Source organism: Steroidobacter sp., from assembly GCF_036402275.1.
Lineage (GTDB): Bacteria > Pseudomonadota > Gammaproteobacteria > Steroidobacterales > Steroidobacteraceae > Steroidobacter.
Genome location: NZ_DASWTF010000036.1, coordinates 800,750 through 858,420 on the forward strand (window position 1 = coordinate 800,750; position 57,671 = coordinate 858,420).

Annotated in this window: 46 protein-coding genes (2 of these 46 running past the window's edge); 11 read left to right on the forward strand and 35 right to left on the reverse strand. The window is 62.5% G+C overall.

Annotated features, from left to right (window positions below; translation table 11 throughout):
* The 3 genes in view from VGD45_RS23115 to flgB are tightly spaced (at most 19 nt apart) and all read right to left on the reverse strand, a layout consistent with a single transcriptional unit that may run on beyond the window.
* Positions 1-341 carry the 5' portion of a flagellar hook capping FlgD N-terminal domain-containing protein gene (locus tag VGD45_RS23115; protein ID WP_331157720.1) on the reverse strand. It extends 316 nt beyond the left edge of the window, so only the first 341 of its 657 coding nucleotides appear in the window; its start codon is at positions 339-341; the stop codon falls past the left edge of the window.
* A 2-nt stretch (positions 342-343) separates the two neighbouring features.
* Entirely contained in the window at positions 344-769 is a 426-nt protein-coding gene (gene flgC, locus VGD45_RS23120) for a flagellar basal body rod protein FlgC (RefSeq protein ID WP_331157721.1), read from the reverse strand.
* A 19-nt stretch (positions 770-788) separates the two neighbouring features.
* Complete coding sequence (gene flgB / locus VGD45_RS23125) at positions 789-1,154, reverse strand: flagellar basal body rod protein FlgB (protein WP_331157722.1); 366 nt, start codon at positions 1,152-1,154, stop codon at positions 789-791.
* A gap of 17 nt (positions 1,155-1,171) precedes the next feature.
* Between flgB and flgA the strand changes: the two genes are divergently transcribed.
* Positions 1,172-1,870 carry a flagellar basal body P-ring formation chaperone FlgA gene (gene flgA, locus VGD45_RS23130; protein WP_331157723.1) on the forward strand — a complete coding sequence of 233 codons (699 nt, stop codon included), beginning with the start codon at positions 1,172-1,174 and terminating at the stop codon, positions 1,868-1,870.
* Between the two features lie 3 nt (positions 1,871-1,873).
* On the opposite strand, the gene flgN is transcribed toward flgA, so the two are convergent.
* The 16 genes from flgN to VGD45_RS23210 form a co-directional block, all read right to left on the reverse strand.
* On the reverse strand, positions 1,874-2,302 hold the full coding sequence (flgN, locus tag VGD45_RS23135; RefSeq protein WP_331157724.1) for a flagellar export chaperone FlgN: 429 nt from the start codon (positions 2,300-2,302) through the stop codon (positions 1,874-1,876).
* Positions 2,299-2,595, reverse strand: a complete 297-nt coding sequence (gene flgM, locus VGD45_RS23140) for a flagellar biosynthesis anti-sigma factor FlgM (protein ID WP_331157725.1) — start codon at positions 2,593-2,595, stop codon at positions 2,299-2,301. Before flgM ends, flgN begins: the two co-directional genes overlap by 4 nt.
* A gap of 2 nt (positions 2,596-2,597) precedes the next feature.
* Positions 2,598-3,584 (reverse strand): flagellar motor protein MotB, encoded by a 987-nt coding sequence (locus tag VGD45_RS23145; RefSeq protein ID WP_331157726.1) that lies wholly within the window; start codon positions 3,582-3,584, stop codon positions 2,598-2,600.
* Positions 3,568-4,494 (reverse strand): flagellar motor stator protein MotA, encoded by a 927-nt coding sequence (motA, locus tag VGD45_RS23150; protein WP_331157727.1) that lies wholly within the window; start codon positions 4,492-4,494, stop codon positions 3,568-3,570. The genes VGD45_RS23145 and motA overlap by 17 nt, the downstream gene beginning before the upstream one ends.
* Positions 4,495-4,510: 16 nt before the next feature.
* Positions 4,511-5,221 (reverse strand): FliA/WhiG family RNA polymerase sigma factor, encoded by a 711-nt coding sequence (locus VGD45_RS23155; protein WP_331157728.1) that lies wholly within the window; start codon positions 5,219-5,221, stop codon positions 4,511-4,513.
* A 2-nt stretch (positions 5,222-5,223) separates the two neighbouring features.
* Positions 5,224-5,700 carry a flagellar basal body-associated FliL family protein gene (locus VGD45_RS23160; RefSeq protein ID WP_331157729.1) on the reverse strand — a complete coding sequence of 159 codons (477 nt, stop codon included), beginning with the start codon at positions 5,698-5,700 and terminating at the stop codon, positions 5,224-5,226.
* Complete coding sequence (locus VGD45_RS23165) at positions 5,697-6,791, reverse strand: flagellar hook-length control protein FliK (RefSeq protein WP_331157730.1); 1,095 nt, start codon at positions 6,789-6,791, stop codon at positions 5,697-5,699. The genes VGD45_RS23160 and VGD45_RS23165 overlap by 4 nt, the downstream gene beginning before the upstream one ends.
* Complete coding sequence (locus tag VGD45_RS23170) at positions 6,788-7,114, reverse strand: hypothetical protein (RefSeq protein ID WP_331157731.1); 327 nt, start codon at positions 7,112-7,114, stop codon at positions 6,788-6,790. The genes VGD45_RS23165 and VGD45_RS23170 overlap by 4 nt, the downstream gene beginning before the upstream one ends.
* Positions 7,115-7,118: 4 nt before the next feature.
* Positions 7,119-7,508 carry a flagellar export chaperone FliS gene (gene fliS / locus VGD45_RS23175; RefSeq protein WP_349263342.1) on the reverse strand — a complete coding sequence of 130 codons (390 nt, stop codon included), beginning with the start codon at positions 7,506-7,508 and terminating at the stop codon, positions 7,119-7,121.
* Positions 7,509-7,538: 30 nt separating this feature from the next.
* The gene (fliD, locus tag VGD45_RS23180) at positions 7,539-8,894 is read right to left on the reverse strand and encodes a flagellar filament capping protein FliD (protein ID WP_331157733.1); all 1,356 of its coding nucleotides are present in this window, start codon (positions 8,892-8,894) and stop codon (positions 7,539-7,541) included.
* A 78-nt stretch (positions 8,895-8,972) separates the two neighbouring features.
* Positions 8,973-9,401 (reverse strand): flagellar FliJ family protein, encoded by a 429-nt coding sequence (locus VGD45_RS23185; RefSeq protein ID WP_331157734.1) that lies wholly within the window; start codon positions 9,399-9,401, stop codon positions 8,973-8,975.
* Positions 9,398-10,708, reverse strand: a complete 1,311-nt coding sequence (gene fliI, locus VGD45_RS23190; RefSeq protein WP_331157735.1) for a flagellar protein export ATPase FliI — start codon at positions 10,706-10,708, stop codon at positions 9,398-9,400. The genes VGD45_RS23185 and fliI overlap by 4 nt, the downstream gene beginning before the upstream one ends.
* Positions 10,705-11,406: a flagellar assembly protein FliH gene (gene fliH, locus VGD45_RS23195; RefSeq protein ID WP_331157736.1), complete on the reverse strand. Its 702-nt coding sequence runs from the start codon at positions 11,404-11,406 to the stop codon at positions 10,705-10,707. The genes fliI and fliH overlap by 4 nt, the downstream gene beginning before the upstream one ends.
* Positions 11,403-12,425, reverse strand: coding sequence for a flagellar motor switch protein FliG (locus VGD45_RS23200; RefSeq protein ID WP_331157737.1), 1,023 nt, complete (start codon positions 12,423-12,425; stop codon positions 11,403-11,405). Before VGD45_RS23200 ends, fliH begins: the two co-directional genes overlap by 4 nt.
* Positions 12,409-13,998: a flagellar basal-body MS-ring/collar protein FliF gene (gene fliF, locus VGD45_RS23205; RefSeq protein ID WP_414717601.1), complete on the reverse strand. Its 1,590-nt coding sequence runs from the start codon at positions 13,996-13,998 to the stop codon at positions 12,409-12,411. Before fliF ends, VGD45_RS23200 begins: the two co-directional genes overlap by 17 nt.
* 118 nt (positions 13,999-14,116) lie before the next feature.
* A complete protein-coding gene (locus tag VGD45_RS23210; protein ID WP_331157739.1) occupies positions 14,117-14,470 on the reverse strand; it encodes a flagellar hook-basal body complex protein FliE in 354 nt (117 codons plus the stop codon).
* A 249-nt stretch (positions 14,471-14,719) separates the two neighbouring features.
* On the opposite strand from VGD45_RS23210, the gene VGD45_RS23215 reads away from it, so the two are divergent.
* Genes VGD45_RS23215 through flhA form a run of 7 tightly spaced genes read left to right on the forward strand, consistent with a single transcriptional unit; the run spans position 14,720 to position 21,033 of the window.
* Positions 14,720-15,604: a FliM/FliN family flagellar motor C-terminal domain-containing protein gene (locus VGD45_RS23215; RefSeq protein WP_331157740.1), complete on the forward strand. Its 885-nt coding sequence runs from the start codon at positions 14,720-14,722 to the stop codon at positions 15,602-15,604.
* Positions 15,605-15,606: 2 nt separating this feature from the next.
* On the forward strand, positions 15,607-15,972 hold the full coding sequence (locus VGD45_RS23220; protein ID WP_331157741.1) for a FliM/FliN family flagellar motor switch protein: 366 nt from the start codon (positions 15,607-15,609) through the stop codon (positions 15,970-15,972).
* The gene (gene fliP / locus VGD45_RS23225; protein ID WP_331157742.1) at positions 15,969-16,739 is read left to right on the forward strand and encodes a flagellar type III secretion system pore protein FliP; all 771 of its coding nucleotides are present in this window, start codon (positions 15,969-15,971) and stop codon (positions 16,737-16,739) included. Before VGD45_RS23220 ends, fliP begins: the two co-directional genes overlap by 4 nt.
* 13 nt (positions 16,740-16,752) lie before the next feature.
* Positions 16,753-17,022, forward strand: coding sequence for a flagellar biosynthesis protein FliQ (gene fliQ / locus VGD45_RS23230; protein ID WP_331157743.1), 270 nt, complete (start codon positions 16,753-16,755; stop codon positions 17,020-17,022).
* Positions 17,023-17,030: 8 nt separating this feature from the next.
* The gene (fliR, locus tag VGD45_RS23235; protein WP_331157744.1) at positions 17,031-17,798 is read left to right on the forward strand and encodes a flagellar biosynthetic protein FliR; all 768 of its coding nucleotides are present in this window, start codon (positions 17,031-17,033) and stop codon (positions 17,796-17,798) included.
* A gap of 4 nt (positions 17,799-17,802) precedes the next feature.
* Positions 17,803-18,921 (forward strand): flagellar type III secretion system protein FlhB, encoded by a 1,119-nt coding sequence (locus VGD45_RS23240; protein WP_331157745.1) that lies wholly within the window; start codon positions 17,803-17,805, stop codon positions 18,919-18,921.
* 12 nt (positions 18,922-18,933) lie between these two features.
* Entirely contained in the window at positions 18,934-21,033 is a 2,100-nt protein-coding gene (flhA, locus tag VGD45_RS23245) for a flagellar biosynthesis protein FlhA (RefSeq protein WP_331157746.1), read from the forward strand.
* On the opposite strand, the gene VGD45_RS23250 is transcribed toward flhA, so the two are convergent.
* The 6 genes from VGD45_RS23250 to prpB all read right to left on the reverse strand — a co-directional run bounded on the left by VGD45_RS23250 (position 21,014) and on the right by prpB (position 28,945).
* The gene (locus VGD45_RS23250; protein WP_331157747.1) at positions 21,014-21,994 is read right to left on the reverse strand and encodes a hypothetical protein; all 981 of its coding nucleotides are present in this window, start codon (positions 21,992-21,994) and stop codon (positions 21,014-21,016) included. The genes flhA and VGD45_RS23250 overlap by 20 nt on opposite strands.
* Positions 21,995-22,077: 83 nt before the next feature.
* On the reverse strand, positions 22,078-22,962 hold the full coding sequence (locus VGD45_RS23255) for a flagellin (RefSeq protein ID WP_331157748.1): 885 nt from the start codon (positions 22,960-22,962) through the stop codon (positions 22,078-22,080).
* Between the two features lie 128 nt (positions 22,963-23,090).
* Entirely contained in the window at positions 23,091-24,275 is a 1,185-nt protein-coding gene (prpF, locus tag VGD45_RS23260; RefSeq protein WP_331157749.1) for a 2-methylaconitate cis-trans isomerase PrpF, read from the reverse strand.
* A gap of 7 nt (positions 24,276-24,282) precedes the next feature.
* On the reverse strand, positions 24,283-26,877 hold the full coding sequence (gene acnD, locus VGD45_RS23265) for a Fe/S-dependent 2-methylisocitrate dehydratase AcnD (protein WP_331157750.1): 2,595 nt from the start codon (positions 26,875-26,877) through the stop codon (positions 24,283-24,285).
* Position 26,878: 1 nt separating this feature from the next.
* A complete protein-coding gene (prpC, locus tag VGD45_RS23270; protein ID WP_331157751.1) occupies positions 26,879-28,051 on the reverse strand; it encodes a bifunctional 2-methylcitrate synthase/citrate synthase in 1,173 nt (390 codons plus the stop codon).
* 15 nt (positions 28,052-28,066) lie between these two features.
* Complete coding sequence (gene prpB / locus VGD45_RS23275; RefSeq protein WP_331157752.1) at positions 28,067-28,945, reverse strand: methylisocitrate lyase; 879 nt, start codon at positions 28,943-28,945, stop codon at positions 28,067-28,069.
* A 177-nt stretch (positions 28,946-29,122) separates the two neighbouring features.
* Between prpB and prpR the strand changes: the two genes are divergently transcribed.
* Positions 29,123-31,051 carry a propionate catabolism operon regulatory protein PrpR gene (prpR, locus tag VGD45_RS23280; protein WP_331157753.1) on the forward strand — a complete coding sequence of 643 codons (1,929 nt, stop codon included), beginning with the start codon at positions 29,123-29,125 and terminating at the stop codon, positions 31,049-31,051.
* 6 nt (positions 31,052-31,057) lie between these two features.
* On the opposite strand, the gene VGD45_RS23285 is transcribed toward prpR, so the two are convergent.
* The 4 genes from VGD45_RS23285 to VGD45_RS23300 form a co-directional block, all read right to left on the reverse strand.
* Positions 31,058-32,665 (reverse strand): S41 family peptidase, encoded by a 1,608-nt coding sequence (locus VGD45_RS23285; protein ID WP_331157754.1) that lies wholly within the window; start codon positions 32,663-32,665, stop codon positions 31,058-31,060.
* A gap of 94 nt (positions 32,666-32,759) precedes the next feature.
* Positions 32,760-34,109, reverse strand: a complete 1,350-nt coding sequence (locus VGD45_RS23290; protein WP_331157755.1) for a M20/M25/M40 family metallo-hydrolase — start codon at positions 34,107-34,109, stop codon at positions 32,760-32,762.
* A 37-nt stretch (positions 34,110-34,146) separates the two neighbouring features.
* Positions 34,147-35,823: a flotillin family protein gene (locus VGD45_RS23295; protein ID WP_331157756.1), complete on the reverse strand. Its 1,677-nt coding sequence runs from the start codon at positions 35,821-35,823 to the stop codon at positions 34,147-34,149.
* 34 nt (positions 35,824-35,857) lie between these two features.
* The gene (locus tag VGD45_RS23300; RefSeq protein WP_331157757.1) at positions 35,858-36,484 is read right to left on the reverse strand and encodes a YqiJ family protein; all 627 of its coding nucleotides are present in this window, start codon (positions 36,482-36,484) and stop codon (positions 35,858-35,860) included.
* Between the two features lie 179 nt (positions 36,485-36,663).
* On the opposite strand from VGD45_RS23300, the gene VGD45_RS23305 reads away from it, so the two are divergent.
* Together VGD45_RS23305 and VGD45_RS23310 are read left to right on the forward strand one after the other, a co-directional pair.
* The gene (locus VGD45_RS23305) at positions 36,664-36,996 is read left to right on the forward strand and encodes a metalloregulator ArsR/SmtB family transcription factor (RefSeq protein ID WP_331157758.1); all 333 of its coding nucleotides are present in this window, start codon (positions 36,664-36,666) and stop codon (positions 36,994-36,996) included.
* Entirely contained in the window at positions 36,996-37,520 is a 525-nt protein-coding gene (locus tag VGD45_RS23310; RefSeq protein ID WP_331157759.1) for an SRPBCC family protein, read from the forward strand. Before VGD45_RS23305 ends, VGD45_RS23310 begins: the two co-directional genes overlap by 1 nt.
* Before the next feature lie 25 nt (positions 37,521-37,545).
* Here VGD45_RS23310 and VGD45_RS23315 read toward each other — a convergent pair whose 3' ends face one another.
* The 6 genes from VGD45_RS23315 to VGD45_RS23340 all read right to left on the reverse strand — a co-directional run.
* Positions 37,546-38,091, reverse strand: coding sequence for a toxin-activating lysine-acyltransferase (locus VGD45_RS23315; protein ID WP_331157760.1), 546 nt, complete (start codon positions 38,089-38,091; stop codon positions 37,546-37,548).
* Positions 38,092-38,114: 23 nt separating this feature from the next.
* A complete protein-coding gene (locus tag VGD45_RS23320) occupies positions 38,115-50,006 on the reverse strand; it encodes a cadherin domain-containing protein (protein ID WP_331157761.1) in 11,892 nt (3,963 codons plus the stop codon).
* Positions 50,007-50,063: 57 nt separating this feature from the next.
* Positions 50,064-50,813 (reverse strand): imm11 family protein, encoded by a 750-nt coding sequence (locus tag VGD45_RS23325; protein ID WP_331157762.1) that lies wholly within the window; start codon positions 50,811-50,813, stop codon positions 50,064-50,066.
* Positions 50,810-52,201, reverse strand: a complete 1,392-nt coding sequence (locus tag VGD45_RS23330) for an HlyD family type I secretion periplasmic adaptor subunit (protein WP_331157763.1) — start codon at positions 52,199-52,201, stop codon at positions 50,810-50,812. Before VGD45_RS23330 ends, VGD45_RS23325 begins: the two co-directional genes overlap by 4 nt.
* Entirely contained in the window at positions 52,198-54,360 is a 2,163-nt protein-coding gene (locus VGD45_RS23335; RefSeq protein WP_331157764.1) for a type I secretion system permease/ATPase, read from the reverse strand. The genes VGD45_RS23330 and VGD45_RS23335 overlap by 4 nt, the downstream gene beginning before the upstream one ends.
* Before the next feature lie 259 nt (positions 54,361-54,619).
* A protein-coding gene (locus VGD45_RS23340) for a TonB-dependent receptor domain-containing protein (RefSeq protein ID WP_331157765.1) crosses the window boundary here: on the reverse strand, positions 54,620-57,671 show its 3' portion. 53 nt of this gene lie beyond the right edge of the window; 3,052 of the gene's 3,105 nt are visible here — the last part of the coding sequence; the start codon falls outside the window, past its right edge; the stop codon is at positions 54,620-54,622.

The following is a 57,671-nucleotide window of genomic DNA, read 5'->3' on the forward strand; positions in this document are numbered from 1 at the left end:
TGACCCGAGACTGTCGCGTCGTCGAGCACGACGCGATCCGTCACTGCGGTGACGTTCGAACCGACCTGCGCGCCGAGCGCCATCACCTGCATGCTTTCGAGCATGGCGGCGCTGGCGCCGGTTTGAGCGACCATCTGCTGCATCGATTCCACCTGCGTGAGCTGCGTCAGCTGGCTGACGAACTGGCTCGGATCGGTGGGCTCGAGCGGATTCTGGTTCTGGATCTGCGCGACCAGCAATCTCGTGAACAACTGCGTCATCTCGCCGTTGCCGGTGATGGCGCTGGTCATCGAGTTGCCGGCATTCGCGCCGGAATCGATTCCGTTGGTGCCGATGGTCACGATTACTCCTCGCCCAGCCGCAGCAGCGACTGCTGCATGGACTTGAGCCGGTTCAGCACTTCCACGTTGGTCTCGAAGGCGCGGGACGCCGACATCATGTCGGTCATCTCGGCCACGGAATTCACATTCGGGTAGAACACCACGCCTTCGGCATTGGCGAGCGGATTGCCCGGCTCGTACGACTCACGCACAGGCTCGGTACTTTCGACGACATCGAGCACCTGCACGCGAGCGCCGGCGAGCGCGGCATCGTCGGTGGCATTGCTTTCGAACAGAGCTGCAAACACCGGCTTACGGGCGCGATAGACTTCCTCGGCGCTGCTGGCCGCGGTGTCCGCATTGGCGAGATTGCTCGCGACGGTGTTGAGCCGCACGCTCTGTGCGGTCATCGCCGAGCCGGCAATATTGGCGATTTCACGAAACGACATGCGTTATTCCTCTATTGCCTCAGCCTTCGATCGCCTTGGCCAGGCCGCGCAGCTTCATACCGATGAACGTCAGAGAGGTTTGGAAGTCGGATGCGTTCTGCGAGAATGCGGCCTGCTCCACGCCCAGCTCGACGGTATTGCCGTCTGCTGACGGATTATTCGGCACGCGATACATGGTCTCGGGCGCACCGGTATCGAGGGTGAGACCCGCCTCTTCGCTTGTGGCCGTGGCGCGAGCCAGGCTCGCGGCGAAATCGATGTCGCGCGCCTGATAGCCGGGCGTGCTCTCGTTCGCGAGATTGGACGCCAGGATGCGCGTGCGGTCGGCACGCAGACGCAGAGCGTCGGCGTGAAGGCCCAGAGCTTTGTCGAAGTTGATGGCCATCTTGGTCAGCGATGCTTATGAAACCATTCGTCTACACATTGCTGTTCTCGCTTGCGCTGCCCGCCTCCGACGCGTGGTCCGCGAGTGCGGTGGAAAACGCAGTCGAACGCGTGGCGCGAGAACACGTGTCGCGATACGCAGACTCCATCGGCTGGACGAACCCGCAACTTAAGCTGAAACTCAGTTCAGCAAATCTCGGTGGGTGTCCGGACGATGCGCGTATAGAAACAATCGACGCACGCCATCCTTCGCGCATGCGGTTCGCCGTGTTGTGTAACGGTGAGAAGCGCGAGGTCGTGGTCCGAGCAACCATTGCCGCTGACGTAGTCGTCGCGACACAAGATCTGAAAGCCGGCCGCCCTATCGACGCATCGTCTCTGACGCTGGAGAGGCGCGATGTCACCGCCACTCCGGGCGCGCTGGCGAACATTGAAGATGTCGCGGGCAAAACCAGCCGGCGCGCCATGCGCGCCGGACAGTTGGTCGACCGCCGGTGGTTGAACGAGAGCGTGCTGGTGAAACGCAACGCGAAGGTCACCATCGTCGCGCGCAACGCGGGCGTCGAGGTGCATGTCGCTGCCGAGGCGCTGCAGTCTGGAAAGCGCGGCGAAGTCATTTCGGTGAAGAACTCGACCAATGGCGCCGTCATCCGAGTGCGCGTCATCGCGCAAGACACGGTGGAGCCGTTGGGAATTCCCCCGGAGGCGACGCAGTAGCGCTCACGCGGGCGCATACGTCCCTGCGCTGTTCGTCTGCATCACTCGCTGCAGGATTTCGTGCTGAGTCATCAGCAGATGACAGTTGCGCTCGTTGAGGCGCTTGCATTCCTGCACCTGCCGCTCCAGCGTCCGCCACCACTCGTTGAAAGCCGGGCGGGCATTGGCGGGTAAGCGCTCCGCGACCGCTGAAATCGTCACATTGCTCTGCTTGCCAACGAGCAACTTCGCGAGCGTCACGCGCTCGACACGACGCTTCTCCAATTGTGAGGTGAGCTCGGTAATGCGATTGGCGACGTCGTTGATCACCGCCGCGCGATGCTTGAGCGCCGCATCGAACTGCGCCTCCAGCAACTCACGCAGCGTGCGATAGTCGCCAAGATCGGCGTGCACGCCTTTGATCAGGCGGCTGAGCGCCTCACGCGCTGTCATCTGCCGCTCCGGTGATAACGCTCGATCAGCGCGGCGAGCTTGGCGGGATTGAACGGCAACTCACCGCGCTCCAACGCCGCCTTCAACGCCGACACCTTCTCATTGTCGATGTCGGGCAGCTCCCGAATCGCGGCCATCGCCGGCTGCAACACTGTCGATTGCAACGTCGACGTGCCGGTGGTCACAGCGGTCGCCGGCGTGCGAATTTCAGCGGCGGGAGCGACGCTCGCCACCGGAGTGGCGGCGGAACCCGGAACGACCTTCATGTTGGAACCTCGAGACTTGGTGCGCATGACTACATGTCCCTGTTGTGCAACTGATCGCGCAGAGCTTCGAGCTCTTCGCTGTCAGGCACGCTGACGCTCACGCCATCGAGCAACGGCAGGGTTTCCGTCGGCGCACCGAACATCTCGGCGATGTTGCGCGCCTGGTCGCTAGTGAGAATGAGCAATTCGATACGACGGTTCTCGGCCGCCGTGGTGTCTTCAGGATTGATGGGAGCGCGATCGGCTTGTCCCACGACCTGCAGCACGCTCGTCGCCGGCATCCCGCCCGCGAGCAGAAAACTGCGCGCCGCCATGGCGCGCTCGCTCGACAACGTCCAATTGGAGAAGGCGTTGTAGCTGCGATCGGCGTACTGCAACGAATCGGTGTGGCCCACGATCAACATCTGGTTGTCGATCTGTTGGAACAGCGGGCCCAGGCTTTTCAACAAGCGGCGGAAGCGCTCGTTCGGCGCGGAACTGCCCCGCTGAAACATGCCCTGCTTATCCGTGTCATGCATCAACACACGCAAGCCGGTGGGCGTGATGATGGTGCGAATGTTCTTGGCCAGGCCGACATCGGCGGCGAGCTGCGCCAGAATTTTCGAGAGCTCGGCCATGTCGGCGTGCGACTCGTAGTGCGCCTTCGACAGGCGCATGCCTTCGCCCGGACCGGCCGGATCGCTGTCGCCCGTGTTTGCCTTGCGCTTGCCGAGCGTATCGCCTTTGCTCGGCAGCGGCTGACGCTCGATCAAACTACCTCGCGGTCCACCCATCGCGACAGACACACGCCCCTGTCCTTCTTCCAGCAGACTGCCACCCGCTGCCTTCAGCAGATCCTCCATCTGCTCCTGCTGGCGCGAAGCCATCAGCCACATCACGAGAAATAGTGACAGCAACGCGAGACAAAAGTCCGCGAATGCGACTTTCCATGCAGCGCCCCCGTGCCCCTCCTCGCCGTGACGGCGAGTCACACGCTTGACGACGGCTTGCTGGCCTTTATCAAGCTTGCTGAGCACGTAAGTCTCCCTTACGACGTCGCGGTGTGGCGGGCTCGTCCTCCGAATCCGGATTACGCAGTTTGTCGATCCAGCTTTCCAGGCGTGCGAAGCTCGGCTTGGTATTCAACTGCACCAGGCGACGGCCCGCATCGATAGCCAGCAGCGGCGGCTTGCCAGCAACGTGCGTGACCAGCACGACCTTCACCGAATCCAGCGCCTGGCGCTCGTCGTCCACCAGCTGGCGCATGCGATTGGCGATGGGATCGAGCACGCCGTAACACATGAAGATGCCGATGAAGGTGCCGACCATCGCGGCCGCCACCGCCATCGCGACTTCACCCGTGTCCGCGCCTTCGGCCACCGAGTTCATGGCCATCACGATGCCGAGCACCGCGGCCAGAATGCCGAAGCCCGGCATGGCGTCGCCGACCTTGCTCAAGGATTTTGCCGGCTGCATCATTTCTTCGTGGATGGCGCCGATTTCCTGATCCAGCACGCCTTCCAGCTCGTGCGCGCTGATCTTGCCCATGGCCATCAAGCGGAAGTTGTCGACGATGAAGTGCAACAGCTTGGGCTCGTGCAGAATCATCGGATAGCGCTTGAACAGCTCGCTCTCGTGCGGAGCTTCGACGTGCGCATCGAGCGCCTTCAGCCCCCCGGCCGCGGTCTGCAACAACTCATACATCAGCAGCAGCAACTGACGCTGGAACTCCTCGCCGTTCTTCTTACGGCCGAGCACTTCCTTCACCTGCAGCCACATCTCGCTGAGCACGTGACGCGGATTGCCGAGGATGATGGTGCCGCAGCCGGCGCCGATGATGATGATCAGCTCCACCGGCTGCCAGATGACGCCCATGTCTCCGCCGTGGAGCATGAAGCCTCCGAACACACACAACAGAATGGTGGCAATGCCAACGAGCGACTGCATCGATCGACCCTCGCTGCTACTGCAGCAGCTCCCGTAACTTTTTCAGCGCCAGTTTGTTGATCTGGCACACCCGCGCCTCCGTGATATCCAGCACGTGCGCAATCTCTTTCAAGCTCAGATCGAACTCGTAATAGAGCTGCACCACGCGCTGCTCCCGATCGTTCAAACGCCGCAGCGCCTGTTCGATGCTGCGTTGGAGCAGCAGGTGCGACTCCGGCGAATGCCGCCGATCGCCCGACTGCTCGGTCAACTGCTGTAACAACTCGTCGAAGTTGGCGAGCTGCTCGGCGCTCTGCGCCAGCTGATAGTCCTGATACTGCTCGACGGTGAGTCCGAGCGCCTGCTGGATCTCCGCAGCCGTCGGCTCGCGACCGAGCTTTCGCATCAGCTCACGCACGCCATCGCGCACTCGATGACTTTCCTGACGCACCGTCCGTGGACGCCAATCCTGACGGCGCAGCTCATCCAGAATCGCGCCCCGCACTCGCACCGTGGCGTATGCAGGAAACTTTTCATCGGGAACGCCGTAGCGACGCAGCGCGTCCAGCAATCCCATCAAACCGATCTGCTGCAGATCCTCGCGACCGATGGCGCCGCCAGTCTGCAATTCCAGCTGCTTGACGACGCGCTTCACCAGAGGCGCGAACGTCACCAGGTGACGTTGCTCGTCCACGGCGCTCATCGGCGCCGGGACAAACTCATCCGCGACTGCGTATCCCGCTTGCATACTTACTCGACGATGAACTTGCCGATCATCACGTCGACGAACGGCTGCTCGGCGCGATCCCTGGTGTAGGTGTCCGCGTAGGCCTTGATGATCGTGGCCGTCAGTTCTTCCACCGTGATCTTGCTGGCAGCGTCCATCGTGAGCGTGGACAGCGCCTTCACCGCGATGCTCTTCAGCAGCGGCAATTGCTCGCGGGTGTCCTTTTCCAGTTCCTCGGGCGTCTTGAACACGAGGTCGACGGCCAGGTAGTGCGGGGCCGGCTCACCTTCCACGCCGCGCAACATGACGATGACCTTTTCGAGGTTCAAATATTTGTATTTGCGCGGATCCGCCTCGGGCTCAGGCTCGGCCTCCGGCGCAGCCTCTGCCGTCGCAGTGGCGCTGCTGTCACGCATGAACCACCAAGTCGCGCCGGCGCCGAGGCCGACGGCAACCACGGTCACCGTCAACAGCGCTGCAACGATCTTTCCGAAACTCATGCGCCACGCTCCTCATCCACTGCGAGCGTGAATGACTTGGCCGATTCTTCATTCGATTCCGACAGCGCGCGGCCCGGGGCTTCGCGTTGTGCTTGCGACTGGCGCTGGCCGTGCTGGCTGGCGCTCTGTTCGCGAGAGCTGTCGGAGACGTGCACTGAAACATCGCCGTGCTGACGATGAATCAAATCCTGCCGCAGTGAATCGCCGATGCCGTGCAACTGACGCGCGACCTCGGCATTGCTGGCGCGCAGATGAACCTGGATGCTGCCCGCTTCACGCTGGATCACGATCTCGATGGTTCCCATCGAGGGCGGATCGAGGCGGATCACGGCATGCTCGCTACGCTGGGTAATCTGCAGCTGAAGGCGTTCGCCCAGCACCACTTCCAACGTCGAGCGCTGCGTGTTCAACGACTGCGCCGGCGATGCGGCGACTGGCGCCAGTACACCGGGCTGTTGAGTCATGCCGTCCACCAGCGCCTGAACCAGGCCGGCATTGGTCACCGAACCAAGCTGGGTGGTACCCAAGGTCGGCTGATTCTCGATGGACAACGCGGCGGCCGTGCTCTTCGATACGAGCGACGTTGCGGCTGCATTGATCGTCGCCGCGCCGAGCGACGACGCTTCAGGAATCGCGGCGAGCACGCTCAATGACAGGTGATCGCGTGCGGCCGTTGGCTGCACGGGCTGCGACACCGAATCAATTGGTAACGATGCCTGCGGCTGCTGCGAGAAGCCAACCGAGCGCTGCGCGTATTCCAGTGGCACGGCGATGGGCTGCGTGAATGTAATCAGACCCGAGAACGCCGGGAGCGCTTCGCTGGCGGTCTCCTCTTCAGACGCCACCGGCTGCTGCTGCTCCGACAACAGATCATCGAGCGTCGATTCGCTCGCTGCGCGCGGCGTGACAGGCAGGGTCGCGAGCGCGTCGGCGCTCAACGACTGACGCAGCTGTTCGCCAAATCGAATCGGCGGAATCGTCGGTTGGGCAACCGGCGCCTGGGGAATCAGCAGCTGTGACAACGATGGCTGCACGTTTGCAGCCGGTACGTCGTTGCCGATCAGAGCTGCGCCGAAAGCGATGGCAGTCATGCCTGCTCCCCGGCGACTTCGCCGTGCACGGCATAGGCCATCCAGCCGGCCTTTTGCTCACGCATCTGGCCAAGCCGAGTGCGCATCGCCTGCGTCTCGGCGATGCAACGTTCGCGCGCCTGCTCGTGCGCGCGCTGCACGGTCGCGAGCGCCTTCATCTCGTTCTCTGACCATTGACCCCACTCGGTGCGGCGGGTCAACAACTCGGCGAGCTGACGATCGACGCTTTCCAACAGCGTCCAATCGCCGCGCTGTGAAGCGCTCAGCAAGTTGCGAGCAACGCTCATGAGCTGGCTGTATCGGTCCTGGTTTGGTCGATCCATGGCGTCAACCCAGGCGCTGATGCATGCCCTGCCAGCCGCGACGCAGAGTCGTCAGCAGGCCAGACACTTCGTCGATGATGGTGGGATCCAGGTTGATGCCGGCGCGGTAAAGGCGATCGGCGCAATAGTCATAGAGCCGGCCGAGGTTTTCGCACACCTCGCCGCCGTTCTCGAAATCCAGCGCGCTCGATAACCCATTCAACATGTCCACGCAACGATCCAGGCTGCGCGCTTTTAATTCGTAACGACGCGCTTCGATGTGCGCGCGGGCGCGGACCAGCTCTTCGAGCAGCCCGTCGGTCAGCAACAGCACCAGCTGCACCGGCGAGGCGTGCGCGACCTGCGCCTTCAAATTGACGGCGTGATAGTTACTGTAGGCTTCGTGATTCACGATCGTGTTTGCTCCTGAAGTCTCGCGCTCGGCCTATGCAGTCGTGCCGACCGTCGCGAACAAGCCCGACGTCTGACTCATGCGCTCCTGCAGAACCTGCAACTGCGTGAACTGCATGAGATAACGCTGATAAGCGTGGTCGTACTGGGCATCGAGGCGCGTCTGACGCGCGGAGAGATTCTTTTGCAGGATCTGCAGACTGTTCTGGCGGGTGGCGATCTGGCCGCTGCCGCTGTCCAGCCACTGATCCAGATACTGGCTCATGCCGCCCAACAAACCCGTGGGCGCGGAAATGCTGGCGCTGCCGAATACTTTGTCGAGCGCTGCCGGATCGGCCTGCAGAGCTTTTTCCATGCGCGCCTGATCGAGCGACAGCTGGCCGTTGCGATCGGCCTTCACGCCAAGCGCAGTCAGGCTGACGCCCTCGTACTCGGTGCGAAGAATGCTGTTGAGCCGGCTGCTGAGCGTGCGAATGCCCGCATCGGAAGCAAATGGCCCAGCCGCGGCCGATTCGGAGCCGGACTTGGTGAGCGAATCGATTGCAGTGCGCAGCGTGTTATACGCCTTGATGAACTCCTGCACTTTGCTGGCAGTGCCGGCGGTGTCGTCGCTAACGGTGAGCGTCAACGGCGCTTCGGTGTTCGTCATCGCACGCGTGAACGTCACGCTCACACCTTCGATGCTGTTGAAGGTGTTCGACGCCTGTTGCATGCGAACGCCGCCCTGCCCGCCCAACCACACAACGGCATCTTGAGCTGCAGTCAGCTGGCGCGAGTTGCTGAGCGCGGTCTGCAGAGTGCTCGGCGGCAACGCGCTGGCGTCGACAGTGATCGCGCCCGCGGCGCCGGTGCTGGTCGAATTCAGCAGCAACTGCGTCTGGCCGCCCGTGGTGACGACCGAAGCCACGACCTTGCCCTGATTGTCGTTGGCCTGATTGATGGCGCGCGCGATTTCGGCTTGCGAGATCGTGCCATCGGAATCGCTGTCGGCTGCCACGAGATTCACGTTGAACGAGCTGCCGTCGGCGAGCTGCACGGTGATCGGGCCGCCGAGCGACACAGGCACCGCCGGCAGATCTTCGAACACGATCTGATGAGCGGTCGCAAGCTGCTCGACATGAAATTGATAGCTGCCCGGCTGCGCCTTCGACGTGGTCGTCGCGGTGGCAATGCCACTGGTGTTGAACGACGTCGCGAACTGCTTCAGGCCCTTGCTCGAGGACAAAGCGCTCAGCGCGGTATCGAACGCACTCAGCGCCGAACGCAGAGTGGTGAGCGCAGTGGCTCTCTTCTGCGCATTCTGGGTCTGCGTGGTCAGCTGCGTCTGCGTCGACTGCGTGTACGCGGTCGCGAGTTGCGTGGCGGTGGTGACTGGATCGAGTGTGGCCATGGCATCTTCCTCGGAGCGGAGTGCTTCAGTCGTCGAAAGGCGACAGAAACCGCGAGGAACTTAAGTCGGCATTGGTTTTTACTTGTTACGCCACCAGACCTGCGACGCCAGCTCGTCCTGGTGCTTTTGGTCGCGCACCTTTGTGACGTGACGCACATTCGACTGCTCCCGCCGCAGCACTTGGTCGAGCGCTTCGTGACGGCGCGCCGCGTCGATCAGCTCGCGCTGAGACAGTGCAAGCTGCGACTCGTGCAATGACAGATCGAGACGATGCGTGGCGACCATTCTTAACATAGCTTGTTTGTAACCGGCCCGATTCAGCGCGAGCGCGGGCGAGCCGCCCACCGGGCCGCTGGCGTCGCACAGGCTCTGCAAATTGGAAAGATTGCGTAGATAACGCTCGCGAGTCGCCCGCTTCTCGGCGACATCGGCGCTGAGGCGATCGACTTCGCGACTTTGCAGGTCGACCAGCCGTCCCAGGCTGCGCAGACGTTGACGTTCGCTCATTTGATCAATCCTTCGAGTGCTGCGATGGTCTGCGTCAGCGGCGCCGCTTCACGCGTGCCCTGATGGAGGAATGCCTCGATGCGCGGATACAGCTCGACCGCCTTGTCGGTGGCCGGATCGGCGCCGGGCACATACGCGCCCAGCGGCAACAGGTCGCGCACCTGCGCGTGCTTGGCGACCATCGCGAGTAGGCCGCGAGCAGCGCGCTGATGCTGCTGGCTTGCCACCAGCGACATACAACGGCTGACCGATTGTGAGATATCGATGGCCGGATAGTGACCGCGCTCGGCGAGCTGACGGGTCAGCACGATGTGACCATCGAGAATGGCGCGCGCCGTATCGACGACCGGATCCTGCTGGTCATCACCTTCGGCGAGCACGGTATAGATGGCGCTCATGCTGCCCTCCTCGCGCTCGCCGTTGCCGGCGGTCTCGACCAACTGCGGCAACAGACTGAACACTGAAGGTGGATAACCGCGCGTCGCCGGCGGCTCACCCAACGCGAGCGCGACTTCACGACGCGCCATCGCATAGCGGGTCAACGAATCGACCAGCAGCAACACGTCGTTTCCCTGATCGCGAAAATGCGCGGCGATGGAATGACACAGCTCGGTGGCGCGTAAACGCATCAGCGGCGATTCATCGGCAGGGGCGACCACGACGATGGCGCGCTTCATCCCGGCTTCGCCGAGTGACAGATCGATGAACTCGCGCACTTCTCGCCCGCGCTCACCGATCAAACCCACGACGACGACATCGGCGACTGTCTGCCGCGTGATCAATCCGAGCAGCACGCTCTTGCCGACGCCGCTGCCCGCCATCAAACCGACGCGCTGGCCCTTGCCGAGCGTGAGAATCCCGTTGATGGCGCGAACGCCGACGTCTAACGGCTCCTTCACCGGTTTTTTCTTCAGCGGATTGACGCGCGGCGGCTGCATGTCCAGCACGTGCTCGCCACCGAGGCGACCGCGACTATCCACCGGTTCGCCCAACCCGTTGACGATGCGACCGAGCCACGACGGCCCGATCCGCAACACATCACGATCCGTTTGCGGCAGCACGCGCGCACCGGTCGCAAGACCTTCGGGCCGCTTGAACGGCATCAAATAAGAGACATCCTCGCGGAAGCCGACGACCTGCGCATCGATCCATTCGCCATTGCCGGTTTCGACACTGCAGCGCTGACCGGTGCTCAACGGACAGCCGCGACTTTCCAGCAGCAGGCCGGAAGCGCCGACGAGTCGGCCGGTCGGTGTTGCGATTGGCACCGAGTTCAACTCGATGCCGCGAAGCGCGGCGCCGATCATGCCGCGTTCACCGAGTCATGAGATTGCGGCAACAAACGCTCTTCGATCTGCTCCATGCACGCGGCAAGGCGCTGACTGCAGCCCGCGTCGGCTTCGCGTTGGCCCGCCTTCACACGGCATTCGCCCGGCTCGAGCTTATCGTCGGCCCACAGGTTCCAACGCTCGGCCTGCAGCGGATCGAGCTCGATGATGCGCTCGCAATCCTCCGGATTGAGATAAACGACGATTTCATCCGCCGCCACGCGCGGCATGGTGGCGAGCGCTTCGTCGACCAGCGCGAGCAGCTGCAAAGGCTGCGTCTGAATTTCCTTGCGAATGACCTGGCGCGCCACTTTGGCGACCAGCTCGATCACTTCCTTGCGCATGGCCGTCTGATAGTCGGCCTGCATTTGTTTCAGCTGTTCGAGCATCTCGCTGGCGGGACCCGCGAGACGTTCGAAACGCGCGAGCGCTTCCTGCCGACCGGCTTCGATACCTTGCTGCTTGCCCTCGTCGCGACCTTCCTGCCGACCCGTCTCCATGCCGGAGCGCAGTCCGCTTTCGTGACCTTCGCGATAGCCCCGCTCCATGCCCCGCTGATAGCCATCCTGCATGGCCGATGCGACTTGCGAAGGCATGGCGCCGGGCCCGGCCCATGCGTTGGGATCCGTCAGTTGCGCCAGCGCGGCGAAGCGATGAGGACGCCAGGCGCGGTTCATTCCAGCACCGCCTCCGCGAACAACTGCACTTCGATCTCGCCGGCATCGGCGAGCGCTTTCACCTGCGCCATGATTTCGTTGCGCGCCTGCTCGACACGGCTGCGCGACACGGGACCGCTACGACGCATGGTTTCTTCGAAAGTCTGTGCCTGACGCCGCGGCATCACACGAATAATGGCGTCGCGCACTGCCGGCTCCGCGCCCTTGAGCGCGATTGCCCATTGCTCGACCGGCACGTCTTCCATGATTCGCAACAGGGTCGGCTCGGTCTGCCGCGAAAGAATGAAGAAGTCGTACATGCTGCGCTCGATCTCGGCGACCACTTCGGCGTCGTGACTGCGCAGGACCTCGACCATGCGCGAGCGATTGTCGGGCAGACGATTGAGGATCTCGGCCACCTGCCGCACGCCGGCGACGCTCGTGCTCTGCAAGCCGAGGCTCGCGAGGCAACGCTCCACCAGCTGGTCCAATTCCACCAACAGCTCGTGATCCACTTCGTTCAAGCGGGCAAGATTGACCAGCACCAGCTCTCGTGTGCCGGACGGCAAAGCTTCGATGACTTGACCGGCCAGCGTCGGAGGCAGGAACGCGAGGAACACGGTCTGCATGCGCACGTGCTCCTGGCTGATGAGATCGGCCAGCCACTTCGGCGACGCCCACTGCAGGCGCGCGAGCTTCGGACGGATGGCGTCTCCGTAAATACTGTTCAGCACGCTGTCCGCGATGTCGGAGCCGAGCGCCAGATCGAGCGAGCGCTTCAAATAGGAACGAGATGCGCCGTGCACGCCGCTCTGCTGGCGATACTCGTCGAAGAAACGTTGCAACGACTGCTTCACCGCTTCGACTTTGATGCCGCTGATGCGCGACATCACTTGCGTTACTTCGAGCAGCTCCTCGCGCGACAGGCAACGAAGCACGGCGGCCGCCGGCTCCTCGCCCATGCTCAGCAAGACGATCGCGGCCTGCTCCAGCGAGCTTGCCCCGGCTACCGGAGTGACTGCATTACTCGCGTCGGACATTCTTCTGCACCCACTGCTTCACGACTTCAGCAACGCGCTCCGGCTCCTTGGCCGCCAGCGCGCGCAGATGATCAACCATCACATCGACCGGCGAGCCCGGCGGCGGCAGGTCGTAATCCTCCAGCAGCGGCCCCACCGGGATCGGTCCCTTGTTGGGGCTTGCTGTCGGCAGAGCCGCGGCGGTAGCAACGCCTGCACCCGCCGATACCGGCGTGGCTTCGACTGTTTGCACTCCAGGCTTCTGTTCACCCGGTGCAGGCAACGCCAGTCGCTGCTTGGCCATGCCCAACAGGGGTCGCGCGATGAGCAGATAGCCGAGCAACGCGGCCAGGGCGTAGCCGAGATAGACGCCAATGTCGAACACGCGCTCGGGCTGCTTCCACCACACCGGCGCTGCGGGCGCATTCGGGAACGCCAGCGAAGAAACGACCAGGGTGTCACCGCGCGCAGTATCGATGCCGAGGCCGCTACGCAAGATGCGATCGATGTTTGCGAGCTGCGCTTCGTTCCACGCGGCGCCGCCCGGAGCCACTGCGTCGTTGAGCACGACCGCGACACTCAGCTTCTTCAGCCGACCGCGGCTGCGCTGGATCTGCGTAACCGTGCGGTCATACGCAAACTGCCGCGTCGACGCGTTTCGCTGCTTGGTGCTGTCGCCCGGGTCTGCGGTGTTCGCCGCTACGTCGATGGGCCGATTACTCAACGAGCCTGGCACGCCCAACCCAACGGGATCGGTGTCCGATTCGGCGCGAACCGACTCGTTGGTGACCTTGGGCGTATCGCCGTACTGCTCGCGCGTCTCTTGGACGCGGTCGTTGTCGACATCCGCGGTGACGCTGAGCTTGAAGTTGTCGTTGCCGACGATGGGCGCGAGCAGATTCTCGACGCTGCGCAGAGTCTCGTCGCGGTAATGATTCGCGGCATCGTTGACCTGCGTCGACTCGTAACCTTCGGTAAGGTCCACGCGGGCGGACAGCAAGTTGCCCGACTGATCGACCAGCGTGACTTTCTCGGCAGCGAGGCCGGTCGTGCTGCTCGCGACCATCTGCACGATTGCGGCGATCTGTTCATTGGAGAGCTTGCGCCCGGGCTTCAAGCCGACCACCACGGACGCCGAGCTCGGCTCGGCGGTGTTGATCACGAACGAGGACGACTTGGCGATCGCGATGTGCACGCGCGCCGACTCGACCGCGTCGATGGTCATGATGCTCTGAGCAAGCTCGCCTTCCAGGCCGCGACGGAAACGCACGTCCTGCACGAACTGACTCACGCCGAGCGGATCGCTGCGATCCATGAGCTCGAGGCCGGCCGGCAATTGCGCCACCACGCCCTTCGACGCGAGCAACATGCGCACTTCGCCCAGCCGGTCCTGCGGGACGAGCACTTGTCCGGTATCGGGATGCAAACGATAAGGAATTCCGGCGCCATCGAGCACCGTCATCATGTCCGCGGCCGCGACCTTCTCGCGCGCGCCGAACAGCGGCTTGTACTCGGACTGATCGCGCCAGGCGAACATCAGCACCACGGCGGTGATGACGGTCGCCAGCAAGACGATCGGCATCAGGCCACGCATCAGCGCCTGCCATTCGAATGGCGCGGCGGCCGCGGATCCGTTGGGCACGGACGCGGCGCCATTGCCTGGCCACCATCTGGCCACAGCGGCTTTCAAAGTATTGGTCACGGGAGCGGGTCTACAACGGCAGCTTGATCAGGTCTTCCATGGCCCCGACGATTTTGTTTCGGGTTTGCATCAGCATGGAGAACGACAGACTGGCCTGCTGGCTCGCGAGCATCGCGCCGACCAGGTCGTCGCTCTGACCGGCATCGACGGCGGCCATCTTCTCGGCGGCAGCTCGATCTTGTGCGTCGACGTGGTGCACGGCGCGTTCGAACAGCGAAGCAAATCCATCGGCGCGCGGCGCTTGGTCATTTGCTGAGGGCTGCGGCGGGGTTTGCCGTAGTGATACGGCGTCTTCGACGATACGCGCCTGCACGGCATCGATCGCGGCAGCCATGTGGCTGGAAGAAAACTGCGTTACTGGCATCGCTTAATCCTTTCGCTCATCGGGTCGCTCAAGACGCCGCAGTGCATTGAGCCTTCCGTTGCATCGACGCGCGCTCGCAGCAGTTGAGCGTGCAACCAACCATTTGCTACACGGCGCACACTTTTTTGTATGACTTCATCGCAACCGTGCGCGCACGTTTCGGGCTAAACCCTAACGCCCACTCAGACCGAGCATGAGAAACAGAAGCAGCACTAAAGAAAGTCGATCGCACATGCGATAACGGCCGCGATGACGACGAAACAATCACACGCTCGCACGCACATCGTGATCGACCCGCGCACCATGGGTCGTCCAGTGCATTTGCTCGGCGGCTTCGCGAATGTACTGCGCGACGAGGTGACAGATTTTTTAAGAACTCGTGTCAATCGTCGCTACAAGGCGAGCTTCCAGATCGACGCTGCGTCGTTTATCGCCGCTCCCGCCGATACGCAGCGCTGGCTCACCTACTCCGCTGGCGACGGGCGCATTCACTTCGCGATCGATCGACCGTTGTTGTTGTGCCTGCTGCGCTATCGCTACGGCTCAGTGATGCCAGAGGTGAGTACAAGTACCGACGGGGAAAACATTCCGCCGTCGCTGCCCATCGACGAACCGGAGACCGCCACCGAAGAACGGCTCTGCGCCATGTTGGGCCAACAACTCGCCGAGCTCACGGTGCGACGGATCGAATCGGTGCAACGACCGCAGCCCGAGACTATCCCGACGATCAGCTTCACCGAGGCGGCGATGCATGGCTCGTGCGACGGCGACTGGCTGTTGCGACTGTCGCTCTCCGAAAGCCGTTGCAATGTCAGCGGCACGCTCATGCTGAAGATTTCCGCGGCCTGGATGACACGTCTGTTACAGGCGCTGACGCCGAACCGCGAACGCTCGAGACAAAAACAAATGGCGGCGACCAAGCCGTTTCCGGCTCGCCTGCAGCTGACTTTGCGGGCGCGCCTGCTGGAAAAGGAAGTGCCGCTTGCGACACTGCTCGATCTGCGACAGGGGGACGTATTGCCGATCAGCCTGGGAGACGCCGATGTGCTCATCGGGGATTCCCGGCTGTTCACCGCCAGCATCGCCGAACACCACGGCAAGCTGTGTCTCACTTCGTTAGCCGACGTGGATTGAACATGAACAACGCATCGAACGCTCCCGACGACCATCTGCTGGCTGACCTCGAAGACGTCCTCGACGATGAAGTCCCCGCCGCCACACCGGCCGCCCCTGCCCCGGCCAAACGCAATTTCGCCCAGATGATGCGCCGGATTCCCGTGACGCTGACGCTCGAAGTGGGCTCGGCGAAATTGTCCTTGCAGGATCTGGCCGAGATCGAGCGCAACAGCGTCGTCGAGCTGGACACGCTGGCCGGCGAGCCGCTGATCATCAAGGTCAACGGCACTGTGATCGGCCGCGCCGAAGTGGTCGTCAGCGGCGAGAACTACGGCCTGAAAGTGGTCGAGCTCAGCGATTTGAATCTGGACTCGCTCACGTCATGAGTTCCTCGCAAGCGCGCTCTACTGCGCGCCTGCTGAGCTTGATGGCTGCACCGTTGCTGTTGCTGGGCTTACTAGCAGCCGCCGGCGCAGCACCCATCGAGATCATCGGCGCCAGCTCCGACGGCAACACCACAGAGTTCACGGTCAAGACTCAGGTCCTGATCATCATGACCCTGCTCGGGCTACTGCCCGTGCTGGCGTTGATGACGACCTGCTTCACGCGCTTCGTGATCATTCTGGCGCTGTTACGCCAGGCTCTCGGCTTGCAGCAGGGACTGCCGAATCGCATCGTCACTGGCGTGGCGCTGATTCTCACGTTGCTGGTGATGCGTCCCATCGGCGAACAGATCTACACCGAAGCGCTGGTGCCGTTCGACAACGAGCAGATCACTTTCCAGCAGGCGTTGAAGACCGCCGAAGAGCCACTGTCGCGCTTCATGCTCGCGCAGACTCACAAGGGCGCGCTGACGCAGATGGCGGAGCTTTCCGGCGAGGCGCACATCACCGATCCGAAACAGCACGGCTTCCTGGTGAAGCTGTCCGCGTTCGTGCTCAGCGAGCTGAAGACCGCGTTCCAGATCGGCTGCATGCTGTTCGTGCCCTTTCTGATCATCGATCTCGTGGTGTCCTCCGTGCTCATGGCCATGGGCATGATGATGCTCTCGCCGCTGGTCATCTCGCTGCCGCTCAAGCTGTTGCTGTTCGTGCTGGTGGATGGCTGGACGCTGACGGTGCAGACATTGGTCGGCAGTATTCAGGCGTATTAGCGAGCGTGATCTCATGAACGCAGATATCGCCGCCGATCTGGTCGGCTCCGCGCTCCGCCTCACCATGGTGCTGGTCTGTGTGCTGGTCGTGCCCGGCATGCTCGTGGGCCTGGTCATCGGCTTCTTCCAGGCCGCGACGCAGATCAACGAACAGACGTTGAGCTTCCTGCCTCGCTTGCTGGTGACGCTGCTCGCGATCGCACTGACGGGCCACTGGATGGCGGCGCAGTTGATGGACTTCTGCGTCGCCGTGTTCCGGGGCGCGGCCACGCTGGTGGGCTGAGGCCGGTCATGGAACTGGTGCTGCAGCAACTTCCGCAACTGCTGAGCGCGGTCTGGTGGCCGTTTTGCCGCGTGCTCGGCATGCTCAACGCGGCGCCGATCATCGGCGAGAACATGGTGCCCATCACCGTGCGCGTGCTGTTGTCAGTCGTGCTCGCGGTGATCTTCGTTCCGGTTGCTCAGCCGGTGGCGCCGATCGATCCGCTGTCCATGCAAGCTGTGGTCACGACGTTGAATCAAGCGCTGCTCGGCTTCGGACTGGGCCTCGCGTTTCATCTGACGATGGCCGTCATGCAGATGCTCGGCTTCGTGGTGTCCTCGCAGATGGGCTTGTCGATGGCGGTCATGAACGATCCCATGACTGGCACGTCGGCGGACGTGATCGCGACGATGTTGTACCTGCTGTGCGTGCTCGTCTTCTTCGGCATCGACGGTCATCTGGTGCTGGCTCAAGTCATCGGCGCGAGCTTTCACACCTGGCCGGTCGGCGGACCGCTCGACATCGCGACGCTGCGTGATATCGCCTACAACGTGGCCTGGGTTTTCTCCGCGGCTCTGCTGCTCGCTATCCCTATCGTGTTCTCGACACTGGTCGTGCAGATGGGCTTCGGCCTGCTGAATCGAATCGCGCCGGCGCTCAATCTTTACTCGCTCGGCTTCGCCGCCATCATCGTGTTCGGCCTGTATGTGCTCGGCTACCTCGTGCAGGTCCTGCCCGGCCACTACTTGCGACTCACGCAGCAGGTACTCGAACTGCTGCGTGTGAAGACGGGGTAACGCCATGGCCGAAGCCTCGCAAGACGACAAGAGCGAAAAAGCATCAGCCCAGAAGCTGCGAAAATCTCGCGAGCGAGGTCAGGTTGCGCGGTCGCGCGACTGGACGACCGCCGTCGGCATCTTCCTGTGCCTGCAACTGACGGTGTTTTTGATTCCGGGTTACCTGGAAGACTTCCGTCTGCTGTTTGCCCGTAGCTTCACGGTGATGAGCCAGCCCGGCGATCTGGAGAACGCCAACTCCACACTGTTCGCCTCCAGCATGCTGCTGCTGTTCAAGATGGTGCTGCCGCTGTTGGTAGTGCCGCTGCTGGTCGGCATTGCCTCCATGTTTCCCGGCGGCTGGGTGATGAGCTTCACGCCGTTGAAGCCGCGCTTCGACAAGCTCAATCCCCTCTCCTATTTCAAGCGAGTGTTCGCTCAGCGCCACATGGTCGAGACGCTCACGTCCATGCTGAAGGCGACCGTATTGATCGCGACCTTGTGGTGGGTGACCCGCGGCAGCATTACCGATTTTCTGGAACTGCAGTCGCGGCCTCTGCCTGAAGCGCTCGAAGGCGCCGCCGATCTCATGCTGAGCGGCGTGATGGCGCTGTGCGCGGTGTTCATCATCTTCGCCATCATCGACCTGCCGATCCAGGCGTTCGTGTTCATGCGCGAGCAACGCATGAGCAAGCGCGAAGTCAAGGAAGAACATCAGCACAACGAAGGCCGGCCCGAAGTCCGGCAGCGCATTCGTCAGATTCAGCAAAAGATGTCGCGTGGCGCGATCCGCAAGGCAGTGCCGACCGCGGACGTCGTCATCGTGAATCCCGAGCACTACGCCGTCGCCGTGAAGTACGACGAGAAGCGCGCCAGCGCGCCGTTCGTCATCGCCAAGGGCGTCGACGAGATGGCGCTGTACATCAAGGCTGTGGCCATCGAGCACAACGTCGAAGTCGTGCCGCTGCCGCCGCTGGCCCGCGCCATTTACAACACCAGCCAGGTGAATCAGCAGATCCCGGCGGCGCTGTACGAAGCCGTCGCCAGCGTGCTCGCCTATGTGCTGCAGATCCAAGCGTTTCGGAAAGGCAGTCGCAAAGTGTTGCCGACGCTGCCCAGCGAACTTTCCTTGCCCCGTTTATAAGGTGAGCCGTGCATGAGCGCCGCGCCTGAGAATTTCCTGACCCGCACCGTCCACTCGCTGCAACAGCATCGCGCCGCCGTGCCGATGTTCCTGATGGCGCTGCTGGCGATGATCATCCTGCCGCTGCCGCCGCTGCTGCTGGACGTGCTGTTCACGTTCAACATCGTGCTGGCGCTGATCGTGGTGCTGGTCAGCGTGACGACACGGCGGCCGCTGGACTTCTCCGTGTTCCCCACGGTGATCCTCGCCACCACGTTGATGCGCCTGGCGCTCAACGTCGCCTCCACTCGCGTCGTACTGCTCAATGGTCACGAAGGCACGCATGCCGCCGGTCGCGTCATCGAGGCGTTCGGTCACGTGGTCATCGGCGGCAACTTCGTGGTCGGCCTGGTGGTGTTCGTCATTTTGATGATCATCAACTTCGCGGTGGTCACCAAGGGCGCCGAGCGTATCTCTGAAGTGTCGGCGCGCTTCACGTTGGACGCGTTGCCCGGCAAGCAGATGGCCATCGACGCCGACTTGAACGCGGGCCTGATCAATCAGGAAAAGGCCCAGCAGCGACGCCGCGAAGTCGCCGCCGAAGCGGATTTCTATGGCGCGATGGACGGCGCGTCGAAGTTCGTGCGCGGTGACGCCATCGCGGGCATCCTGGTGTTGCTGATCAATATGGTCGGCGGCGTGATCATCGGCTCGCTGATGCACGGCCTGTCGTTCGGGGAAGCGTTCAAGCTGTACGCTCTGCTCACCATCGGTGACGGCCTCGTCGCGCAGATTCCGGCGCTGTTGTTGTCGGCCGCCGCGGCCATCATCGTCACTCGCATCAGCGATTCGGGCGACTTCGAGAAGCAGGTGGGCTCGCAGATGCTCGCCTCGCCGAGCGTGCTCTACGGCGCGGCTGGCATGATGCTGGTGCTGGGTCTGATTCCTGGCATGCCTTGGCTCACATTCCTCGCGTTCGCTGCAGTGCTGGCGTTTGCCGGCTGGCGGATGACCAAGCACGAGGCTTCCGCACCGGATGCAAACGCTGCCGCCGAAGCAGCCATCATCGCGCAACCCACGCCAGAACTGGATTGGCGCAGCTTACCCTTCGTGGAGCCGCTCGGCGTCAGCGTCGGCTACAAGCTGGTCGGGCTCATCGACCGCAACCAAGGCGCGCCGCTCGACGCACGACTCAAAGGTGTGCGTCAAACGATGAGCGAGTCGATGGGCCTGCTGTTCCCCCCGATTGGCGTACGCGACGATCTCACTTTGCCGCCGAACCAATATTCGGTCCTGCTGCACGGGACTGTGATCGCGGAGGCGGAAGTTCATCCCGACAAGCTGATGGCGATCGCATCGGCGCAGGTGTACGGCGAGATCGACGGCATTCCCGGCATCGAGCCGGCTTACGGTATGCCGGTGATCTGGATTGCGCCGAGCGAGCGCGCCAATGCGTTGGGGCTCGGCTATCAGGTGGTCGATGGCGCCAGCGTCATCGCCACGCATGTTTCCAAGCTGGTGCGCGAGCATATGTCGGAACTGATTCGTCACGAGGACGTACCTGCTCTGCTCGAACGACTGGGCGCCATGTCGCCCAAGCTCGCCGCCGCCGTCGAGAAGGCGCTGACGCACAGCCATTTGCTGAAAGTGTTCCGGCTGCTGCTGGCGGAGCATGTGTCGCTGAAGGACATCGTTCCCATCGCGACCACGCTGCTGGAAAGCGCCGAGACCACCAAAGACCCCATTCTGCTCGCGGCCGAGGTTCGCTGCGCCCTGCGTCGGCAGATCGTGAGCTCCCTGCTCGGGAAGTCGACGCAGATGAGGGCCTTCAATCTCACCGGTGAGCTGGAGAGCATGCTGCTCGGCTCGCTCAATCAGGCGACCCAGACCGGCAAGGTCGCGCTCGACAATTATCCCGTCGATCCGAATCTGCTGTCGCAATTGCAGACCAACATGCCGGTGATGCGCGAACAGATGAAGCAGCAAGGCGTGCCGCCGCTGCTGTTGGTGATGCCGCAGATCCGGCCGCTGCTCGCGCGATATGCGCGATTGTTTGCGCCGGGCCTGGCGGTGCTTTCGTACAACGAAATTCCGGAGCACAGGGACATCAGCATCATCGGCTCGCTGGGCTGAGCTCTGTCCTCGGCCGCTGCTGCAAAATCACGATGGCCGCTTCGGCCGCCGCTCGAAACAGCGAGGCCGGCGGCAGCTCGACCGACAGTTGCGGCGGCAACATGGCCGACGAGTTTTCGTTGACCACGCTGAGCAGCGTATTGCCTTGCGTGACCTGCGCGCGTCGCAGGCGCAATCCTGCGCGGCTGAGCGACGATGCGATGCTGGGCAACGCTTGTTGAATCACGAGTAAGCTGGGCCGCTGCTCGCACGCTACCAGCAATTCGATATCGTCGTCGGACGACTGAACGTGCAGCACGATGCTGCCCATCGCCGGCGGTGCCAGACCCAGCTGCAGCGCCAGTGGCAGCCCGCGACGGGCCGGCTTGCGTCGCGCGCGATCGATCGCGACCACCAGACGTAGCATCAGATGCATCCCCGCCCATGCGTAGACCGGCAGCAGCCAGCGTTCATGCGCGGTGGCGTTGGGCATAAAGCTCGAATCTCGAAACAAGGCCGCAGTGCCTGCGCGTGCTCCGTTCGAATCGGCGCCGTAGCCTGGCGCACGGGTCCAGTGTTCTTGAGCAAGCGACCGCCAGGTCGAGGCCATAGCGGCTGGATCCGGCAGTTGCCACGCAATCTGTCGAAGCACGGCCTGGTCCAACTGCATGGCTTTGTGTTGGTTCAGCGCCATGTTGTTGAGCGCATTCGGTGTGGAGGGTTCACGTAGCGCGAGCTCCAGGTGCGGCTCAGTCGCGAGAACCTGCATCATCAGAGTGTCGCCAGGGCGCAGTCCGTCGGCCATGCGGTTCAGCCCCATCAGGCGCAGCTCGGTGCCATTGGCCATGGTCACCAGCAAATCGTCGCCCGCTGAATCCGCGAGCGTGAGTAACAATGTTTCCCCCGGCGTGGGCGTGCGGTCACCGGTGCGTTGTTGTGCGACCCGCGGCTGGACGATCGCGGAGACTCTCTCCACAGCCATTGTTCTTTTCCCCCAGTTGCGTCCGCCTCAAACAAAAGGAGCCAACCGTTCAGTCACGGCTGGCTCCCCAATTCAGGGAACTGTTACTGCATCAGAGACATGACCAGCTGCGACATGCTGCTGCTCTGCTTGAGGGCCGACGTACCAGCCTGCAGCAGCAGCTGCTTGCTGGTGGAGTTCGACGTTTCCACGGCGTAGTCCACGTCCATGATACGGCCGCGCGAAGAGGACACGTTCGTGATCATATTGCCGAGGTTGTTGTACACGTGGTCGAGACGGTTCGAAGCAGCACCGAGCTGCGCACGCACCGTGCCCACCGCCGTGATCGCCGTGTCGATGGTGGTGATGATGGCGTTGGTGCCGCCGGTCAACTCCGTGCCAGCCGCGGGAGCGGCGAAGCCGGCGTAGTTGCTGCTGACGTTGCCCAGCGCGGTGGCCAGAGCGGTCAGGTTGGTGGCGGTGTCGACAGCCATCGTTTCAGAGGCGCTGGCGCCGATCTGGAACGAGACGGAGGCGGACAACAGGCCGGCCGAACCGTCGGTGGTCGTGCCGTTGCTGAACAGGCGCGAGCCACCGAAGGACGAAGAGCGCACGATGTTGCTCAGTTCGAGGCCCAGGGCATCGTACTCAGCCTGCAGCGCCGTCTTGTCGTTGGCCGTCGTGGAAGCGGTGAAGGCTTCGGTCGCGAGGTCCTTCATACGCAGCAGCACGTTGCTCAACTCGGAGAACGCGCCTTCGGCGGTCTGCATCATCGAGATGCCGTTCTGGGTGTTGCGCTGAGCGACGGCCATGCCGCGGGTCTGCGCATCCAGGCGGGTGGCGATCTGCAAGCCGGCAGCATCGTCCATCGCGCTGTTGACGCGGAAGCCGGTGCCGAGGCGGGTCAACGAAGTGGACAACGCCTTCTGAGTGTTGCCGACCGAATTCTGCGTGGACAGCGACGCAGCGTTGGTGTGAAGAGAAAGCATTTCAAGAACTCCTGGTGGTTGTCGTCTTGGGCGCCAACCATTCGGTTCTTCGCGCCCTCAGTCCCTGAAGGCGGCGGTCCGTTCGGAGTTCTTAAATAGCTTGCACCGAAGTTTTTTCGTGACTGGCGTCACACTCCGGGGACTCTCACCCATCCTTCCATGAGCACGCGAGCGCTGCGGCTCATGATGGCTTTGGTGACCGTCCATTCCCCGTCGACTCGTGCAGCCTCGGCGCCGACGCGCAACGTGCCCGATGGATGGCCGAAGCGCACCGTGTTCCGCTCGCCGCCACCGGCCGCGAGATTCACCAGCGTGCCTGGAATGGCGGCTGCCGTGCCGATGGCGACCGCGGCCGTACCCATCATCGCGTGATGCAGCTTGCCCATCGACAGTGCGCGCACGAGCAGATCGATATCGCCCGCCTGCACGTGCTTGCCGCTGGAGGAAACATAGCTGGCCGGCGGCGCGACGAACGCGACCTTCGGCGTGTGTTGGCGTTTCGCGGCCTCTTCGAGCGTTTTGATGAGGCCCATGCGAATCGCGCCGTGCGCGCGAATGTTTTCGAACATGGCCAGCGCTTTGCCGTCGCTGTTGATGGCTTCCTGCAATTCAGCGCCGGTGTAGCCGATGGCGTCCGCGTTCACGAAGATGGTCGGAATGCCGGCGTTGATCATGGTCGCTTTCAGCGTGCCGAGGCCGGGCACCTCGAGATCGTCGACCAGCTTGCCGGTTGGAAACATCGCGCCGCCCGCGCCTTCCTCGTCGGCGGCCGGATTGATGAATTCGAGCTGCACTTCGGCGGCGGGGAATGTCACGCCATCCAGCTCGAAATCGCCGGTCTCCTGCACGACTCCGTTCGTCATCGGCACGTGCGCGATGATCGTCTTGCCGATGTTCGCCTGCCAGACGCGAACCGTGGCGATACCGTTCCTTGGAATACGGCTCGGATCGATCAATCCGTTGCTGATGGCGAACGGTCCGACGGCGGCGGACAGGTTGCCGCAGTTGCCGCTCCAGTCCACGAAGGGTTTGTCGATGGAGACCTGGCCGAACAGATAATCGATGTCGTGGTCCTGTTTTGTGCTCTTCGAGAGAATCACGGTCTTGCTGGTGCTAGAGGTCGCACCCCCCATGCCATCGATCTGTTTGCCGTACGGATCGGGACTGCCGATGACCCGCAGCAGCAACTCATCGCGCGCCGCGCCGGGCGCCTGAGCCGCCGCAGGCAGGTCCTGCAGGCGGAAGAACACTCCCTTGCTCGTGCCGCCCCGCATGTAGGTGGCGGGAATCTTGATCTGAGGTGCGTGGGCCATAGTGGTTCTAGGCGACTTTCGACGATTCGAGGAAATCCTGCGCGAAGCGTTGTAACACGCCGCCGGCTTCGTAGATCGAAACTTCTTCCGCGGTGTCGAGGCGGCAAGTCACCGCCACTTCAACGCGCTCGCCATTGCGACGGTGAATGACCAGCGTGAGATCTGCTCGCGGCCTACGCGCGCCGATAACGTCATAGGTTTCAGTGCCATCGATGTTCAGCGTCTTACGATTGACGCCCGGTTTGAACTCGAGCGGCAGCACCCCCATGCCGATCAGGTTCGTGCGATGGATGCGCTCGAAGCCCTCGGCAACGATGGCTTCGACGCCAGCCAAACGCACGCCCTTCGCCGCCCAGTCACGCGACGAGCCCTGACCGTAGTCGGCGCCCGCGATGATGATCAGCGGCTGTTTGCGCTCCATGTAGGTCTCGATGGCTTCCCACATGCGGGTGACTTTGCCCTCCGGCTCGATACGAGCCAGCGAGCCCTTCTTCACTTGCCCGTCCACCACGGCCATTTCGTTGACCAACTGCGGGTTCGCGAACGTCGCTCGTTGCGCGGTCAGGTGATCGCCACGATGAGTCGCATAAGAATTGAAGTCCTCTTCCGGCAAGCCCATCTTGGCGAGATATTCGCCCGCGGCGCTGTCCAGGAGAATGGCGTTCGAAGGCGAGAGATGATCCGTCGTGATGTTATCGGGCAGCACCGCCAGCGGACGCATGCCCTTCAACGTGCGCTCACCCGCCAACGCGCCTTCCCAATAAGGCGGCCGACGAATGTACGTGCTTTGCGGTCGCCAGTTGTACAACGGGCTGATCCTCACCGAGCTCGCCGCGCTCGGGGCGAACATCGGCTCATAGACCTTGCGGAAATGCTCGGGCTTGACGCTCTTGGCGACGATGGCGTCGATCTCTTCGTCGCTCGGCCAGATGTCTTTCAGCGTGACCGCCTTGCCGTTCTTGTCGACGCCCAGCACGTCTTTCTCGATGTCGAAGCGAATCGTGCCGGCGATGGCGTACGCCACGACCAGCGGCGGCGAAGCAAGGAACGCCTGCTTGGCATACGGATGAATGCGCCCGTCGAAGTTACGATTGCCGGACAGCACGGCGGTCGCGTACAGATCGCGATCGATGATCTCCTGCTGGATCTTCGGATCCAGCGCGCCCGACATGCCGTTGCACGTCGTGCAGGCGAACGCCACGATGCCGAAGCCGAGTTGTTCCAGCTCGGGCAGCAGCTTCGCTTCTTCCAGATACAACTGCACGGCCTTCGAGCCCGGCGCGAGCGATGATTTCACCCAGGGTTTGCGCGTGAGACCCCGCGCGTTCGCGTTTCGCGCGAGCAAGCCGGCGGCGATGACGTTACGTGGATTGCTGGTGTTCGTGCAGCTCGTGATCGCAGCGATGATCACCGCGCCATCGGGCATCTGACCCGGGACTTCTTCCCACTTGCTGGCGATGCCACGCTTGGCCAGATCCGTGGTGGGCAGCCGCTTATGCGGGTTCGACGGACCCGCCATGTTACGAACCACCGAGGACAGATCGAACTTCAGCACGCGCTCGTATTCGGCTGTCTTCAGGCTGTCGGCCCACAAGCCGGCTTGCTTCGCGTAAGTCTCTACCAGCTTCACTTGCTCATCGCTGCGGCCCGTGAGCTTGAGATAGTCGATGGTCTGCTGGTCGATATAGAACATCGCCGCCGTGGCGCCGAATTCCGGCGTCATGTTCGAGATGGTGGCGCGATCGCCCAGCGTCAGCGCCGACGCACCTTCGCCATAGAACTCGATGTATGCGCCGACGACCTTCTCTTTGCGCAGGTACTCGGTGAGCGCGAGCACGAGGTCGGTCGCAGTGATGCCTGGTGCCGGTTTGCCCGTCAGCTCGACGCCAACGATGTCCGGCAAACGCATCCACGAAGCGCGCCCGAGCATCACGCTCTCCGCTTCCAGACCGCCGACGCCGATGGCGATCACGCCAAGCGCGTCGACGTGCGGCGTGTGACTGTCCGTACCCACCAGCGTGTCCGGGAACGCGACGCCGTCCACTGCATGAATCACCGGCGACATCCGCTCCAGGTTGATCTGGTGCATGATGCCGTTGCCCGGCGGAATCACGTCCACGTTCCGGAACGCGAGCTTGGTCCAGTTGATGAAATGGAAACGATCGTCATTGCGACGATCCTCCACCGCCCGGTTCTTCGCGAACGCATCCTTGTCGTAGCCGCCGTACTCGACCGCCAGCGAATGGTCGACGATCAGCTGCGTCGGCACCACCGGATTGATCTGCGAAGGATCTCCGCCCTTGTCCGCAATCGCATCCCGCAACCCGGCGAGATCGACCAGCGCCGTCTGCCCGAGGATGTCGTGACAAACGACGCGGGCCGGGAACCACGGGAAGTCGAGATCCCGCTTGCGCTCGATGAGCTGCTTCAACGAAGCCGTGAGCGTCGCTGGGTCACAGCGACGCACCAGGTTCTCGGCATGCACACGGGAGGTGTACGGCAACTTGGCGTAGGCCCCAGGCTGAATCGCATCGACGGCTTCGCGCGCATCGAAATAATCCAGCTGAGTTCCGGGCAGGCGTTTGCGATGGGCAGTATTCATATTACTTGCGTTGTTCGATCGGCACGAACTTGAGATCTTCCGGACCGGTGTAATTGGCGCTCGGGCGGATGATTTTACCGTCAATGCGCTGCTCGATGATGTGCGCGCTCCAGCCAGATGTGCGGGCGATCACGAACAGCGGCGTGAACATGGCGGTAGGCACGCCCATCACGTGATAGCTCACGGCGCTGAACCAATCGAGGTTGGGGAACATCTTCTTGATTTCCCACATCACCGACTCCAGGCGCTCGGCGATGTCGAACATCTTGGTGTTGCCCGCTTCCTGGGACAGATCCAGTGCGACCTGCTTGATCACTTTGTTGCGTGGGTCGGAGATCGTGTACACCGGATGACCGAAGCCGATGACCACTTCCTTGCGCTCCACGCGCGCGCGAATGTCGGCTTCCGCTTCGGCCGGCGTGTCGTAGCGCTTCTGGATCTCGAAGGCCACTTCGTTCGCGCCGCCATGCTTCGGGCCGCGCAGCGCGCCGATGCCGCCGCAGATGGCCGAGTAAATATCGGAGCCGGTGCCGGCAACCACGCGAGACGTGAACGTCGACGCGTTGAACTCGTGCTCGGCGTACAGGATCAGCGACGTGTGCATCGCCTTGACCCACGAGCGCGGCGGCTTCTGCTGATGCAACAGGTGCAGGAAGTGACCGCCGATCGAGTCCTCGTCCGACTCCGTTTCGATGCGCTTGCCGTTGTGGGCGAAGTGGTACCAGTACAGCAGCATCGAACCGAGCGAGGCCATGAGCTTGTCGGCAATGTCACGGGCGCCCGCATGATTGTGATCGTCCTTCTCCGGCATCACGCAGCCCAGGACCGACACGCCCGTGCGCATCACATCCATGGGATGGGCCGAGGGCGGCAACTGTTCGAGCGCGGTCTTCACCGCCGCAGGCAAGCCACGCAGGGCCTTCAGTTTGGTCTTGTACGCCTTCAGTTCGGCGACCGTGGGCAGCTTGCCGTGGACCAGCAGATGAGCGATTTCTTCGAACTCACATTGAGCGGCGACGTCGAGAATGTCATAGCCGCGATAGTGCAGATCGTTGCCGCTGCGACCGACCGTGCAAAGCGCGGTATTGCCGGCGACGGTGCCGGACAGAGCAACTGACTTCTTCGGCTTGAACCCGGCCTGGCCAGAGCTGGACTGAGTGGGAGTGTCGGTCATGCAAGTCTCCTGGTCTTACTTCTTGGCTTTGAAGAGCGCGTCGAGGTGTTGCTCGTAGGCGTGATAGCCGATGCGCTCATACAACTCTTCGCGCGTCTGCATCGTGTCCACCACATTGCGCTGGTGGCCGTCGCGACGGATCGCGGTATAAACATTCTCCGCGGCTTTGTTCATGGCACGGAACGCGCTCAGCGGATACAGCACCATCGCCACGCCCGCTTCGTTCAGCTCGGGCACGGAGAAAAGCGGCGTCTTGCCGAATTCGGTGATGTTCGCCAGCACCGGCACTTTCACCGCGTCCACGAAGCGCTTGTAGGTCGCGATGTCGTAAGCGGCCTCGGCGAAGATGGCGTCGGCGCCCGCTTCGACACATTTGATAGAGCGCTCGATCGCGGCGTCGATGCCGAACGAAGCGATCGCGTCGGTACGCGCGATCAAATAGAAATCCGGGTCGGTCTTCGCATCGGCCGCGGCTTTCACGCGATCGACCATTTCTTCGGTGGAGACCAGCTCCTTGCCCGGGCGGTGACCGCAACGCTTGGCGCCGACCTGGTCTTCGATGTGACAACCGGCGGCGCCGAACTTGATCAGGCTCTTGATGGTGCGGGCGATGTTGAATGCACTCGGGCCGAAGCCGGTGTCGATGTCGACGATCAGCGGCACGTCGCACACATCGGTGATGCGGCGAATGTCGGTCAGCACGTCGTCCAGATTGTTGATGCCGAGGTCGGGCATGCCGAGCGAGCCCGCCGCGACGCCGCCGCCGGACAGGTAGATGGCGCGGTAGCCGGCCCGCTTGGCGAGCAGCGCGTGGTTCGCATTGATCGCGCCCACGATCTGCAGCGGCTTCTCGGCCGCCAGTGCCGAGCGGAAATGGGATCCGGCGGATGCCATGGCAAGTCTCCTTGGAAAGGCTGGAAACGGGGTTGCAGGAAGAGAGCAAGAGTTATGCCGGCTGACTGCCCGTCCTAACCCATTGATCTACATCGCAATGAACGGTGCGAGCGGGAGTGGCGGTTTCAACAACGAAACATTACAGTTTCATCTCTGAAACAGGGTGAAACTACTGTCATGAATGCTCAGGTTGTCCGTCCGAACGATCCGCCCCGAATCGTCGCCGTCGGCCTGCATCGGCTGAAGGATCTGTTCCGCGACCTCGCCCCGACCTATGCCCAGGCGGCGCGGGTCGAGGTGCTCGACAGCGGCTTCGAAACCGCCGTCGACAACATTCGGGAGTTGAGCCGGTCGCAGCCGATCGATGTGCTGGTCGCGGCCGGCTCGAACGGAGCCTTCCTTCGACAACACCTCGATCTGCCCGTCGTTCTCGTGCGCGTCGGCGGCTTCGACATCATGAGCGCCCTCGGCCGGGCGCGGAGTATTTCGTCGCGGATCGCTCTCGTCACGCACGGAGCCCTGCCGGTCGAGCTCGAACGTTTCAACGAACTGTTCGGCTTGGGCATCGAACAACGTAGTTACAGAACCACCGATGACGCGAGAAATTGCGTGCTCGAACTGCGCGCTCGGGGCATCGAAGTCGTGGTCGCACCGGGGCTGGTGACCGATCTCGCGGAGGCCGCCGGCATGTCGAGTGTGTTTCTGTATTCGGAAGACGCCGTACGTGAAGCGCTGGACGACGCCGTTGAAATGGCCCGACTGTCGCGCATGGAAGCGGCGAAGCGCGAGCGGTTGAACACGATCCTGGGTCAGCTGCGCGACGGCGTCGTCGCCGTCGATATGAATGAACGCATCGAGATTTTGAATCCCGCCATGGCGCGGCTGTTGGAACGGCCGGCGGTCGATCTCATCGGCCGCAAGCTGAGCGACGTCGCACCCGAATTATCTCTTGCGCGAACCCTGCGTGAGCCTCGCGCCGAAATCGACGAACTGCAGAAACTCGGCGCTCGCGCGGTGCTCACGAGTCGGTTGCCGATCACCGAGCAAGGCTCGCAGACCGGCGCCGTGCTCACCTGTCAGGATCCCGAATCCATCCAACGTGTGGACCGCGACCTGCGTGCGCGCCGGCACAAGCCCGCCACCAATGTTCGCTATCGGCTCACCGATCTGGTCGGCACGAGCCCTGGCATCGTTCATACCAGATCTTTGGCGGCACAGTACGCGCGCAGCGACGCGACGGTTTTGATATTCGGCGAGAGCGGTACCGGCAAGGAATTGCTGGCGCAAGGCATTCACGCGGCGAGCAAACGCGCGAACCAGCCTTTCATTGCCGTCAACTGCGGCGCTTTTCCCGAATCGCTGCTGGAAAGCGAGCTGTTCGGCTACGAGGAAGGCGCGTTCACCGGCGCACGCCGTGGCGGCAAGCTCGGTCTGTTCGAAGCCGCGCACACCGGCACAATTTTTCTCGACGAGATCGGCGAGATGCCGGTGTCACTCCAGACGCGACTGCTGCGCGTGTTGCAAGAGAAAGAAATATTGCGCGTCGGCGCCATCGAGCCCACGCGTGTCGACGTTCGCGTCATCGCCGCCACCCATCGCGACCTCACCGAGCGCATCGCCACCGGCGAGTTTCGCCGCGACCTCTATTATCGTTTGAATATTCTGCGACTGGAGCTGCCTGGATTGCGCGACCGTCGACAGGATCTCCCGGAGCTGGTCGCCCATCTGGCGCGAAAGATCGCGACGCGCACGAGCATCGACATCACGAATGATGCCCGAGTACAGAAGTTGCTGGCGGCCGCCCGAACATACGACTGGCCGGGCAACGTGCGCGAGCTGGAGAACTTGCTGGAACGCGTGGCCATGCTGGCGAGCCACAGCGATGTGACTCTCACTGACATGCAACTTCAGGAGCTCATGCCCGAGATCGCGGCGGGCAATTCTGCCAGGCCCGCCTCCACCATCTCGGCTCACCGAGCCGAATCGGAGCTCGATCTCATCCGGCGTGTGCTGGAAGAATGCAACGGCTCCTACGCCGAAGCCAGCGCGCGGCTTGGAATCAGCCGCACGACACTATGGCGTAGACTGAAAAGAGGCGCAGCCTGAAACGAATCAGAACGACAGCGAGTCGGGTCGCTCGTTGCGCAGGATGCGATTCTCGCGCGCGGGCGACTTGAACATCTGGCCGTCGCCGGTGCGTGCGCCCTGCTTCTCGCTCACACCCGAATCCGGAGTGAAGCCCGATGCGGCGGGACACTGCACGTTGCCACTCATGCGGAAGGACAACGCTGCTTGCAGGCGACGCTCCAGCGGGTCGCCAAGTTGACGATCGAAGTCGTCCGCCACCGAGCAGCCCGGCAGATCGACGCTGCCCACGTCGGGCGAGTTGTCCGGCGTGAAGCCATCCGGATACGAGCCGAAGTTGGCTGCGTTACGGCCTTCGAACTGGATCGAGAAGTACGTGGTGCCGCAGTTGTCCTGCGGATAGAAACCATACGGCTTGCCGCAAGTCGTCGAGCCAATCTGATAAACATCGAAACCCACGCCGCGCAGGCTGTTGATGATGGACTCGCTCGCCGAGCAAGTGTTGTTGCCGGTGATGACGTACACGCGATTCAGGTTCAGCGTCGGCAACGACGTGCCCGCGGGCGCGCCACCGGGCAAGCCCACGGTCCGGGTATGAAATGGCGTTGGCGCGAGCGGTTGGCCCGTGACCGGATTCGTGCTCGTATGTTTGTCGTTGAACACCAGTCGCTCGAACGGCTGGCCGGTGGTCATGGCCGGGCCGGCGATCATGTAAGCCAGCTCGCTGGCGAGATCGAGATAACCACCGCCGTTGTAACGCAGGTCCAGAATCAGGTCTTGAACGTTGGCGGCGCGCAGCGCCGTCATCGCATTGAGCAACTGTGTCTCGGCGGTGCCGATGTGATCGTTGAACACCATGTAACCGACCGGCACGCCGCCCTGATCGATGACCGAGGTCGTGAGCACTGGCTGGTGTGTGACTTCCACGCTGGTCAGCTGGATCACTCGCGTAGCGCCAGAGGTCTCGCGAATCGTGAACGTATGCGACTCGCCCGGATTGGCGGGAAAGAATGCGGCATTCAGCTGATCGACGGCCGAGCTCGTGTTTGCGTTGATCACGTCGACGCCGTCGGCGGTCAGCACTTCGGCGCCACGCATGACGTTCTGCGACGAAGCCGGCGAGTTCGGCTCGACGAATGCAACGACCACTTCGCGCGGCGGCGTGCCGGCGAGGATCATCCATTGCGCGCCGTAGCCGACTTCGACGCCGCTTGTGGACAGGTCTTCCCACACGTCGGTCGGATAAGTGAAGTGGAACTGATCCTTGTCCCGGCCGGACGGCGTGGTCAGCGGCGTCTTCAATTCTTCGAAATAAGCCTCGGTCGTGAAGCCCGTCGGATTGGTATCGGGCACTTCCGAGTACCAGAGGTACAGCTCGTTGGTCCACGAGCGCAGGAACATGTTTTGGGTGAAAGTTGAACCGGATCGGTCGGAGGTCCCCGCTCGCGGCGAGGCGCACTGATTCGCCAGCGTCGAGGACTGAGCGAACACGCCCCGGTTGTAGCTGACACCGCCGCTGATGCCGCCGTTGTTGCCGCCGGTATTACCGAGCGAGCCACTGCCACCACCACCGCCGCCGCAGCCCGCGACGGCCAACATCGCCACCAGCAATGCGCCTCGTCCCATCGATGCCATAGCCAGTCAGCTCCCTGGGTTGGTTCCCGCACCTTTTACTATATAGGTCATACCAAAAGTATGACAGGACACACATTTGCTCGCCCGGCCGCGTTCAGCGGCGGCGCGTCAACAACGGTTTGGGACCGCCCTCGACGCCGGCCAGCGCCAGCGATGTGAGCAACAATCCTTGCGGCCCCAGCCACGAGCGCACCGGTTCGTACCATTCATCGAGCGAATGTGCTTTATCGGCAATACCGCCGCCCGACGCCGTGATGGCGGGAATGCCCAATCCCATCGGCACATTCGCGTCGGTGCTGCCCGCGGTTGCAATCGGGGCTTTTTCACCCAAGGCCAGCAAAGCGCCCGTCCATGCCGCGGCAACGGCATTGTCACTACCGCCCGCGCCTGCCGGCCGATCGCCGAGCAACGTACGCTCGACGCGAACGGGCTCGGCGCCCCAACGCTTACCCTCCTCCACGCCGGCTCGGTCAGCCGCCGCCAGAATCTTTTCTTCGAGCGCGGCCAAAGCCGTCGCGGATTCTGAACGGATGTCCAACTGCAGCTGCGCCTTTTCGGCAATAGCGTTGATGGCCGTTCCGCCAGACACGATAGAAACAGTGAAGGTCGTCTTCGGCTCGGCGGGGGCCTGGAGATCGGAAATCGCGCTGATCGCCCGGCCCATGGCATGGACCGCGCTGGGCGTACCAAAGTTCTCGTAACTATGGCCGCCAGGCCCGGTGAATGTGACTTGCCAGCGATGGCTGCCCACGGCTCGCGTCACCACTTCCGACTCGCCGGGCGAAAGTCTTGGCGACTCCGTGCCGTCGACTGAAATAAAGCCGTCGATATCCTTTCGGTCGCGGAACAACGCTTTCACGCCCCGGAGATTGCCGAGCCCTTCTTCTCCCACCGTGGCAACAAACAAAATGTCGCCCTGAGTGCGCAGCTGGTGCTCTTGCATCGCTCGCAAGACGGTAAGCAGGACGGCGAGCCCTCGCGCGTCATCGCTGATGCCCGCGCCGTAGTATCGGTTGCCTTCCTTGCGAACCTTCACGTTGGTGTCCGCGGAGAACACGGTGTCGAGATGCGCCGACAGCACCAACAGGGGTCCGTTGCGGCGAGTGCCTGGACGACGCGCGATCACATTACCCTCGGCATCGATGTTGATCTCGCTGAGTCCGAGCTCGCGCAAGCGACGCACATAGTCGTTCGCACGGCCCTCCTCTTTACGTGACGGCGCCGGAATCTCGGCGATCTCGATCTGCTCGCGCAGCGTGCGTTCGTCGTCGCGACGGATCTGCTCCAAAGCCGCTTTCACGGCCGGCTTGCCACTGATGGTCTTCAACACAGCCGGCGAATCGGCCGCCAAGTTCTCCGCTTGGGCGTTACCAAACAAAGCACCCGACAAACACAACACGCTGGCGAGCACGAGGCTCGCCGATTTCCCAAATCGCATCGTCATCGTTACCTGCGGACGCCTGGCCGTAATGAAGCCGGCATTATGCCTGAGCCGGCAATGCAGGCGTCGGCGCAGCGGCCGGCGCGGCCGGCTGTGTGGCCTTGAGCAGGCCATCCAGCCCATTGCCCGACAAGCCCACTTCCTTGATCAGCTGATCGACCACCGGAGCGTACGCACGATACTTCAGCGCCGCGCCCACCGCTTGCTCGGCGAGATTGCCGCCTGACGCGCCGTTCGCGGAATCGCCCGCTTGCGCGCCGGCAGCACCCGTGTTGAGCCCGTCGACCTGCATGATGCGGATCGAGTCGATGTTCTGCATCGGACGCACCGCCTCTTCGATGATCTTCGGCAACGCCTGGATCAACGCGAGTTTCTCCTGCAGCGAGATCTGCGCGTTCGACAGCGTGTTGATGGCCTCGTTCAAAGCGCGCTTACCGGCAGCTTCCGCTTCGTAGTTCTCGCGGTTTGCTTTGGCGAGCGTGCGGATCGCGTCGGCCTTGGCTTCGGACGCCTCTTTCTCGGCCAGCGCGGACACTTTGACGCTGATGGCCTGACGTTCGGCTTCCTGCGACGCGAGCACCAGCGTCACTTGTTTCTCACGCTCGGCCTTGGCGACTTCCTCGGCGGTCTTCACGGCCTGCTCGGACTTCACGGCTTCCGCCAAAGCGAGGTTGGCGCTGGCCTGAGCCTTGGATTGTTCCTCGGACTTCTGCGCGATAGAGATGGCCTTGTTCTGATCGGCGATCTGCGTGGCGCGCTGCTGCTCGATCGAGGCGATCTGAATCTCGCGCTCGGCCTCGACTTCGCGTTGACGCACGGCCTGCGCCTTGGCGACTTCGGCTTCGCGAATTTGTCGCTGAGCGACGATTTTCGCTTCCTCGGATTCGCGCGCTTTCTCGGCCTGCACCTTGGCCACCGTCGCGGCCTGTTCGGCTTCGCGCGCCGCGACTTCTTGCGACTGCGCGAGCTCGGCGAAACGCTTCTGGCGATCGATCTCCAGCTGCAGTTGCTTGGCTTCGAAGTTCTTTCGCGAGATGGCCACCGTCGTGTCCTGCTCGATCTCGTTGCGCTCGCGGCTGCGGCGCTGGGTCTGCTCGGTGAGGCGGGTCAGACCTTCGGCGTCGAAGGCGTTGTTGGGATCGAAGAACTGCATGGCCGTCTGGTCGATACGGGTCAGCGACACGCTCTCCAGCTCCAAGCCATTCTTCAACAGGTCCTCGCTCACCGCGTTCTGCACGCCCTGGATGAAGTCCTGACGTTTGTCGAGCAGCTCCTGCATGGTCATCCACACGGCGGCGGCGCGCAGCGCGTCGACGAACTTGTCTTCAACCAGCTGCGACAATGCCTCGGGATCGATGGTGCGCTGACCGAGCGTCTGAGCGGCGTTCGCGATGCCTTCCTTGGTCGGCACCACACGCACGAAGAACGCGACAACCACGTCCACGCGCATACGATCCTTCGTGAACAAGGAATCCTTGCCGGAGCGCGTGACTTCCAGCTTCAGCGTATTCATGTTTACCAGAATCGTTTCATGGAACACCGGCAGCACCAGCGCGCCGCCGTCCATCACGACCTTCTGTCCGCCCAAGCCGGTGCGCACGAAGGCTCGTTCCTTCGAGGAGCGGCGGTACAGCCGCGATAGAAACATCAGCAGCACCAGCAGCGTCACGACGCCGATGCCCACCATGATCAAGACGTTCTCCAACGAATACGACATCACTTTGCCTCCCCGGCAACGTTAGCAAGCAGCATCAGATCAGGTCGGGCCAGGGATTCACGGCCCCGGCGAAGCGGTTGCCCGCGAGCTGTTTGGTGAGCAACACGCGTTCCCCGCTTTGAAACGTCATGCCCTCCGCCTCCGGCTCGACCATCACATACAACATCTGTCCGTGTTCGTTGGCCACCTTGGCCTGCGCCGGGAATCCCGGACGCGCGGTGCCCGTCACGATGGTGGCCACGCGGCCGACCAGCGACTCGAACGAAACCGCATACGTTTCGTCTTGAGGAATCAGGCGCGCCACGCCCGCGCCGAGCAGACGAACCATCGGCAGCGTCACGACGAACGCCACGATCGCCGCGATCAACGTCGGCGCCCAGAAGCCGAGCAGGGAATGAACGATGAGATTGAGGGCGAAACCCGCGAGCGCGAAGCACGCCAGGAACAGAATCACCAGCACCAGCAACGGCACCCGTCCGACGGACAGCCAGTCCAGCACCTTGTCGAAGGGCCCGGCAACTTCACCGCCCTCCGGAAACATCTGCTGCAACGATTGCGAAAGGCTCGCGCCGACCACCATCGCCAGACATTCGATGATGGCGATCAGCAGGAGCAGGCCGCTTGCCACCGTGAAAGGCCAGGTTTCTACAGCGAACAGCACGTGTTGTTTATCCCTCAACGTAAAAAGCTGTTGTGGGGAGTATCGGCACAAGGAGCCATCCATGCAACGCACTGCCGGTAAAAGGCCAGGGGTTACCGGCGAACGCGCTCGCCGGCGATCTTGTCATTTGACAAGTTATTATTTTAGTATTTGCTAAATTAATCAACCGCTACAGCGCAATGAGCATTTTCGCGGCTTTAGCAGATCCCACCCGACGCGGCATCGTTGAGTCGCTGGCGCGCGGCGCGCTCTCTTCCGGCGAGATCGCCGACCGCTTCGATATCAGCGCCTCGGCCATCTCCCAGCATTTGAAAGTGCTGCGGGAAGCGCAAATCGTGCGAGTCCGCGCCGAGGCACAGCGACGCATTTACGAGCTCGATCCGCACGGCGTGAACGAGCTTGCGCAATGGGTCGACGAGCTCAGGAGTTACTGGTCGAGCCGCTTCGATGCGCTGGAAGCGGAACTGCGCAAACCGGCAAGCAAACCGCGCAAGCGACGCAAGGAGATGTGATGGCCAAGTTCCAAACGCATGACAAGGGCGAGATGTCGACGGTTGCGTGTGTCACATTCACGCGCCTGCTGCCCGGTCCCATAGAACGGGTCTGGGAGTACTTAACCGATCCGAAGAAGTTGCCGACGTGGTTTGGCGAGGTGGCGTCGATCGAGCCTCGTCAGGGCGGCGCGGTGCGGCTCGTGAATGGTCACATTCGTGGCGTGGTCACTCAGTGGCAGCCGCCGCGCAGACTCATCTATACCTGGAATGTGTTCGAGCCCGGCGCCGGCGAAGACGCTGTTTCGCCCTACCCCGAGTCTTATCCGACCTTCGAGCTGGAGCCCAAGGGCAACGAGGTGCTGCTGACCTTCAAGCACTTTCCCATCCTCGATCGCTTCATCCCGCAGAACGCGATGGGTTGGCACACCATGCTCGACATGCTGACGGCGGCGCTGAAGAACGAGCCGATTAAGGAGCGCTCCGAGTACGTGACCGAGAATGCCGCACTGTACGGCGTGGATCTGAAGAACCTGGCGCGCTGAGCAAGTGCCATCTGCGCCGCAGGTCTCAACGAGATGCCGGCGCTTGCAAGTGATTCGCCACGCGAACCTTGTCGCGTCGGCCCGTCGCGGGGTCGGTGCGATGCAGATAGAACGCGGTTTGCTTGAAAGGCCCCTGCATCAGATCGAGCAGCATGGCCTCGGAAATCTTGTTCTCCTTGGTCGCGAATGGCGAGATCATCTCGACCAGCCACACGCGCTCGCCTGAGCGCCACTCTTCGTGCGTCAGCCGCTCGCCTTTCTCCAGTTTCGCCTCCGCCGCCTCCGACAGCTTCGCCCATACCGCCACACCCAGCGGTAACTGTTCGAGGCCCGCTTTGTCGATACCCACGGGCGCAAACTTCGCGGCATCGATGTTTTCCAATGCCTGCATCGGCCCTAACCGAAAGATTCGGAATTGTTGATGCAGGATCGGCGGCATCATCGACCACTCGATGTCCTTGATCTTCAGTTCCCGATGCGCCGGAGATTGGGACAACAACCACACAATCTGTCCCAACGCCTCGGCGATGGTTCGCGGCCCCCCCGCAGGCGGGCCAGCAGTTGCGCTCAATGTCGAGTTCACTTCACTCACAATTACATCACTCTGATTTCAGGAATCGATGTCAGAAGCTCCAAAGTGCGTCCGTCGATCTTTCGCCGCGGCTGCAGATCCAGGTGCGAAGAGCCTTCCGGCGAGAACGCGGCCATCGCTTCGACCATCTGCAAGCGACGTCGGACAACCGAGTCAAGGCTCGCATGCAATGCGCCTGGTTGCGGGCCGCTCGCACCAATATAAGCATCCTCCGTGCCCGCGATCGAGCTTTGATCCCAATCCGACCAGCGCCACGGACGACCAGTTGCAGGTTCACGTTGCTCTTGGCCCTTAGCGGCAACTCGAGTAGCACCCGGCGAGAGTTCGCTCGGCGCGACTTCAACGGCCTGCGGCTCGACTACATCGGCCGCAGCAAAGTCCATCATCGCGGCCTGGAAATCGCTGTCGGCGCTGCGATCGATCTGGTCGACCGGCGTCGTTCCACCTGTCAGCCTGTTGAAGAAGATCGACGCGTCCGATGCCAGCATCACGTCGCCGGCCAGTCCAGTCGTACCGTCTTCGCGAATGAATTGCGAGGTGGCGGTGATGACGTTGTCGGTCGCACCCGCCAGCGTCTGTCCGGTGAGAGTGCGAGTGAGGCTGATCGAGGAGATACCGTAGTCCGCGAGACGCTGCAACTCACCTTCCTGACTCACCCCGTCCTGATTCGCGTCGCGCCACAGGTGGAACTCGGCAAAACGCGCATCACCCGCATCGAACGAGCCATTCTCGTTGCTATCGTACGCTGCGAGCCCTTCGAGGTCGCTCTGCGCGCCCTCTAGGTCGTCCATGAACGAAATCTCACCGGCGTGCGATATGGCGCCATCGCCATTGCGATCCAGGGCGAGCACGGCATCGTCGGCGCCAATCCAACCGGTACGAGTCGCCGTTGCATCGGCGCTGGTGCGGAAATCGATAGTCGATTGCGCGAACGACACGAGTTCGACACCGTCGCCGTCGAGGTCTAGCACCACCGGTGGCGTCCAGGCGTTGCCGACCGTCACCTGAACGCCATTCGCGCGGAGCCCGATGATCGGCGAGGTCCTACCTGCCGAGTCGCGAACCCTGACGTTGATCTGCATCTGCGTTGTCTGGACGCTCGTGTAGTACTCCGGGCCTATCCAATTGAAATAGTACTCGTACATCACGGAGAGGTTGCCTGCGCTGTCGATACTGACGTTGCTGGGAGCTTCGAGCCAGTACTCACTGTGCCAGGGCCCATTTTGGACTCCGTCTTCGATGCAATACTTGTAGCTAGATATCAGCTCGATCGCCGTGGCGCCGCCTTCTGGATCGACACCGACAATTGAGCCGAGAGGACTCCAGACGCCTGGACCCATATTCGTTCCGGCAGCGCTGAAGTGAATCGACGGATCTTCGTTGCGAGGCACCACATTGAATGTCACCCAGTGTTGAGTGCTTCTGCCCTGGCCGATGGCGCCGCCATCCCAGGCGACTACTCGCACGCTGTAAGTGTGTTGGGCTTCATAGTCCAGGGCGGTGCGCCAAGAGAGCACGCCCGTTTGCGCGTCGATGCCGATGGGGCCCGTGTCGCCGGCGTCGATTTGGTAGCGAATCGATCCTCCCTCCGGATCGGTGGCAACCACCTGCGCGTTGACGCCCAGTGAGTTGCCGATTGCGTCACTCCTGAGGATGGGACCGGGAGCGCCCGGCGGGTTTTCGAGGGTGTAGTAACTGGTCGATGTAGCGCCGAAGGTCGGCGCTTCGTCGACGTTGCCAACATTGATGGTGAACTGTTCGAGGCGGTTGAGGCCGAGAGCATCGGTGACGCGCACGGTGATCGAGTGGCTTCGGTCGCCCGGGTTTTCATAGTTGAACGTGGCAGCCGTGGACAACACGCCGCTGCTGCTCAGCGTGAAACGCCCGCCTGCGCTGTCGACCAGCGAGTAGCTGGCGATGTTGTTTTCCGGATCGGACGCGAAGAACTGAGTGATCGCCGTATTCGGCGCGATGTTCTCCAGGATCGTCAGGTCACTTGCACGCTCCGGCCAGATATCGGTGGGCGCTTCGTTCACGTTGTTCACGGCGATAGTGAAAGTCTCCTCGTAGGTGAGACCGCCGGAATCCGTTACGCGCACCCGAATGTTGTGACTTTGATTGCTTTCATAGTCGAGCATCGTGCTGCCGGCGGTGAGCACGCCGCTGCTGCTCAGAGCGAAGCGACCGCCGGCGTTGTCGAGCAATTGGAAGCTCGCCGTGTCACCCGCATCGGCATCAGCTCGCAGCAGCGAGAATAACGACGTGCCCGCGGCCAGGTTTTCATCCACCGCCAGCGTGGCTGGGTTACCGGGCGCGTAGATATCCGTCGGAGGCGCGTTGATCACGATGTTCAGCGGTGTGGCGGCACTGGTGGCCGTTTGACCGTTGCTCTCGCGTGCAATCGCTACGATGGACAACGCCAGATCCTGCGACCAGTGGGTCGGGCCCTGGATCCGCAATCCCGGCAGTTGCGCCGGCGTGAAGCTCCAGGTGCCATCGTTCCTGTTGGTGCCGGCGCTGAAGGTGATTCCGGCAGGCACATTCGACACGATGATCTCTAGGGTTTCGGAACCGTCCTGATCGAAGAGCGCCGCCTGCAGATTGATCGCCCACGAGCCATTCAACGCGAACGTCGGTTGAGTCAACGGCGCCGTCGGCGTGGCAGCTGCCGCTACCGTCACCACAGGCACATCCGCCACTGGCGTCACGTCGAGCAGGAAAATGCGCGATGTGCTGATGCCGGCCGCATCCGTGGCGATCACTCGAATCGCCACTTGGCCGCTGGCGTTCGGTTGAGTGCTCACGGTCAGCGTGCGTGTGCCAGAAGCGTCCGCCGCGCTGATGGTCGGTGCAGTCACCACGCTCAAGTCTTCTACATCGTGGTTGTTCGGCCGCACCGCCTGCGCGACGACTGTCACTCCGGCAGCCGGCGTGTAGTCGTCTGTCACCGTGATGCTCAACGTGAGCGTGCCATCTTCATTGATGGTTTGATTGCTGATGTCGGGCACGACCGGCGATCTGTTGGGTTCCCAGGCCTCCTGCCAATCGTCATTGAACTCCGGTGTCTCGCGCAGCTCGTCGAACTCTTCCTGAGTCTCCGGCGGCGTGTACGGCCTCATGAGCTCCACCAAAGCCTCGGAATTGACCGTATCCGTCACGCGCTGGCCCGCGATGATGAAATCGATCTTGTAGTTTTCGCGGTCGTTCTGGCTCGAGAATCCATACCAGTTGGCGATGGTGGTGCGCACATCCGTGCCGATCACGGTGATGACCAAGTCGGTACCGATTTGCTGGAACCACAGCTGATCGGCGGTGATGCCCTCGTAGCCGATGACGTCGATATCCTCGCCGCTCGGATCGTAGTTATAGATAGTGTCCGCGCCGGACTGGAGGTTCATCAAATAGGTATCGTTGCCGAGGCCTCCGTCGAGAATGTCATTCCCGCTGCCACCGTCCACCGTGTCATCGCCAGCGTCGCCGTCGAGCGTGTCGCTGCCTTCGCCACCGCGGACGATGTCATTGCCGTCGCCGCCGTAAAGAACGTCGCCACCTGTGCCGCCGTCGATCGTCTCATCGCCCGCGCCGCCCCTAATGACGTCATGGTGGGCTGAACCGATGATGGATTCGATGTTGTCTTCGAAGACATCGCCGACCGCATCGCCGCTACTGCCGTTTGTGGTCGTCACGTCGACCGTCACGCCCGTGCTGGCCGATTGATACGAGACGGTGTCCCGGCCGCTGCCGCCCCGGAAACGATCCGCGCCGCTGCCACCGATGAGGTTGTCATCGCCGTCGCCGCCGATCAGATGATCGGCGCCCTCGCCGCCTTGCAACTCATCGTTGTTCGCGCCGCCATCCAGGTGATCGTCACCACTACCACCTTGCAACGAGTCGCCACCTGTATCCCCGAACAGCTCATCCGCGCCATCCTGACCGAGCAACGTATCGTCACCGTCGCCGCCGTGCACTTCATCCGCACCCGCGCCGGCGTCGATCGTGTCGTTGCCCAAGGCACCGATCAATAGATCGTCGCCGCCCATGCCGAATATCTGGTCGGCGCCGTCGCCGCCGTCGATATCGTCGTTCCGGTTCGCGCCAGTCAGCGTGTCGTCGCCGCCCTGTCCGAAAATGATATTGCGGCCGGCCTGACCGGTGATGACCTCGCCGCTCTGCGTGCCATAGAAATAATCGTCACGATCGAGGATCGTGAACGTGAACGTGCGGGTGAACGACAAGCCAGCGCCATTGCGATCGGTGACCGTGACCGGCACCGAGATGGTAGGCGTGGATTCGAAATCGAACGCCGCGCCCGCGCGCAACCGCAACGTCGCGCCATCGACGATCTCGAAACGAGGGTCCTGCACCGAGAACACAAAATCGTCGAAGTCGCCGGCATCCGGGGCGTCGACATCGCTCGCGCTCAGAGTCCCAAGCACGATCGGCGTCAATACGGTTCCTGCCACCGGATGGTCGCGCTCTTCGACCTCCGTGACGCCCGTGATCGCGATGTCATGCGGAGCATCGTTGACCGAGGCGACATTGACGGTAATGGTCTGCACGCTACGATTGTTATTCGCATCCGTGACGATGATGTCGAACCGATCCTGACCGTACAGATTCGCACCCGGCGTGTAAGTCCACGTGCCGGTGGTCGCTTCGATGGTCACTGCGCCGCGCGTCGGCTGTGTTTCGATGGCGTAGGAAACAATGTCGTCGTCAGGATCGATCGCACCCACCGTACCGGTGAGCGCCGTATCCTCGTTCGTCGACACCGTACGGTCGTCGACTCGCGGCGCGGCGTGGCCGCCGGTGTACCAATAAGTGCTGAGCAAATCCGCGACAGACGTAGGCATCGTGGACGGAGTCGCGCCGCCGTTAGCCTGCGACCAGCTGGTCATCGCATCGATCAGCGGCCGAGAATGCGCCGAGAACAACGACGCACCCTCCAGCATGATTTCGCGAACATTCGGGATGGTCGAAGCGAAATAGTTCTGCACCGTGATGCTGGACGTCCCGCCGATCACCGTGATCCGCAAATCGTTACCGGACTGGATCATCCAGACCCGGCTCGAATCGACGTCATCGATGGCAATCGTATTCGCGCCATTGGGGTCGTCGACGACCAGATCCGAACCGGAATCTGCGCCGAAGACGTACGTGTCGTCGCCGGCTTGGCCGAACAGATGATCGTCGCCAACGCCGCCATCCAGCACGTCATGGCCATCGCCACCGTGAAGATGATCGTTGCCCTCGGCGCCCACGAGTCGGTCGTCGCCCGTTTCACCGTGCAGATGGTCCGCGCCAGCGTCGCCGCCGAGAGTGTCGTTGTCTCCACCGCCGTATGCGGTGTCATCGCCATCGCCGCCAGAAAGCATGTCTTCGCCCGCGGCGCCGAACAACGTGTCGTTGCCAGCGCCACCCGCCAGCAAGTCCTTACCGTTGCCGCCGTCGAGCGTATCGACGCCCTCCTCGCCAGCGATATTGTCGTCGTTATCGCCACCACGCAGCGTGTCGTTGCCGACACCGCCGATCAACACGTCATCGCCGCCGCGCCCCTCGATGAGATCGTCGCCGCCGAGACCGGATAGCCGGTTGGCTCGTGAGTCACCACGCAATGTGTCGCCGTGACTGTTGGATCCGACCACGTTTTCGATCGTCGCGACGCCGTTCACCGCGACAATCGTGTCACCTGTTGCATGGCCACCCGAAGCGCTCGAAGCCGCGAGATCGATCTGCACGGCCGCGTTGGAGCTCACATAACGAATGGTATCGCCATAGGTGGCGCCTGCCGTTGGCGTGAGCCCCAGGGTCACCGAATCGCTGCCGCCATGGAGCAGGTCCGCGCCCGAACCACCTTCCAGCACGTCGTCGCCATCGCCGCCATACAGGCTGTCGTTTCCGCCGCGACCAGACAGCACATCGTCACCCCCGTGGGCGTAATGATGGTTGTCGTCGTTGTCACCGGCGAAGAAATCACTCGCGGCGGAGCCTTCTTGCGACTGCACGATGGTGGTCAGATCGATGGACAAGCCGTCGCGCAACTGCAAAGACTCGACCGCACGATTCGGATCGATCTGTTGTGTGATGATCACGTACGAATCGTCGCTGTACGTAATTCGCAGAGCGGTGTCCCACAGCCATTCGAACTTCAGGTCCGCCAGGCTTACGTCGCTGGTGAACTGGATCGTGTCATCGCCGCCGGCGATCTCTTGGAACACTTCGCGGACGCGCTGCGATCCATTGCCCGTTCTCGTCGGCGTCGTGCTGGCGCCACTACCTTCAATCCATGCATCCGGCCAAGCACCTGCATTGGGGGGTTCGGTTGCGGGCGCCAGATACACGAACGCCTGTTCCGCGGACTGGTACACAACTTCACCGGTGCCACGCCGTGTGACGGTCAGTTGGTAGTAGTAGAGCGGAATGCTGCTGCTCTCGTCGATCAGCGTGTTGTTCCAATGCGCCTCGAACAACAAGGTGTTCAGCGCGCCATTGACGTCGACGATCTCTTCGGTGACGAACGGACGTTCGTCGATCCAATCGAGCCCAGCGCCTGCGCCGAGCTCGTAGATGTCGTCACCGGCGCCGCCCATCAGCGTGTCGTCACCGGCCAAGCCACGCAGCACGTTCTGGCCGCCATCTCCGCCGAGCAGGTCCGCGTGCGCGGAGCCTTCGACGCCTTCGATATCGTCAAAAGTATCGCCAGCGGCTTCGCCGCTGCCGGTATGATCCGCGCCGAGCATCACACGCACGCCGACGCTCGATCCGGCGTATGAAGCAATGTCGATGCCAGTGCCGCCAACCAATGTATCGGCGCCCGCACCGCCGCCGAGCACATCGTTGCCGACGCCCCCATAGAGGACGTCGGTGCCAGCACCACCGCGCAATACGTCGTTACCGCCGTGGCCGGCAAGAATGTCGTTGCCGTCATTGCCGTAGATCGTGTCGTCGCCGCCGTTGCCGGTGAGCCAGTCGACGCCGGTGCCGCCGCTCAGCACGTCCGCGCCTTCGCTGCCGCCGCGCAGGTTCCAGCCGGAAATATCGTGATTGCCGGTCGCCACGAACACGAAGTTCTCGATGGCGTTACCGGTTGCATACCAGTCGCGAATGGTGATGCGATCAGCCACGTCGTCGAACGCCGTGGCCTCGTTGTTGCCAGTGACGGCGATCTGCAGATCCGAGCCGTTCTGCCGCAGCATCAGATCTTGAATGTCGATGCCGACGCCGAACTCCAGATGATCGTTGCCCGAGTCGGTCGCGACGGCGCCGTTCACCGCACCCAGGTGACGACGCAGGGTCCGCGTCATCGCGTCGTAATCGTACTGGCCGACCCACTGCGTACCGTCGTAGAAGACTTCACCGTTTTTGGAAATGGTGCCGCCTTGCTCGTCGCGCACGTAACCATTCATGTAAACGTCGTCGACCCACACGACTTCCCAATTGTCGACGTACTCATCGACGACCACATCGCGGCCGTCGCCGCGCAAATAGCGGAATATGTCGTCGCCCGCGCCACCCACGACGAGGTCATTCCCTCGACCGCCGACCACGATGTCCGAGCCGATGTCGCCATAGACATCATCGTCGCCGCCATCACCGAACACCGTATCGTGACCGCCGCCGCCGATCACCTTGTCCGTGCCGGAACCGCCAGCGACCCAGTCGTTGTCGTCGTCGCCGGCAACCAGATCGTTGCCGGTACCGCCGAAGCCGTAATCGTTGCCGGCGAGGCCATACATTAGATCGTCACCGTCGCCGCCATACATGAAGTCGGCTTCGTTGGTGCCGATGACAATGTCGGAAACCTCGGTGCCGACGATGAACGAGGCGATGTCACCGATGCGCACTTCATCGCCATCGGCGAATCTCAGCCATTCGACGCGGCGCGTGGATTCGAACCAGTCCTTGATGATCAGCTGATCGCCGGTGGGGCCGCGCGCCCCGGTGACCGGATCTTCGTAGGTCAGCGAGATGCGCAAGTCCTGCCCGACGCGCTCCATGATGAGATCGCGCATGGTGATGCCGGTTGTGAACGCTATGGCGTCTTCGCCACCCTTCACGGAGCCGTCGGCTTCATAATCGCCGCCGCCCGCCCAATTGCGCGCGAGCGAACCGTTCGCGATCTGTTGCAGTCGGTTGTGAATGGAGTCCTGTCCGGTCGCGCCCGGCGCTACGTTGTCCGACTCGTCGAAGATGCTGTCGACGTTGTAGCTGTACCCGAAAATGTATTGATCGGTACCCGCGCCACCGAACAAGCGCGGTGCACCGCCGGCGTCGCTGTCATTACCAGCGCCGCCGTCGATGATGTCGCCGCCCGCCCCGCCATGGATCCGGTCGACTCCGTCGCCACCACGCAGCCAGTCGCTGCCGCGCGAACCATAGAGAACGTCATCGCCCTCTCCGCCATCGAGCATATCGCCGTTGCTGGTGACGTCGAGCGCCGCGGCGATCGCCGTCGCGTCTGTATCGGAGAACGAATATTCCGCCGCGCCCGCGAACAGACGATCGTTGCCAGCTTCGCCAAACAACCAGTCGTCGAGCTTGCCGCCGACCAGCGTGTCGTTGCCATCCCCACCCTCGACATCGTTGCCCAGATCGCCGGCGATGATCGTATCGTTCCCGGCGCCGCCGTCGATGACAGCTGCGACATCGATCACATGCTGCGCGCCGGAGGCGGCGACGTCATCGATCGTTAAGCCCGTGGTGTTGTCAATCCGGTCGTCGACTACGGTGATGACATCGGCGCCGAGCGTGCCGACGATATGATTCTTGTCGTCATTGTCGATGGAATCGCCGAGCACGCCCAAGGTCGAGCCATCGGTGTCATAGAAACCGATCAGACGTTCGCGCGTCTCCGGTTCCAACGCGAATGCCACCATCGACGGATTGAACGCCTCGCCATCGAGCTTGCCGCTGTGCGCCTCATCGAGGAAGGAGTTCCAGCCGCCAATCCAATCGGTCTCGGCACGCTTGTGCAACCCGAGCTCCACGGCTCGCGCCAGCACCGCGGTCCATATCGCGCTGAACGTGCTGTCCGGCTGCCGCTGAATCAGCTGCCCGATGAGCGTCGAGTTCTGTAGAAAATTGGTGTATTCGAGCGCCGTATTGAGATTGCCGAGCAGCGCCTCGGTGCTGAAGGAGCTGACGATCTGCAGCGCTTGCGGATTAGGCAGCGTTCCGGCCGCCGATACCGTCAGTGCGTTCGGATCGAGCCCGGCCAGACGGAAGGTGCCAACCAGGGCGCGCTTTACGAAAATGTTTCCTCCCGCGAGCCGCGGGATCAAATCAGCCGTGGCCAGAGCCAGGCCGTAGTTCAAGACGTGCTGGAGATCGCTGGACTTGAACGCCGTCACGACCTGCCCCGAGCTGTCCTCGGCCCGGTACACCAGATTCTTCTGGTACGTGCCGTACGAGCCCAGTCGCACGCCGGCGACATCCAGGACGTTGGCGCCGCTCATGCCAATGACGGAATTTAGGATCTCGGCGGCACCGCCAGCGATGCTGTGTGCGCCCTCGGGTCTGGCCCCACCACTGGCCCAGGCCCAGGTGGCGCGAAACTCCCGCTTCATCGGATCCCAGCCCAAACCAGCGCCGGACTGCGGTGTCGGAGCGAACAAGGAGCCGACCAGCCCGCCGACGATGTAACCGACGAACGCACCGATCGCAATGCCGACCGGTCCCCACGGTGACCCGATCTCGGCGCCCGCCTTGGCGCCGCCGATAGCGCCACCGAGCGCAGCTCCCAGCGCCGCGCCGATCTGCCCTTCAACCGTGTCGAAATCGATGACTTGCGACGCCAACCAAGTGCCGACGAAGCCGCCGGCGGCGTTAGCCAACGAGCCGCCGACACCTTGGAACACCTCCGCGGCGGTACTCGCGCCGTTTGCGATATTCGAGGCAATCTGGGCGATGGCCGCGCCGCCGGTGGACGACAGCACGGCGCTCAGGTCCGCGGACAAACCGAGCTCATCGATGAGCTCGCCCCAGAGATAAGAGCTCACCGCGCCAGCGCCCGCGGAGATAAGCTCGTCGGTGAAGTCCCCCTTGAAAGCATCCGCCAGACTCAAGCTCTCGTCATCGATCGCCTGCCCGATGTTCATGCCGATCGTGCCGAGCAACGTGCCCACGGCCATCGACTCCCATGGATTGCGAATATCCATGAAGCGCGTCAGGTTCGAGCCGAGGATCGAGCCAAGCGTGGCAAAGTCGACCTGGTAGAGCTCCTTGCCCAGCCTCAGCTCGGGCTCCGGAATATCCACGTCCACGATGTTGCCGTTGGCATCGAGATGGACGCGCTCTTGGATATGCAGAGCGGGTGCGTCATCAGCTGCATCCGGCGTGAGCCGGATGTCCTCGCCGCCTTCGTAATCGATGCCACCGTCTACAGGATTGCGACGTGCGATCGCATAACTGAAAAACTTGTTTCTGAAGCCGATCAGCTCCAGAACGAACCTGAAAAAATCCCCGACCCGAAACGCCCCGCCCCAACCCACCGGGGGGGCCTCGACTACATATCGATCCGCTCTGCCGTCCAGGCGCGTTGCCGTGATGATCATCCCCTGTTCGGTGATGGTGACGGTGCCCTCGCCCTCGTCCGTTTTGATATAGGCGGAAAGATCGACCTCCGTGCCGGTCATGTACTCGTGCACTATCTGGTAACCACTGCGGTAGTGGCCGGAAAAGCGCAAGCCGAGCTCGTGCCCCATGAATGCGAAATCGACGAGGTCCGTGAGGGTCTCCACCGGCCCAAGGATGGGATTGAGCCGGGTGGTGAGCCGTTCGATCAGCTCCCGCGCCACCGCGCTGAGCGGCACACCTTGGCCAGCGGGAGTCGAGAGCCCCAGCAGGTAATGTTTCATGACCTGGCTGAACGGCATGGCGTCGGCGCCCGTGCCGATGGTTGTGGCGGCGTAATGGTCCATCCGCTGCCTGTGGAGCTCTCCCAATTCAGCAAGCAGCCGACTACGTTCGGAGCCTGTCGCTGCGTCGGCCCGGCGAGTGACGTCGTCGATCTGCAGGTTGAGATCCGCGATCGCGCTGTCAGCCGCATCCATTGTCGATAGCAGATAGGTCCTCGCATCTACAGTCGAACTGCCCAGATTCACGCCGCGCGCCGCTGCATCCGTGATGAGCGCTCGGTATGCGTCGCGCGATTGCGCCGTACCGTCTGTCTGAGCCAGCCTCCCGCCACCGATGTCCACCAGAACCTTGCGCTCGGTCGCACGCTCCGGATCCAGTGCCGAATTCATCACGCGGGTATTGTGGTCGTCGAGGATGTCACGCAGCGCCTCGGCGTCGGACGGCGCCACGTACAACCTTTGCGCTCTGCGCTGAACAGCTCGCTGGGCCGCCTGTTGATCAACAAGATCGGCGCCGGCCCACGCCGGGGCGTTTGTCTGCTGCAGGTATGCGAGGTCGCGTCCGTTGTAAGCGAGCCGCTTACCGCGTTCAGACGCGGTATCCATGAAGTTGGTGCTGCGGAACTGGATATCTATGATCTGCTCGCGAAGTGCATCCGCGACGTTGGTGCGCAAACGATCGACCGTGGCTGCATCGGCTGTGCCGTTTCTGAAGGCAGCGATATCCGCAGCGTGATCCTGGGCAAACTGCGTGTATCTGGTGTTCAACCGTTCCTTGACGGCATCCGTGTAAGACGGATGGCTGCCGTTGTGCTGAGAATTGCCGTCTGGAATGAAATCGGCGGGCAACGATTGCAGGTTGTCCGGGCTATCGAGGTCGAGCAGTATCGGCGCGCCGGGTAGTCCCTGCAGGTCCTGCAGCAGCGCCACCAGCTGCGGACGCCCGCTACCGGTGAACAGCTCCTTAGGAATCGTGTGATTGGCCTGATAGGAGATATTGCTGGGTCTGCCGCCGACGTTGCTTACTACTGCCGCCATGGTTGCAATCCGTTGAGTTGAGTTTGTCGCTGGACAATCCGTGATTGGCTCGGCGAATCAGAATTTGACGGCGCCCACACGCGCCGGGTCTTCGAAATAGATGTCCCTCCGCGCGGCCCGCGGACGCGTCTGGCCCAATGCCTGGGTCAATGCCTTGGCCAGCTCGCGAGACACCAGGACTTGATGGCGCCAGTAGGCTTCGCGAAAGAGATGCACGTTCGCGGGCAGGTCCGGCTTCAAGGCGCGCGGTGTGCCCAGATTCGAGATGTACTTGCCTTTCTCACCGATCTCCACGTACACGACGGAGCGTCGGTAATCGTAGGCATGTAGAAGTCGCCGCACGTCGAGAAAAACATAACCGTCCAGCTTCTGGCCATCGGCGAAGACCCATTCGATCTCGACCGTCTCGATCGCCTCAGGATCGAAAGCGCGAATCGTTGCGGCAAACTGCGGCGAGGCGACCAGCCAGCCTTCGTACTCCCAGGCGTGCGACAACTCCGCGGGCTTGGGCTGGTCTTCCGTGAAGTGAGGTCGTGTGCTCCGGAGCGTGGGAAAGCCACGGCCCTCGCCCAACATACCCCGCGGCGATGGCGGGTTCTGCCATACCACGTTCGATGGCCGCATGTACTCGGCGCTGGTTTTGAGAATCAGGAAGGGACTGTCGCCCACTTTCGCCGGCTGGCTGGGTTCCAACACCTTGCCCGCCCGCGCCAGTCCCGGGCCACGATATTTCAGATCCGCAAGTTGCGGATCGTCGAGCAGCGCCAGCGCGTCCGGCGGCAGCTTGGGAATATCCAACTCGCTCATCGTTCTCTCCCCGCCTCCTGCAAGCGCCGCGACAGCGGCGAAAGCAGGAACTCAATAATGCGGCGTTCGCCAGTCTTGATCTCCGCCGACGCTGCGAATCCCGGCTCGAGCGCGACGAGCTTGTCGCCCACGTCGATTTGCGACGCGGACAAAGTCACTAGACACGGAAACACCAGGCCCAGCTCTTCATGCTCGATCGAATCACGGCTGATGCGCTCGATGGTGCCGTTGATCACACCGTAACGCGTGAAGGGGAATGCTTCAAGTTTGACCTCGGCCGGCTGGCCCTCGCGTACGAAGCCGATGTCCTTGTTGAGCACCATGGCTTCGACCAGCAACTGCTCGTCTTTGGGCACGATGGCGAGCAGCGCATCGGCGGGCTTCACCACCGCGCCAATGGTGTGCACGGCGAGCTGCGTCACGACGCCATCGATCGGGCTCGTCAGCACCGTCAGCGACGCCTTGTCCTCGGCTTTGCGAACTTCTTCGGACCGCAAGCGATAGTTCGCTTCGGCTTCGCTCAATGCATCGAACGCCTGGGCACGAAACTCGCTTTCGAGCTTGGCGATCTGGCTGCGTACGCCAGCGAGCGCGGCGCGGTTCTTGGCCATTTCTTCGCGACGAATCACCAGGTCCTGGCGCAGGCCGACCACGCGCTCCTTTACTTCCATCACTTTGAGCCGCGGCACTAGGCCTTCTTTGTTGAGCTTTTCCAGGCTGGCAAGCTGATCCTCGGCGAGCGGTAGCTGCTGCTCGATCTTGGTCACTTCGGCGGTGACCATCGCGAGATCCGACTCGCGCTGAGCTTGATCCTCCCGCAGAGCGCTCACAGCGGTGCGGTGTTCGGCGACTCGCGCACTGACCAGGCTGCGCTGAGTGGCTATGATTTCCTCGGACGTTCCTGTTGGTGCACGAAACACCGCAGGCTTGCCAGCAGCGGCATCGACCAGTGCCTGCGCCCGAGCGCGATCGATTTGCGCGACGAACGCGCTCTCACGAGCTTGCGCCGCGTCGGCTTGCGTCACAGTGGGATCGAGCACGATCAACGTCTCACCCGCATTCACCTTCTGTCCGTCGATGACGCGAATCTCGCGCACCACGCCTGCGTCCGCCGCCTGAATCACCTTGACCCGGCCCCGCGGAATGACTTTGCCCTGCGCCGTGGCGACGATGTCGATGTGTCCCAGCGATGCCCACAATACCGCGATTGCCACGAAGGCCAGCAAGCACCACAGAATCGCTCGCCCGAGCGGATTGGGCGGAGTCTCCAGCACTTCCATGACAGCAGGAAGAAACTCTGTTTGCTCCCGTGGCACCGCGACGCGATCGCGCCGTCGCTGCAGCTTCCAGCTCTCTTTCAGCACCGACCAATGACGAGACCAGCTCACAGCGCGAGCCCCGTGTCTTGCGCCAGGCCCATCTGCTTGGCATAGAGGGATGCATATCGGCCACGCTCGGCCAACAGCTGCGCATGAGTGCCGATTTCAGTGATACGGCCACGTTCGATGGTGACGATGCGGTCCGCCTGTCGCACGGCAGAGAGTCGATGCGCGATGATGATGACCGTGCGTCCCCGCGCCATCATTTTGAGATTGCGCTGGATGATCTCTTCGCTTTCGGCATCGAGCGCCGAGGTCGCCTCGTCGAAGATCAGAATGCGGGGATTGATGGCAAGCGCGCGGGCGATAGCGATGCGCTGCCGCTGGCCGCCGGAGAAGTTGGCGCCACGCTCGTCGACGCGCGTGTCATAGGCTTCCGGCAACTCCAGAATGAACTCGTGAGCGCCGGCGAGCTTCGCCGCTTCGATCACTTGTTCCATCGGCATGGCCGGATCCGCGAGCGCGATATTCTCACGCACGCTGCGGTTGAAAAGAATGTTTTCCTGCAGGACCACCCCGACCTGGCGACGCAGCCAGGGCGGATCGACCAGCGCCAGATCCACGCCATCGACCAGCACTCGACCTCGTTCCGGCGTGTGCAAGCGCTGCACCAGCTTGGTCAGCGTCGATTTGCCGGAGCCCGACGGACCTACGATTCCGATCATCTCGCCGGCTTCGATCTCCAGGGAGATCTCGCTCAACACTTCGCGACCGTCCGGTGAATACCGGAAGGTCACATGCTCCATCTGAATATGTCCGCTGATCGGCGGCAGGCTCGCACGCGACGCACTGGTCTGCGGCTCGGCCGGCGCATTCAAGATGTCGCCGAGACGATCCACGGCGATGCGAGCCTGCTGGAAATCCTGTGCCAGCTGCGCGAGTCGCAGGATCGGCCCGGACGCATTGCTCGCCAACATATTAAATGCAACCAACTCGCCAACGGACATGCTGCCGTCGATCACGAGCTTCGCCCCGAAAAACAACAACGCCACGGTGGACAGCTTCTGGACTAGCTCGATAGACTGCCGTCCCCAGGTCGCGAGCATCGCGGCCTCGAAGCCGCTTTTCACGTAGCCGGCGAGCTGACGCTCCCAACGCGCCTGCATTTGCGGCTCGACCGCCATCGCCTTGAGAGTTTCGACGCCGGTGACGGTCTCTACCAGGAACGATTGGTTCTCCGCGCCGCGCGCGAACTTCTCATCGAGCTTACCACGCAACAGCGGCGCGACCCCCAGAACGATACCCGCATACAGCGGCAAGGTGATCAACACGACCAGTAACAAGGCCGGGCTGTACACATACATGACCACCAGGAACACGATCGCGAAGAACAAATCGATGACGACGGTCAGCGCCGAGGACGTGAGAAATTCGCGGATGGTTTCCAGCTCGCGCACGCGCGCCACCGAGTCGCCGACCCGGCGGGCCCGAAAGTAAGCGAGCGGCAATTGAGTCAAGTGCGAAAACAGCTTCGATCCGAGCTCGGCATCGACGCGACTGGTGGTGTGTGCAAATAAGTAGGTGCGCAGGCCGCTGATGAGTACGTCGAAGACAAAAACCACGAACAGACCGATCGCCAGGACCTCCAGGGTGGTCAACCCCTTGTGAACCAGTACTTTGTCGATGACGATCTGGAAGAATAGCGGTGAGATCAGCGCCAGGATCTGCAGGAAGAACGACGCGATGAGCACGTCGCGCAGGATGTGGCGATAACGAACCAGCGACGGAATGAACCAGCTGACGTCGAACTTGCGCTTCGTGCCGGCCACGTTTTCGCGCGTGGTCAGCAGCAGCAACTCGTCGCCGAAGGATTCTTCGAAGGTCGTGCGGGCGATCGCTTCAGGACGATCAGCACCGGCGCGGAACACCAGCGCCTTCTCTTCCGCGAGTTGCAAGAGCACCAGATACTCGCCATCCTTCAGCGAGGCGATTGCCGGCAACGGCATACGATCGAGCTTGGCTGGCTTCGCTTGAATTTTGCGCGCCTGAACGTCCAGCCGCTTGGCGAGTCTGAGAAGATCTCCGAGATCCAGCGGGGCCGAACCCTTGCCGAGCGAGTGTCGCAGCTGATCCGGGTCGACGGGCCGGTCGAGGAATGTAAGCAACAGCACGAACGAGGCGAGCGCCGTATCCCTGCTTGCTTCTATTGGCTGCGCGACGTCTTCCACTTCTACGCCTGATCCCGGTTACGACCGCGCGTCAACTCCGTCGCACGGTTCATCCATCTCCAGAGCGCGGGATCTTATGTAGGCATTTGCAGGCGTGCAATAGTTGCGACAGTGATCACCGAGATTTTCGTGAGAACCCCGTAGCGACGACTCAGGGCTCTCCTTAATCGCCTCATCGTTGCGGAGGCAACGCATTAAAAACACGAGGGGCTCCCTGCGTGGCAGAGAGCCCCTCGCGGTGGCATCGAGCTATTCGAGCTTAGAACTTAGCGCGTACCCCCATATAGTACTGGCGGCCGAGAATGTCGCCGTACGATGCCGTCGGGTACGAAGGCATTTCATCCGTGAAGTTCTCCACACCCGCGCGCACCGTGACCTGCTCGGTCACGTCGTACTGCGTTGAGACGCTGTGGCGATAGTTCGCATCGACCGTCGGAACGTCCGTCGTTTCGATCGTCGCGGTGTACGCCGTCAGCACCGAAGGCAGGTAGTTGAGCGAGTACCCGAACCGCCAGGCGCCGAAGCCGTAGCGCGCATCCAAGCGGGCCCGCCAATCCGGCTGCGTGGTCGTTCCATCGGTGCGGGTCAGATCCACGCCTGTCACCGAGGTCTCGAGCTTGCTCGTGTGCGTCGCTTCGACGCCCAGGAACATGTTGCCCGGACCCACTGGGAAGGCGTAGTTGACGTTGTAGTTCTCACCGCGGTACACGATCGAGCCGGCGTTGATGGTCTGCGCGGCGCTGCTGATCACGTTGCCCCGAACCGCCGGGTCAGCCGACGTATCTCGGATCGAGATGCCGCAGATGTCCGCCGGGAAGTCCACCGAGTCGAAGCAGGTCGCGAGGAAGTCCTGCGGCTGGAAGAACGACAGGCCGTCTTCCAGATCGATTTCGATGCGGTCGACGATCACCGTCAGGCCTTCGACGAATCTAGGCTGGAAAATGAAGCCGAAGCTGGTGGTGTCGGAGATTTCGTTCTCCAGGTCCGGATTGCCGCCCGTGGTGACCGTCGCACCGGGGAAGCTTTCGTTTTCATCCTGGAATCCGGCCAGATCCACACCCAACGCGGCGAACACCGCCTGGCAGTTCGCCAGACGCACCGCCGGATTCGGGCCGCCGTTGATGCGGTCGGCATCGCAAGGATCGATACCGATCGTGTCCAGGTTGGTCACCGTCGGCGCGAACAGTTGGGTCAGGTTCGGCGCACGGAAGTTACGGCTGCGCGAGTAGCGCAGCGTGAAGTCCTCCACGATGCTCCAGCGCAGACCCGCATTCCACACGCTCTCCGTGCCAGCGATCGAGTGATCGACGTTTCGGAACGCACCGGTCAGTTCGACCGTCTCGGCGCCAGGCAGGTTGAAATCCTGGCCCAGGATCGGAATCAACAATTCCGCCGAGAATTCGTTGGTGTCGTACTCGCCTTCCTGCGGCAGCGTCGGCACGCCGAGGCGACCGATGCCCGCCTGGTCGGCGGCCAGCGGATCGAACTCCGCCTCTTCCTTGCGATGTTCGAAGCCGACGCTGAAACGCATCGGGCCCGCCGGCAGATACACCACGTCGCCGCCCAAGGTGGCGAGATAGTCCTGCTGGGTGTTCTCGTAGTCCATGCCGAAGCGCGCGCTCACGTAGTTACGAGCCGCTTCGCTGACATTGCCGATGCCGAACGGATTGATGGGCGCGCAGGCCGGATCCACCACGGTGGTTGCATTGATGGCACAGACGGCTTCGCCGCTGGCGTTACGCATCGAGTTAATGGCGTTGTTGAAGCGATCCTGCCAGACGCCCCAGGTGCGGGTGCTGCCGTCCACGGTGGCGTGGGTGGCGGACACGGTCCAGTAGAAGTCGCGGTTGGCCGCGGAGAAGTCGCCTTCCAACGCCAGCACCGCGCGGAACGTATCGACTTCGCGCTCGCCGACCGACGACGGCAACAGGTCCACCCAGCTCTTCGACAACGACACGGGGAACGGCGCGCCGGCGGCCCAGATGTTTCCCGCGTTCACGGGAGGCAGTCCGTACCGCGCCAGCAGCGCGCCATTGTTGTTCAAGTAGTTGATGATCGTGGCGCGTGCGTCAGCAGGAAGGAACGCATTGTTCGCCCTGATGAAGATGGGTCCTGAACCCGTCGCCGCTTGGTTGAGCACCGTGTTCGACGGAATGGAAGCCCGCGGATCCGTGCCTTCCGTCTTCGCATACAGCAACTCGGTCGACAGACGGATCTTGTCGGTCAGATCGTAATGACCGATCAGGTTGGCATTGGCGCGCTCGATGCCGGTGGTCAGGGCGCTCAGTGCGCGGTAGTCGACACCATCGCCGCCGGACGCGAACGGAATCGACGGTCCCCGAGTGGTCGGGAACACGCCCGGGTTGTATGTGACCAGACCGGTGCCATCGGTGTTGAACTGCACCGGAATGCCGCCGGCGGGGCCGAAAGGCACGCCGTTGCTGGTGATGAAATTACGATTCGGGAAGCCGGAAGGATCGTTCGGCACGAACAGCACGCCCGACTGGCTGAACGGCCAGAAGTGCGCATCCGCGGTGCGCACCAGCGACGGCTGACCGTCGTTCGGGCCCGTGTTCAAGTCGTTCTGCGAGGCCGTAAGGAAGCGCGTGGCGTCCATGCGGTCTTCAGGCAGCAGCGCTTCGGTCTTGGTCCACTCGAGGTTCACGGCGATGTTGCCGCGCTCGGCGAAGTTCATGCCCCAGGTCACGCGCGCGGCCGGCGTCTCATAGTCGCCGCGATCGGAATTACCGTACTGAGCGTCGATCTCGAGACCTTCGAAATCATCCTTGTAGATGTAGTTGACCACGCCGCCCATCGCGTCCGAGCCGTACACGGCGGCGCCGCCGCCCTGCACGATTTCGACGCTGCGGAGCAGACCGGTCGGAATCAGGTTGGTGTCAACGACGCTGTCGTTGCTGCTGTTGCCGAAGCCGCTGGAGAAGCTGCCCGCGGACGTCACCATGCGACGGCCGTTCACCAGGGTCAGCGTGCGGCCGGCGCCCAGGCCGAACAACGCCGGATACTGTTCGCCACCGCCGGAACCTGAACCGTCGAGCAGCGACTGCGCCTTCGACGGAGTATTGGCGGTGGTTTCGTTGAGCGCCTGGCTGATCGAAACGAAACCGCGATCTGCCAGCGCTTGGGAATCGATGACCGTGATGGGTGCGGCGGTGGCGGTGTCGGAGCGCCGGATGCGCGAACCCGTCACGATGATCTCTTGGATCTCCATCAGCGTCGTGTCGCTGCTCGGCGCTTCCTGCGCGTGTACCGGGCCAAAGCCCAGCAGCGTCGTCGTCGTTACCGCGGCCAGG

Bases quoted from the DNA above. Each gene is read 5' to 3' on its own strand.
- VGD45_RS23155 (WP_331157728.1), bottom strand. From the start codon at position 5,221: ATGCAAGCGGGATACGCAGTCGCGGATGAGTTTGTCCCGGCGCCGATG.
- prpB (WP_331157752.1), bottom strand. From the start codon at position 28,945: ATGGCATCCGCCGGATCCCATTTCCGCTCGGCACTGGCGGCCGAGAAG.
- VGD45_RS23305 (WP_331157758.1), top strand. From the start codon at position 36,664: ATGAGCATTTTCGCGGCTTTAGCAGATCCCACCCGACGCGGCATCGTT.
- VGD45_RS23220 (WP_331157741.1), top strand. From the start codon at position 15,607: ATGAACAACGCATCGAACGCTCCCGACGACCATCTGCTGGCTGACCTC.
- flhA (WP_331157746.1), top strand. From the start codon at position 18,934: ATGAGCGCCGCGCCTGAGAATTTCCTGACCCGCACCGTCCACTCGCTG.
- fliR (WP_331157744.1), top strand. From the start codon at position 17,031: ATGGAACTGGTGCTGCAGCAACTTCCGCAACTGCTGAGCGCGGTCTGG.
- VGD45_RS23285 (WP_331157754.1), bottom strand. From the start codon at position 32,665: ATGGCATCGATGGGACGAGGCGCATTGCTGGTGGCGATGTTGGCCGTC.
- fliQ (WP_331157743.1), top strand. From the start codon at position 16,753: ATGAACGCAGATATCGCCGCCGATCTGGTCGGCTCCGCGCTCCGCCTC.
- fliF (WP_414717601.1), bottom strand. From the start codon at position 13,998: ATGCGTGGCCTGATGCCGATCGTCTTGCTGGCGACCGTCATCACCGCC.
- fliI (WP_331157735.1), bottom strand. From the start codon at position 10,708: ATGATCGGCGCCGCGCTTCGCGGCATCGAGTTGAACTCGGTGCCAATC.
- flgN (WP_331157724.1), bottom strand. From the start codon at position 2,302: ATGACAGCGCGTGAGGCGCTCAGCCGCCTGATCAAAGGCGTGCACGCC.
- VGD45_RS23185 (WP_331157734.1), bottom strand. From the start codon at position 9,401: ATGAGCGAACGTCAACGTCTGCGCAGCCTGGGACGGCTGGTCGACCTG.
- VGD45_RS23170 (WP_331157731.1), bottom strand. From the start codon at position 7,114: ATGGATCGACCAAACCAGGACCGATACAGCCAGCTCATGAGCGTTGCT.
- fliH (WP_331157736.1), bottom strand. From the start codon at position 11,406: ATGAACCGCGCCTGGCGTCCTCATCGCTTCGCCGCGCTGGCGCAACTG.
- fliP (WP_331157742.1), top strand. From the start codon at position 15,969: ATGAGTTCCTCGCAAGCGCGCTCTACTGCGCGCCTGCTGAGCTTGATG.
- flgA (WP_331157723.1), top strand. From the start codon at position 1,172: ATGAAACCATTCGTCTACACATTGCTGTTCTCGCTTGCGCTGCCCGCC.
- prpF (WP_331157749.1), bottom strand. From the start codon at position 24,275: ATGGCCCACGCACCTCAGATCAAGATTCCCGCCACCTACATGCGGGGC.
- VGD45_RS23200 (WP_331157737.1), bottom strand. From the start codon at position 12,425: ATGTCCGACGCGAGTAATGCAGTCACTCCGGTAGCCGGGGCAAGCTCG.
- VGD45_RS23165 (WP_331157730.1), bottom strand. From the start codon at position 6,791: ATGACTGCCATCGCTTTCGGCGCAGCTCTGATCGGCAACGACGTACCG.
- VGD45_RS23325 (WP_331157762.1), bottom strand. From the start codon at position 50,813: ATGAGCGAGTTGGATATTCCCAAGCTGCCGCCGGACGCGCTGGCGCTG.
- flgM (WP_331157725.1), bottom strand. From the start codon at position 2,595: ATGCGCACCAAGTCTCGAGGTTCCAACATGAAGGTCGTTCCGGGTTCC.
- VGD45_RS23210 (WP_331157739.1), bottom strand. From the start codon at position 14,470: ATGCCAGTAACGCAGTTTTCTTCCAGCCACATGGCTGCCGCGATCGAT.
- prpR (WP_331157753.1), top strand. From the start codon at position 29,123: ATGAATGCTCAGGTTGTCCGTCCGAACGATCCGCCCCGAATCGTCGCC.
- VGD45_RS23250 (WP_331157747.1), bottom strand. From the start codon at position 21,994: ATGGCTGTGGAGAGAGTCTCCGCGATCGTCCAGCCGCGGGTCGCACAA.
- prpC (WP_331157751.1), bottom strand. From the start codon at position 28,051: ATGACCGACACTCCCACTCAGTCCAGCTCTGGCCAGGCCGGGTTCAAG.
- motA (WP_331157727.1), bottom strand. From the start codon at position 4,494: ATGCAGTCGCTCGTTGGCATTGCCACCATTCTGTTGTGTGTGTTCGGA.
- flgB (WP_331157722.1), bottom strand. From the start codon at position 1,154: ATGGCCATCAACTTCGACAAAGCTCTGGGCCTTCACGCCGACGCTCTG.
- VGD45_RS23320 (WP_331157761.1), bottom strand. From the start codon at position 50,006: ATGGCGGCAGTAGTAAGCAACGTCGGCGGCAGACCCAGCAATATCTCC.
- flgC (WP_331157721.1), bottom strand. From the start codon at position 769: ATGTCGTTTCGTGAAATCGCCAATATTGCCGGCTCGGCGATGACCGCA.
- fliD (WP_331157733.1), bottom strand. From the start codon at position 8,894: ATGGCCACACTCGATCCAGTCACCACCGCCACGCAACTCGCGACCGCG.
- VGD45_RS23290 (WP_331157755.1), bottom strand. From the start codon at position 34,109: ATGACGATGCGATTTGGGAAATCGGCGAGCCTCGTGCTCGCCAGCGTG.
- VGD45_RS23255 (WP_331157748.1), bottom strand. From the start codon at position 22,962: ATGCTTTCTCTTCACACCAACGCTGCGTCGCTGTCCACGCAGAATTCG.
- VGD45_RS23215 (WP_331157740.1), top strand. From the start codon at position 14,720: ATGACGACGAAACAATCACACGCTCGCACGCACATCGTGATCGACCCG.
- VGD45_RS23310 (WP_331157759.1), top strand. From the start codon at position 36,996: ATGGCCAAGTTCCAAACGCATGACAAGGGCGAGATGTCGACGGTTGCG.
- VGD45_RS23160 (WP_331157729.1), bottom strand. From the start codon at position 5,700: ATGAGTTTCGGAAAGATCGTTGCAGCGCTGTTGACGGTGACCGTGGTT.
- VGD45_RS23240 (WP_331157745.1), top strand. From the start codon at position 17,803: ATGGCCGAAGCCTCGCAAGACGACAAGAGCGAAAAAGCATCAGCCCAG.
- acnD (WP_331157750.1), bottom strand. From the start codon at position 26,877: ATGAATACTGCCCATCGCAAACGCCTGCCCGGAACTCAGCTGGATTAT.
- VGD45_RS23295 (WP_331157756.1), bottom strand. From the start codon at position 35,823: ATGTCGTATTCGTTGGAGAACGTCTTGATCATGGTGGGCATCGGCGTC.